This is a genomic window from Corallococcus sp. RDP092CA (assembly GCF_041903675.1).
GTDB lineage: Bacteria > Myxococcota > Myxococcia > Myxococcales > Myxococcaceae > Corallococcus.
In genome coordinates this window covers 1-57,671 of record NZ_JAYESI010000025.1, presented here as the reverse complement: position 1 = coordinate 57,671, position 57,671 = coordinate 1, and the positions used below count along the sequence as shown (strand labels likewise).

Here is a 57,671-nt window from a genome sequence, read left to right as displayed (position 1 = left end):
GGGCGCTTCGCCATCGACATGCGGCTGTTGCCCTTCACGGGGACGCTGGAGTCGGCGCTGGACAAGGTGCGCGCGGCGCTGTCCACGTCCGCGCAGCGGGAGCTGCTGGCGCGGCTGCGCGAGCTGACGTTCCTGGGCGTGCCGTCGCTGCCCACGCGCAAGCCCGTGCGCGAGGCACTGGAGCGCGCGTGGTTCGAGCGGCAGCCGCTGCGCATCACCTACGTGGACGGCAACTTCCTGGAGACGGTGCGCGAGGTGCGCATCGAGTCCGTGGTGATGGACCGGCACGAGACGCGGCTGGACGCGGTGGACCTCGCGTCAGGCGAGCGGCGCCACTTCCGGTTGGACCGCATCACCCGGGCGGAGGTGGTGGGCGCCTGAAGCGCCCAGGCGGGGCGCGGACGGCTTCAACGGCAATGGCGGCGCGGATGAAGGCGGAGGCAGCGGCGGTGGCCTCATCCCGGGGACGTCGACCGTGACGGAGCCGACGGCGGGCTCCATGCCGCAGACCGTGGCGCCCGAGCCTGAGCGGGTGCTGACGCACCGAGCCCCGGGCGGTCGGGGAGCCATCGCTGGGCGCGCGAAGTGGCGGCGCAGGAAGCTGCCCTTGCGGCGCAGCTTCTCCGGCGTGTCCGCCTTGCCCCTCACGCCGGGCTTGAGGTTCGCGCCCTCCTTCTCGTGGAGCCACTCGCGGCCCGCCGCCGTGAGGCCGCCCTTCGGGTCCTTCAGGCGCCGCGTGGGCGTGACGTTCTGTCGAGTGGCGGAGCGGGTCGGCATCGGGCGTGCTCCTCGGTGACGGTGGTGAGGCGCTCCGCCGGAGAGGTAGGTCGTGCGGTCCGCGTCGGCATGGCAGGCCGCCTGCCTTCCGCGGCGTGGGCTTCGCCTCCGGAGGCACGCGCGCAGCCTCCAGCGCACGCGCGGCCGGTGCTGGTTCGCATGCAGCCGCGAGCCCTCCAGCTCCACCGTGGGCAGCCCGCCGTGGCCGTGCGAGCGCCACGCTCCGGAGACCTCCGCGGCGCTCGTCTTCCGCCACGGCGCGCGCGGCGCGCAGGCCCACGTGGACGAGGCGCACGGCCTGGCCCAGGCCCCTCCACTCCCCGACGCCCTGGCCGCGACTGGAGCGGGGCGCCGTGGGCCGTGCGCTATAAACCTCCCGCGGGGGTAGGGGTGGCCTGCCCGCTGCTGGGAGACATCATGGGTGGAGTCGCTCGGAAGTTGGGATGGGTGGCCCTGGCGCTGGCGGGGGCCTTCTGCCTGGGCGTGATCGCGCTGCACCGGGGCGAGTCCATCAGCGCCATCTGGCTGGTGGTCGCCTCGGTCGCGGTCTTCATGTTGGGCTATCGCTTCTACGGCCGGTTCATCGCGGAGAAGGCGCTCCAGGTGGACCCCACGCGCGCCACCCCCGCAGAGCGCCGCAACGACGGCCTGGACTACGTGCCCACGGACCGCTGGGTCGTGTTCGGTCACCACTTCGCCGCCATCGCGGGCGCGGGACCCCTGGTCGGTCCGGTGCTGGCCGCGCAGATGGGCTACCTGCCCGGCACGCTGTGGATCCTCGCGGGCGTGGTGGTGGCTGGCGCGGTGCAGGACTTCGTGACGCTGTTCCTGTCCGTGCGCCGCGACGGCAAGTCGCTGGGCGACATGGTGCGCATGGAGCTGGGGCCCGCGGCGGGCGTCACGGCCATGGTGGGCGTGCTGATGATCATGATGATCATCCTCGCGGTGCTGGCGCTGGTGGTGGTGAAGGCGCTGACGCACAGCCCCTGGGGCACCTTCACCGTGGCGATGACCATCCCCATCGCGGTGGCCATGGGCCTGTACCTGCGCTACGTGCGGCCCGGCAAGGTGCTGGAGGTGTCCATCGTCGGCTTCGTGCTGCTGATGCTCAGCATCTGGCTGGGCGGTCAGGTCTCCGAGTCCGCCACCTGGGGCCCCCTGTTCACCTTCGACAGCCGCACGCTGGCGTGGCTGCTCATCGGCTACGGGTTCTGCGCGGCGGTGCTGCCGGTGTGGCTGCTGCTCGCGCCGCGCGACTACCTGTCCACCTTCCTCAAGATTGGCACCGTGCTGCTGCTGGCGGTGGGCATCGTGCTGGCGGCGCCGCACATGCGCATGCCCGCGGTGACCCGGTTCGTGGACGGCTCCGGGCCGGTGTTCTCCGGCGGCCTGTTCCCGTTCCTCTTCATCACCATCGCGTGCGGCGCGGTGTCCGGGTGGCACTCGCTCATCGCGTCCGGCACCACGCCGAAGATGCTGGCCACGGAAGGGGACGCGCGGCTCGTGGGCTACGGCGCCATGCTGATGGAGGCCTTCGTGGCCATCATGGCGCTCATCGCCGCGACGGTGCTGGAGCCGGGCGTCTACTTCGCGATGAACTCGCCCGCGGCGCTCATCGGCTCGGACGCGGTGAAGGCGGCGGCGACGCTCAGCCAGTGGGGCTTCGTCATCACGCCGGAGGTGCTGGAGCAGACGGCGCGCGACATCGGTGAGACGACCATCCTGTCCCGCGCGGGCGGCGCGCCCACCCTGGCGGTGGGCATGGCGCAGATCCTCCACGGGCTGGTGTCCGGGCAGGGGATGATGGCCTTCTGGTACCACTACGCCATCCTCTTCGAGGCCCTCTTCATCCTCACCACCGTGGACGCCGGCACGCGCGTGGGGCGCTTCATGATTCAGGAGCTGGCGGGCCTGGTGTACGCGCCGCTCAAGCGCACCGAGTCCTGGGGCGCGAACCTGCTGGCCACGGGGCTGTGCGTGGCCGCCTGGGGCTACTTCCTCTACCAGGGCGTGGTGGATCCGCTGGGCGGTATCAACACGCTGTGGCCGCTGTTCGGCATCGCCAACCAGATGCTCGCCGCGGTGGCGCTGACGCTGGGCTGCGTGACGCTGGTGAAGATGAAGCGCGAGCGCTACGTCTGGGTGCCCGGCATCCCCGCCGCGTGGCTGGTCCTGTGCACCCTCACCGCCGGCTTCCAGAAGGTCTTCGGTGGCGACGTGCGCGTGAGCTTCGTGGCCCACGCGCGGGTCTTCTCCCAGGCGGTGGCGGAGGGGCGCGTCATCGCCCCGGCGAAGTCCGTGGAGGAGATGGAGGCCATCATCCGCAATGACTCCCTGGATGCGGGCCTCACCGTGTTCTTCATGATCGTCGTGGTGGCGACGGTGCTCTTCGGCGTGCGCGCCGCGCTCCGGGCCCGCCGCGCGCCGGTGCCCACCTCGCACGAGACGCCCTACGTGGCCACCGCCTTCCCGGTGAAGCCATGAGGCGCGCGCTCACGCAGGCGCTCCAGCACGGCTGGCGCCAGGCCGTGCGCACCGCGCGGTCGATGATTGGCGTGCCGGACTACGACACCTATGTCGCCCACATGCGTCAGCACCATCCCGACCGCGCGGTGATGACCTATGCCGAGTTCTTCAACGACCGCCTCCAGGCCCGCTATCGCGCTGGAGGCGGCCGGTGCTGCTGAAGCGGCGCGCAGGCTGAGCGCACGGCTCACGTGAGGGGCTGGGACCTCGGACCGGCTTGCTGCCAGTCCTTGGCTTCCCTGCGCGGCTCGGGAGCGGCCCGCCACCCTGGCAGCGTCAGCCGCGTGCGCTCGATGAACTTGCGGGCGTGAGACCGTGCTTCGGTCCGCCCGTCGTCAGCGCCCCTGGGCGCCCTGCGCCTTCGCGATGGCTTCCCGCAGCTTCGCGGCCAGCACCTGGAGGTGGGGGGGCTTGAGGAAGGAGTAGTGGTCCCCGGGCACCGTGTGCGCGTCCAGCCCGCCGGGCGCGTAGGGGGCCCAGCCGTGGTCCCAGCGCGAGCCCTCCGCCTCGAAGACCGTGAAGGGGCCGGTGGTCGGCGGCGGTTCGTAGACCCAGCCCGCGTTCAGGTGGACCTCGAACGCGTGGCGCAGGTGACGCAGCGACTGCTCCTCGGCGAACAGCGGCTGGCTGGCCGCCTCCAGCACCTCCATCCACCGGCCCGGCGAGAGGCCTTCGTTCGGCGGCAGCGGCTGCCCTGACGCGCGCAGCAGGTCCTCCAGGAACAGCGCGCTCAGCCTCGCCTTCGCGTTCAGGTCGTCCGGATTGCCGAAGTGCAGGCTCGCGGAGGAGTCGAGCAGCGCGAGCAGCGCGACCGTCTCCCCCTCGCGCCGCAGCTGGTGGGCCATCTCCCACGCCACGTTGCCTCCCAGGGACCAGCCGCCCAGGAGGTACGGGCCGTGTGGCTGGACCTCCCGCACCGCGCGCACGTACAGGGCCGCCATCTCCGGGATGGAGTCACACGGTGGCGCCTCGCCGTCGAGGCCCCGGGCCTGGAGCCCGTAGAACGGCTGCTCCGGTCCCAGCGCCCGGGCCAGCTCCGCGTAGGGCACGATGTTGCCCCCCACCGCGTGGACGCAGAAGAAGGGACGCATGCCCTCGTGGCCGTTCTGGAGCGCGACCCTCGGCGTCCAGGGCGCCGCGTCCCGGAGCAGGCCCGCGAGGTGCTCCACGGTGGTGTTCTGGAAGAGCGCCGCCACCGGAACCGTCCGGCCCAACCGCGCGAGGATGGCCGACTGCACGCGCAGCGTCAGCAGCGAGTGCCCGCCCAGCTCGAAGAAGTTGTCGCGCACGCCAATGGGATGCACGCCCAGCACCTCCTCCCAGATGCGCACGAGCTGGAGCTCCAGGGGCGTCCGGGGACCCACCAGCGTTCGCGTGGGCTCGCGGCCTCCCTCCGGCGCGGGCAGCGCCTTGCGGTTCACCTTGCCGGAGGGCATCAGCGGGAACCGCTCCATCGCCACCCAGTGCGCGGGCACCATGTATTCCGGCAGCCGCTGCTGGAGGAAGCTCCGCAGCGCGCCGACGTCCGGGGACTTCCCGCCGGTGCCCACCACCCAGGCCACCAGCCGCTTCTGGCCGCCGCCGTCGTCCCTCGCGTCGACGATGCAGCCGCGCACCGACGGGTGCTGCGCCAGCGCGGCTTCAAGCTCGCCCAGCTCGATGCGGAAGCCGCGCACCTTCACCTGCGCGTCGCGCCGGCCGAGGAACTCCAGCGTGCCGTCTGGCAGATACCGGGCCCAGTCTCCCGTGCGGTACAGCCGCCCTCCCGGCGTGGGGCTGTGCGGATCCGGGAGGAAGCGGTCGGCGGTGAGGCCGGGCTGGTCCAGATAGCCACGGCCGACCTGGACACCGCCCACGTACAGCTCGCCCGTGACGCCCCGGGGCACCGGCTGGAGGTTCGCGTCCAGCACGTGCACGGCCACGTTGGGCAGGGGCCGGCCGATGGAGGGCAGCGCCGGCCACGCGTCGGCGTCGCCCTTCAGGGAGAGCGACGTCACCGCGTGCGCTTCGGACGGGCCATAGTGGTTGTGCAGCACCGCGCCCGTGCGCTTCATGAAGCGGCGGAGCGCCGGGGTCATGCGCAGGGACTCGCCCGCCACCATGAGCTCCCGGACGCGGGTGGGGAAGGTGCCTTCGCGCTCGGCCACCTCCGCGAGGTTCTGGAGCGCGACGAAGGGCATGAAGAACCGCTCGATGTCCGCGCCCTTCAACAGGGCCAGCAGCTGGCTGGCGTCGCGGCGGTGCTCCTCGGTGAGGAGCACCAGCTCACCGCCCGCGGCCCAGGTCGCGAAGAGCTCCTGGAAGGACACGTCGAAGCTCAGCGCGGAGAACTGGAGCGTCCGCGCCTTGGGCGCCACGGAGTCCCCCAGCTGCCAGTGCAGCAGGTTCACCAGCGCCTCGTGGTGCATCGCGATGCCCTTGGGCGTCCCCGTGGAGCCGGAGGTGAAGATGACGTAGGCGAGCGCCTGTGCGGCGCCCCGGGGCTCGGGCCGCGCGTCGGGTTCGCGGGCCAGGACGTCCGCCCGCGCGTCCAGCTCCAACACCCGCGCCGCGCCGGTCCCCAGCACGTCGCGCAGCTCGCGCGAGGTGAGCAGCACCGCCGCGCCCGAGGTCTGGAGCATCGCGGCGAGCCGCTCCGGTGGATAGGCCGGATCGAGCGGCACGTAGGCGCCTCCCGCCTTGAGCGTGCCCAGCACCGCCACGGGCAGGTCCAGCGAGCGTCGCAGGTGGATGCCCACGCGGACGTCCGTCCCCACGCCGAGCTTGCGCAGGTGATGCGCGAGCTGGTTCGCGCGCCGCTCCAGCTCCCCGTAGGTGAGCGTCGCCGCCCCGAAGCGCACCGCGACGGCGTCGGGTGTGCGCGCGGCGGTGGCCTCGAAGAACGCGTGGATGTTCGGCACGGCGGGAAAGGCCGCTGGCTGGAGCGCCCACGCCGCCAGCTGTCGCCGCTCCGCGTCCGCGAGCAGGGGCAGGGTGCGCAGGGGCGCGTCCGGCGCCGCGAGCGCGCCTTCGAGCAGCCGTGCGTAGTGGTCCGCGAACCGCGCCACCGTGGCCTCATCGAAGAGGGCGGTGTTGTACTCCCAGAGCGTCCCCCAGCCCTCCGGCGTCTCGCGCACGAAGAGGGTGAGGTCGAACTTCGCCATGCCCGGCTCGAAGGTCAGGGGGCTGACGCGGAGGCCGGGCAGCTCCCAGGCCGCGCCCCCGCTCTGGAAGACGAACATCACCTGGAACAGCGGCGAGCGGCCCGGGTCGCGCGTGGGGACCAGCGCGTCCACGAGCTGCTCGAAGGGCATGTCCTGATGGGCATACGCGCCCAGGCAGGACTCCCGCACGCGGCCCAGGAGCGTGCGGAAGCTCTCCGCGCCGGAGGCGTCCACGCGCAGGGCCAGGGTGTTGGTGAAGAAGCCGATGAGGTTCTCCACCTCGCGCTGGCCACGCCCCGCGATGGGCGTGCCGACGACGAGGTCGTCCTGGCCGCTGTGCCGCGCGAGCAGGGCGTAGAAGCCCGCGAGCAGCAACATGAACGGAGTGACGCCCGCGTCGCGCGCCAGCGAGTGCACGGCGGCGGGGAGTGAGGCGGGCAGGGGGCCCGGAAGCTGGAGGCCCTGGTACGTCTGCACGGAGGGGCGCGGCCGATCCGTGGGCAGCTCCAGGAGCGGCGGCGCGCCGTCCAGGTGCTGTCTCCACCACGCGCGCTGGGCCTCCAGGGGCTCCCCCGCCATCACCTGGCGCTGCCACCCGGCGAAGTCCGGGAACTGCACGGGCAGCGGCGGCAGGTCCAGCGGCTCGCCCTGGTGGCGCGCCGTGTAGAGGGCCTTCAGCTCGCGCACCAGGATGTTGATGGACCCGAAGTCACACACGATGTGGTGCATCGTGAGCAGCAGCGCGTGCCGCTCCGGCGCCATGCGGAGCAGCGTGGCGCGCACCATGGGCCCCCGCTCCAGGTCGAAGGGCTTCCGCGCCTCCGCCTCCGCGCGAGCGCGCAGCAGCGCGTCCCCGTCCAGGGACTCCAGGTCGAGCCTGAACGGCCGGTGCTCCACGACGTGCTGCATCGGCTGGCCCGCGTCCTCGCTGAACGTGAGCCGCAGGACGTCGTGCCGTTGGATGAGCGCGTCCAGCGCGCCCTCCAGCGCCAGGACGTCCAGCGGCCCGTCGAGGTGGAAGAAGAAGGGCACGTTGTATGCGCTGCCCTCGGGCTCCAGCCGCGCGAGGAACCACAGCCGCTGCTGCGCGAAGGACAGCGGCCGCGGCTTGTCCCGCGACACCGCGACGATGGGCGGCACCGGCGCGCCGGGGCCTCCCTTCTGGAGGGCCTCCAGGCGCTGCGCGAACCGGGCCACCGTCGGGGCCTCCAGGAGGAGGCGCAGGGGCACGTCCCGCTGGAGCACGTCCCGCAGCCGCGACACCACCCGCGTGGCGAGGAGCGAGTGGCCGCCCAGCTCGAAGAAGTGGTCGTGCGCTCCCACGCGGGGCACGCCCAGCAGCGGCGCCCACACCTCCGCCACCAGCGCCTCCCAGCCCTCGCGCGGCGCCACGTAGGACTCCGCGCCCGCCTGGGTGTCCGGCGCGGGCAGGGCCTTGCGGTCCACCTTCCCCGACGGAGACAGCGGCATCCGCTCCAGCTTCACGAAGGCGGAGGGCACCAGGTGCGCCGGCAGCCGCGCGTTCAGGTGGGCCCGCAGCCCGCCCGGGTCCACGCGCGCGCCGACCACGTAGGCCACGAGCCGCTTGTCGCCGGGAGCGTCCTCGCGCACGACGACGCCCGCGTCCTCCACGCCCGGCGAGGCCTTGAGCGCGGCCTCGACCTCGCCCGGCTCGATGCGGAAGCCGCGCACCTTCACCTGGGAGTCGGTCCGGCCCAGGAAGTCGAGGACCCCGTCCGGCCGCCACCGCACCCGGTCTCCCGTGCGGTACAGCCGCGCGCCCGGCGTCGCGCTGAACGGGTGCGGCACGAAGCGCTCCGCGGTCTGCGCGGGCTGGTGCAGGTAGCCCCACGCGAGCCCGTCGCCGCCCAGGTACAGCTCCCCCGCCACGCCCACCGGCACCGGGGCGCCCAGCGCGTCCAGCACGTAGGCCTGCGTGTTCGTGATGGGCCGGCCGATGGGCACGGGGCGCCCGTCGTCCACCGTTCCCTCCAGCGGGTGGGCGGTGGAGTAGGTGGAGTTCTCCGTGGGGCCATAGACGTTGATGACCTCCCGGCCCGCCTCGCGCACCTGTCGCGCGGCCAGGAGGGACATCGCCTCGCCGCCCGTCATCACCTGTCGCGGGCGCGCGAGCGCCCGGGGCTGGAACATGGCCATCTGGTTGAAGAGGGCCGTGGTGATGAACAGCGTGGTGATGCCCTGGTGCTCCAGCACCCCGGCCAGCTCCTCCAGCGAGGGCGGATGCGGCGGGAGGACCACGAGCTTCGCGCCGTGCAGGAGCGCGCCCCACAGCTCCAGCGTCGACGCGTCGAAGGAGATGGGCGCCAGCTGGAGGAGGACCTCCTCCGGGCCGAAGCGCGCGTAGGTCGCCCCCTTCACCAGCCGCACCACGCCCCGGTGCGGGATGCACACGCCCTTGGGCCGGCCGGTGCTGCCGGACGTGTACATGACATACGCCAGCGCATCCGCGGGCACGGTGACGCGCGGCGCCCGAGTGGACTCGCGCGCGAACGCGTCCCACGAGGGCTCCAGCGTCACGACGCGCGCCTCCAGCGCCGCGAGCTTCGCCTCCTGGCCGGGCTGGGCCAGCAGCACCGGCAGGCGCGTGTCCCGGGCCATGAAGAGGAGGCGCTCGGTGGGGTAGGCCGGATCCAACGGGACGTAGGCCCCTCCCGCCTTGAGGATGGCCAGCGTGGCCACGACCATCTCCAGCGAGCGCCCGGTGCACAGGCCCACCGGCGTGCCCACGTCCACGCCCAGCGCGCGCAGGTGGTGCGCGAGCTGGTTCGCGCGCGCGTCGAGCGCTCCATACGTCAGCCGCCGGTCCTCGAACTCCACCGCGATGGCCTGGGGCGCCCTCCGGGCCTGCGCCTCGAAGAGCGCGGGCAGCGACGCCTCGCGCGGATAGTCGCCGTGGGTGTCGTTCCAGGTGAACAGCAGCCGGTGGCGCTCCTCGTCGGTGAGCAGCGGGAGCCTGGCCACGGGCTCGTCCAGCCGCGCGGCGGCGGCCGCGAGCAGGCGCGTGTAGTGCTCGGCCATGCGCGCGACGGTCGCTTCCTCGAAGAGCGCGGTGTTGTACTCCCAGGTGAAGCCCAGGCCCTCGGAGGAGGGCTGGGCGAAGAGGGTGAGGTCGAACTTCGCCATCCCCGTCTCGACGTCCAGCGGCGTCACCGACACGTCCGGCAGGGCGCCCGCGGCGGGACCTCCGGCGTTCTGGAGCACGAACATCACCTGGAACAGCGGCGCGCGGCTGGGGTCGCGCTCGGACTGGAGCACACGCACCAGCTGCTCGAAGGGCATGTCCTGGTGGGCGAAGGACTCCAGCGTGAGGTCGCGCACTCGCCCCACGAGCTCGCGGAAGCTCGTGCCCGGGCGCGCGGTGATGCGCAGGGGCACCGTGTTGATGAAGAAGCCGACCAGCCCCTCCAGCTCCTGGCGCTCGCGGCCCGCGAGGGGCGCCCCGATGACGACGTCGTCCTGGCCGCTGTAGCGGGCGAGCAGGGCGTGGAAGCCCGCCAGGAGCAGCATGAAGGGGGTGGCGCCCTCCTGCTGGGCCAGCGCCTCCAGGGCCCTCGACAGCGCGGGGGAGGCCCTCCGGGACAGGTGCGCGCCCTCGAAGGTCTGCACCGCCGGGCGCGGCCGGTCCGTGGGCAGGTCGAGGAAGGCCGGCGCGTCCTGGAGCCGGTCCTTCCACCACCCGAGCCGGGCCTCCAGCGCCGCGCCGGCCCACTCCCGCCGCTGCCAGCGCGCGAAGTCCGCGGGCTGGAGGGGCAGGGGCGGGAGCGCCGCCGCGGCGCCGCCGGTGGCCTCGCGGTAGAGCGCCGTCAGCTCGCGCTCGAACACGCCGAGGGACCAGCCGTCGCAGATGATGTGGTGGAACGTGACGAGCAGGGCGTGCTCTCCGTCCCGCACGTGCACCAGCGTCGCGCGCACGAGCGGCCCCCGCGCCAGGTCGAAGGGACGACGCACCTCCGCCTCCGCGCGCCGCGACAGCTCGGCCTCCGAGGACACGCGCTCGCGCCGCAGCGGCACGTCCAGCGCCGGGGCGATGCGCTGCGCCGGCTGCCCCTGGTGCTCCACGAAGGTGGTGCGCAGCGCCTCGTGACGCTGGACGAGCGCCTGGAGGCTCCGCTCCAACGCGCCGTCATCCAGCGGCCCGCTCCAGCGCGTGAACCAGGGCAGGTTGTACGAGAACCCGTCCGGATCCATCCGGGTGAGGAACCACAGCCGCGCCTGCGCCGAGGACAGCGGCGGCACCTCGTCGCGCGGGCGCGGCGCGAGCGCCGGCTCCTGCCCGTCCGCCTTCGCCGTCAGCGAGGCCAGGTGGGCGGCCAGCTCCTCCACGGTGGGGTGCTCGAACAGGGCGCGGACGGGCAGCTCCACCCGGAGCCGGTCGCGCAGCCGCGCGGTGACCTGGGTCGCCAGCAGGGAGTGGCCGCCCCGCTCGAAGAAGTGGTCGTGCGCGCCCACGCGCGGCAGGCGCAGGAGCGCGGCGAAGACCTCCGCCACCTCCGTCTCCAGGGGCGTGCGCGGGGCCACGAAGGCCTGGGCCGCGTCCGCGTCGTCGTCCGGAGCGGGCAGGGCACGCCGGTCCAGCTTGCCGCTGGGGGTGAGGGGGAACGCCTCCAGCAGCACGAAGGCCGCGGGCACCATGTACTCCGGCAGCCGGTCGCGGAGCGGCGCCTTGAGCCCGCCCGCGTCCACGTCCGCGCCGGGCTGGGGCACCACGTAGGCCACCAGGTGCTTGCCGCGCGCCGCGTCCTCCCGCGCGACCACGGCGACGTCCTTCACGCCCGGCAGCTTCGCCACCGCCGCCTCCACTTCCGGCAGCTCGATGCGGTAGCCGCGGAGCTTCACCTGCGCGTCGCGCCGCCCCAGGAACTCCAGCGTCCCGTCCGCCAGGTACCGCGCGAAGTCGCCCGTGCGGTACATCCGCGCGCCCGGCCGCGGACTCAGCGGATCCGGCAGGAAGCGCTCCGCCGTGAGGTCCGGCCGGTGCAGGTAGCCGCGCGCCAGCCCCGCGCCGCCGATGTAGAGCTCACCCGCGACGCCCACGGGCACCGGCTCCCACCGGGCATCCAGCAGGTACGTGCGCGCGTTGGTGATGGTGCGGCCGATGGGCGGCAGGTCCGGCCACGCGTCCGGGTCCCCCTTCAGCGCGTGGGCCGAGGCCGCGTGCGTCTCCGTGGGGCCGTAGTGGTTGTCCAGCACGCACCCGTCCAGCGCGTGGAGCAGCCGCCGCAGCGCGGGCGTCATCCGGAGCTGCTCGCCCGCGGTGTTGATCTCCTGGAGCGACGTGGGCAGCAGCCCCTCCGCGTCCGCCACCTCCGCCAGGTGCTGCAAGGCGACGAAGGGGAGGAAGATGCGCTCCACGCCCTGGTCGCGCATCAACGTGAGCAGGGCCCGGCCGTCACGCCGGGTGTCCTCCGACACGAGCACCAGCTCCCCGCCCGCGGCGAACGTGGGCAGCATCTCCTGGAAGCACACGTCGAAGCTCAGCGCGGAGAACTGGAGCGTGCGTCCCCGGGGCGCGGCGGAGCGGCGCACCTGCCACTGGATGAGGTTGAAGAGGGGGCGGTGCGGCATCGCCACGCCCTTGGGCACGCCCGTGGAGCCGGACGTGAAGATGACGTAGGCCAGCGTGTCCGGTCCGCCCGCGGGCTCCGGCGCGGTGTCCGGCGTGGACAGGTCGTCCTCCAGGAACAGCCGCTCCGCGCCGCCCTCCGGCAGCCCCGACGCCAGGGAGCGCCGCGTGACGAGCACCTTCGCGCGCGACGTCTCCAGCATCAGCGCCAGCCGCTCCGGCGGATAGGCTGGATCCAGCGGGCAGTAGGCCGCCCCCGCCTTGAGGATGCCCAGCATGCCCACCGCCAGCTCCAGCGAGCGGTCCACGCACAGCCCCACCGCCGTGTCCGGCGTCACGCCGCGCTGGCGCAGCGCGTGGGCCACGCGGTTGGCGCGCCGGTCCAGCTCCGCGTAGGTGAGGCGCTCCTCTCCGAAGCGCACCGCGATGGCGTCCGGGCTCCTGCGCACGCTCGCCTCGAAGAGCGCGTGCACGCCAGGGTGCACCGGCACGTCCGCGCCGGTGTCGTTCCAGTCCACCACCGCGCGCTCCCGCTCGCGCGCGGTCAGCAGCGGCAGCGCGGACACCGGGACCTCGGGCCGCGCGACGGCGCCCTCCAGCAGGCGCGCGTAGTGCGCGGCCATGCGGGCCACCGTCGCCTCGTCGAAGAGGTCGGCGTTGTACTCCCAGCGCGCCTCCAGGCCGCTGGGGTCGTCGTAGAGGAAGAGGGTGAGGTCGAAGCGCGCGACGCCGGGCTCGAAGTCCAGCTCCGTCACGGTGAGGCCGGGCCACTTCAGCGCGGCCCACGGCGAGCTCACGTGCACGAACATCACCTGGAACAGCGGCGAACGGCTGGGGTCGCGCTGGGGCACCAGCAGGTCCACCAGCTGCTCGAAGGGCATGTCCGGGTGCGCGTACGCGCCCAGGCACACGTCGCGCACGCGGCCCAGGAGCGCGAGGAACGTCGGGTCGCCGGACGTGTCCAGCCGCAGCGCCAGCGTGTTGGCGAAGAAGCCGATGAGCCGCTCCACCTCCCGCCGCCCGCGCCCCGCCACGGGCGTGCCCACCACCAGGTCCTCCTGGCCGCTGTAGCGGGACAGCAGCACCTGGAACGCCGCCAGCAGCGCCATGTACGGCGTGACGGCCGCCTTGCGGCTCAGCTCGCGGATGCCCGTGGCCAGGGTCGGTGGCATGGGCAGGCGGTGCACCGCGCCCCGGGACGTCTGCCGTGGCGGGCGAGGCCGGTCCGTGGGCAGCTCCAGCGCGGGTGGCGCTCCCTCAAGCCGCGCCTTCCACCACGCGCGCTCGGCCTCCAGGAGGTCGCCCGTGAGCGCCTGCCGCTGCCAGTGCGCGAAGTCCGCGTACTGCGCCGGAAGCTCCGGCACCCGGGGCGCCTCGTCCCGCGTGAAGGCGGTGTAGAGCGCGCTCAGCTCACTGGCCATCCACCCCAGCGACACCGCGTCGCAGACGATGTGGTGCGTGACGAAGAGCAGCGCGTGCTCGTCCGGAGACAGCCGCACCAGCGTGGCCCGCACCAGCGGCCCGCGCTCCAGGTCGAACGGCGCGCGCGCCTCCGCCTCCGCGCGCCCGCGCAGGGCCTGCTCCCGGCCGGTCAGGTCCTCCCGCCGGAGCCCCAGCGTCAGCGCGGGGGCGATGCGCTGCACCGGCTGGCCGTCCACGGCGGTGAACGTGGTGCGCAGCGACTCGTGCCGGTCCACGACCGCCTGGAGGGCCCGCTCCAGCGCGCCCGCGTCCAGGGCTCCCGAGAGCCGCACGAAGAAGTACACGTTGTACGTGGCGCTCGTGCCCTCCATCTGCGCCAGGAACCACAGGCGCTGCTGCATGAAGGACAGCGGCAGCGCCTCCGTCCTGGGGACGAGGGGGAGCGGGAGGCGCTTCTTGCCCGGGGCAACCGGCGAGGAGGTCGTCATCGTGTGATTCCCTCAGGTCTCGTAGGCGGCGAAGCCGCGCGAGCGCAGCGTGCGCAGCAGGACGGTGAAGAGGAGGAACCCGAACGCCGCGCCCCCCATGACGGCGCGGACCCCCAGCCGGTCCGCGAGCGCGCCCTGCGACCACACGCCCACCGTGAAGCCGACGAAGAGCAGCATGGAGTTGAGGCTGGAGATGCGCGCCTGGAGCTCCCCGGACACCCGCGCCTGGCACACCGTGGCCAGCCCCGTGAGCGTCAGCATGTAGAGCGACCCGAGCAGCAGCACCGCCACCGTCGCGAACCCCAGCGTCGGGGACAGCCAGTACGCCGCCGCCACCGGGCCGATGAGCAGCAGGCTCACCTCCAACAGCCGCCCGCGCCCCAGCCGGTCCGCCAGCGCGCCCGCGCCCAGCGCCGCCAGCAGCGCGCCCGTGCCCTGCGCCGTCACCAGCATGGACGTGGCGCCCGCGTCCTGACCGAACACCCGGATGGCCATCACCGGGGCCAGCGCCGTGAACGGGGCGATGCAGACGGCGATGGCCAGCGTCCCGCCCATGGCCATGAGCAGCGCTTCATCCGCCCGCGCCACCTGGAGGCCCCGCGCGATGCCCGCCCACAGCCCCTCCGGCGACGCGGGCTTCGCTGCGGCCGGAGCCCCGCGCACGCCCAGGAGCGCCAGCAGCACCGCGGCGAAGGACAGCGTGTTGAGCAGCAGCACCCAGCCGAGGTCCGCGTGCGCGATGAGCAGCGCCGCCAGCGCGGGGCCGCAGATGCGCCCCAGGTTGGCCTGGGCCGAGTTGAGGCTGAGCGCGCTGTGCAGGTCCTCCTTCGGCACCGACACGGCGATGAGCGCGGAGAACGCGGGCATGAACAGCGTCACCGCGCAGCCGTTGAGGAAGGAGATGACCGCCACCCACCGCACCGTCAGCTCCCCGGTGAAGGCCAGCGCCGCCAGCGTCCCCGCGAGCGCCATCTGCACCAGCGCGCCCAACGCCACCGCGCGCCGCCGGTCGAACCGGTCCCCCAGCGCGCCGCCCAGCGGCGACAGCAGGATGGACGGCAGCCACGTCAGCGCCGCCACGCCGCCCGTCCACTCCGCCCGGCCCGTGACCTTCGTCACGTACACGCCCAGCGCCAGCACCTCCATCCACGTGCCGATGTTGGACAGCGCCGCGCCCACCCAGAGGAAGGCGAAGTCGCGGTGCTTCAGCGCGCGCAGCGAGGACAGCCGGGACGAGGAAGGCGTGGACACACTCGCTTTCTAATTCACCGAGAGCGACGGGTGTTCACGGACTTCTGATTTAGATTGTCTATATGGAATTGCGGTGGAAACGTGCAGTGCTGCTTCAGCGCCGGCGGCGCTACGGCGACGGCGCGGGGTGTTCGCTGGCGCGGGCGGTGAAGCCCCGGAAGAGGAGGAGCGACACCCCGAGCCCCACCGCGCACACCGCGGACACGTAGTACGCGGGCGCGAGCGGGCTCTGCTTCAAGGCGACCGTGACGGCGAGCGGGGTGAGGCCGCCGAACAGCGCGTACGCGACGTTGTAGGAGAACGACAGGCCGGAGAAGCGCACCGCCGGGGGGAAGGCCTGCACCATCACCGCGGGCACCACGCCGGCGACGCCCACGCAGAACCCCACGCCCGCGTAGAGCGGCACCAGGTGCTCGGGCGCGCTCGCCACGCCCCGGTAGAACAGCTGCGCGGCGACGAGCAGCATCCCCGAGCCGATGGCCATGGCCCGCGTGGGCCCCAGCCGGTCCGCGAGCAGCCCGAAGCAGATGCACCCCGCGGTGAGCGTGAGCGTGGCCACGCTGTTGGCCGCCAGCGCCTTCGCGGGCGGGATGCCGTGCAACTGCTGCATCAGCGTGGGCGTCATCAGGATGACCACCACGATGCCCGCGGTGAGCACCCAGGTGAACAGCATGGAGACCGCGACGGCGGGCGCGTGGCCCTTCAGCGCGGCCTTGAGCGGCAGCTCGCGCACCAGCGCCTTCTTCTGGCGCAGCTCCTCGAAGACGGGCGTCTCCTGGAGCCAGCGGCGCAGGAACACGGCGAGGAAGCCGAACACGCCGCCCACCACGAAGGGCGCGCGCCAGCCGAACGCCAGCACCTGCTCCGGCGTGAAGGCGGTGTTGACGGCGGTGGCCACCAGCGAGCCCAGCAGGATGCCCAGCGTGAGCCCGGAGGTGAGCGTCCCGCACGCCAGGCCCACGCGGCGCTCCGGCACGTGCTCGGAGACGAACACCCACGCGCCCGGCACCTCGCCGCCCACCGCCGCGCCCTGCAACAGCCGCAGCGTGAGCAGCAGCAGCGGCGCCGCGTACCCGGCCGTGGCGAACGTGGGCAGCAGGCCCATGCACAGCGTGGGCAGCGACATCAGGAAGACGCTCAACGTGAACATCCGCTTGCGCCCGGTCCGGTCCCCGAAGTGCGCCATCACGATGCCGCCCAGGGGCCGCGCCAGGTAGCCGGCCGCGAACAGCCCGAACGTCTGTAGCTGCCGCAGCCAGTCCGCCGTCTCCGGCGGGAAGAACAGCTTCCCCATCACCGCCGTGAAGAACACGAAGATGATGAAGTCATAGAACTCCAGCGCGCCCCCCAGCGCCGCCAGCCCCAGGGTGCGGAGGTCCTGGGCGGTCAGGGGACGGGGAGCGGTCAGCGGGGAGGGGGCGTCGGTGGGGGAGGTCGCCATGCGCACGAGGACCCGGAGGATATGCCCGGGCCCCCGGTCCGACACCCATCCGTCACGTTGTTAAAGTGTATTCCATGTAAAACCAGTTGACACGGTGTGCGAAACTTGTGGGGAGGTCTCGGCATAGGTATCTTCCCGGAATTGCGAGTTCCGCCCCGGGAGTACAATTTGAACAGGGTTGATACCGTGACGCCTTCGCCGGCCGCGCCTGGGGTGGACCTCCGCTTCGGGAAGTACCGGATGGTGCAGCGGCTCGCCACGGGCGGGATGGCGCACCTGTTCCTGGCGACCCTCGACGGACCGGACGGGTTCTCCAAGGCGTGCGTCATCAAGCGCATCCTGCCGGAGTACGCGAACCTGGAGCCCTTCGCGCGGATGTTCGCGGACGAGGCGAAGGTGGCGGCGCTGCTGACGCACCCGAACATCGTGCAGGTGTTCGACTTCGGGAAGATTGAAGGCCAGTACTACCTGGCGATGGAGTGGATCCAGGGCCAGTCGCTGGACCGCATCATGCGGCACGCGGCGGCGGCGAACATCCCGCTGGGGCCCCGGGTGACGGTGGACGTGGGCCTGGCCATGTCGGACGCGCTCACGTACGCGCACGCGAAGACGCTGTCGGACGGGACGCCGCTGAAGCTGGTGCACCGGGACATCACGCCGGGCAACGTGCTGGTGTCGCGCGACGGCATCGTGAAGCTGGCGGACTTCGGCATCGTGAAGAGCTCCGTGAACCTGGAGCGCACGGTGGCCGGGGTGGTGAAGGGCAAGTACGCGTACATGTCCCCGGAGCAGATCACCAACCGGGAGCTGGACCACCGCTCGGACCTGTATTCGCTGGGCATCGTCCTCTACGAGGCGTCCACGGGGCGCCGCCTGTTCAAGCGCGACACGATGGAGGCCACCATCCTGGCCGCGTCGCAGGGGGACGTGCCGCCGCCGTCGCAGGTGGCGCCGGGCTTCCCTCCGGAGCTGGAGCGCATCCTGCTCAAGTGCCTGGCGAAGGAGCCGGCGCAGCGCTACCAGACGGCGCGCGAGCTGCACGACGACCTGGAGCGCTACCGCACGGCGCAGCACTGGACCTCCGGCGGCCGGGAGCTGGCCACGCTGATGGCCACGCTGTTCCCGCCGGACGCCGGCGGCCGGGTGTCCACGGCGGTGTCGGTGCCGGGCTCGTCGCCGGGGGCGTCGGCGGAGGCCTCGGGCATGGGCGCCACTCGCACGCCCACGGGCATCTCCGGCCCGCCGCCCTTCGGGGAGGCGGAGCACCCCGTGGACCTGCGCGAGCCCAGCGCGCTGGTGCCCACGGGCGTGCTGCCCCAGCGCGGCGGGACGGGCTCCACCACGGGCGTCATTCCATCGCCGGAGCAGGCGGTCTCGTCCGGGGCGTTCCCCTGGGCGCTGGCGGCCGCGGCGGGCGCCGCGCTGGTGGGCAGCGCGGTGTTCTGGCTGTTCATCGCATGAGGGGCGGGCGCACCGTGTCGTCGTGGGAAGTGGGACATCCATCGTGAAGAACCAGAAGACCTGGATCGCCGTCATCCTGCTGGGCACCGTGGTCGTGAACGCCGGGGCGTACCTGGTGGTCCGCTCGCGCAAGGCCGCGCCGCCCGAGCCCGTCGTCACGCGGCCCCCCGCTCCCGTCCAGCCCCCCGCCCCGCCGCCCGTGGACGCGCCATCGGAGGCCGCGAACGCCGGGCTCGTGCGCGCGCTGCGCGCGTCCGGCCTGGCCGCGCTGGAGGACCGCGACTACGAGCGCGCCGTCGCGCAGTTCACCGAGGCCCTCAAGCTGCGCCCGGACGACAAGGACAGCGACCTGACGCGGCTCTTGGGCATCGCCACCGACCTGCGCTCGCGTGAGCAGTCGCGGACCCCGCAGGCGTCCCCAGCGCGTGAGCCGCCGCCCACCCGCGCGCCGCCCCGCTCGCGCGCCGCGAAGCTCGCCGCCGCGCGGGCCGCCCGCGAGCAGCAGGCCGCGCAGAGCGCCTCGCAGGAGGAGGAGTCGAGGGGCGGGCTCCTCCTGGTGACGTCCACGCCGCCGGGCCTGGTGGTGATGGTGGATGGCAAGGCGGTGGACCTGACGCCGGCGCGGCTGCCGGTGTCCGCGGGCACGCACCGCGTGGTGCTCGCGCAGGGCGACCGCCACCTGTACGAGGAGACGGTGGACGTGGACGCGGACGCGGTGCGCTCGCTCAACCGCGACCTCTCCGCGGAGCTGACGCCGGCCTCGCCCCGGCCGGCCGCGGTGCCCGTGGCGGCCGTCGTCCCCGCTTCGCCCCCGGCGGCGAGCGCGGGGCTGGCCGGTGGACCCGGGGCGACCCATTCCCCCACGGAGCCCGCGACGCCGTCGGAGCCCTCCGTGGCGAAGGCCGCCGTGGCCACCCAGCGGGGCGACCTGGAGATCACCTCGCCAGGGCTCTACGGCGAGGTGTGGATCAACGGCCGGCCATATGGCTTTCCGCCTGTCTCCGCGCAGGCGCTGCCCTCCGGCCCCGCCAAGGTGGAGGTCCGCGTCAACGGCGAGGTGAAGCGGCGCATGACCGTGGAGGTCGAGCCGGGCCGCAGCACCCGCGTGCGCGTGAAGTGAAACACCGCGCGCCTCCGGATTCGGTGTGGTGCGAGGATTTCCAGAACTTTCGGATGGTGCTGGATCCGATACAATCGGCTTCACGCGGAGGGCAGCGCCCCCCGGGACCGCCCCGCGTCCCCACCTTCGAGAGGGTTGTTTCGTATGGGTTTCACCAGGCTTGGGCGTCGTGTGTGTGTTTGGCTGACGTTGCTGGGCGCGGGCACGGGCTTCGCGCAGACGGCGCCGGAGCCCACCCTGGACCCCGGTCCGCCGGAGACGCCCTCCGCCGAGGAGCAGCGCGACCTCCAGCTGGAGGATGAGCCGGAGGTGCACAGCCAGGTGGCGTCGTTCGCCATCACCCGGCTGCACGACTCGCCGGCCGTGGTGACGGCCATCACCGCGGACGAGATCAAGGCCTCCGGCGCGCGCGACCTGATGGACGTGCTGTTGCAGGTGCCCGGCTTCTTCTTCGGCGTGGACGTGTCCGGCACGGTGGGGCCGGGCTTCCGGGGGCTGTGGGGCCAGGAAGGCAAGGTGCTGCTCATCATCGACGGCAAGGAGATGAACGAGCAGCTCTACTCCACGATGCAGCTGGGCCACGAGTTCCCGGTGGAGCTCATCGAGCGCATCGAGGTCGTGCGCGGCCCGGGCTCCGTCATCTACGGCGGCAACGCGGAGCTGGCCGTCATCAACGTCATCACCCGGGGCATCCAGGGCAGCACGGACGCGCTGGTGGTGGGCACCTACGGGCAGCTGGCGCACGGCCTCGGGCGGCGCAGCCTCACGCTGTCCGGCCGCAAGGTGTTCGAGGGCGTGCCGGGCCTGAGCGCCTTCGCGTCCGCGTCGCTGGGGCAGGGGCAGCGCAGCGACGCCGTGTTCGACGACTTCTATGGTGGCTCCGCGAGCATGAACGGCGCGTCGCGGCTGGACCCCACGGTGGTGCAGGCCGGCGTGGGCTACCGCGACCTCCAGCTGAGCCTCCTGTACCAGCGCCAGGACACCACGTCCGTCGTGTCCGTGGACGAGGTGCTGCCCACCCCGGCGAGCACCGACTTCGAGTCGTTCCACGCCGAGCTGAGCGACCGCTTCCGGCCCACGGACCGGATTGAGATCATCCCCCGGCTGAACCTCACGCTGGGCGAGTCCTACCGGGACTCGGACGAGGCGTCGCCCTTCTTCTACGACAAGCGCTACCGGCGCATCCGGGGCCGGGCGCTGGCGCGCTGGGCGGCGTTCGACTTCCTCCAGCTCACGGGGGGCGTGGACCTGGCGTTCGACCAGGGCCAGCTGCGGGGCCCGGCGGGCATCGGCCAGCAGGAGGCCTTCGACGGCGACGAGGACGTCGTCTCCTACCGCAACGTCGCGGGCTTCGTGGAGGTGTACTCGGACAACCCCATCGCCACGGTGGTGGCGGGCGCGCGCTTCGAGGACCACAGCGCCTTCGGCAGCTCGTTCGTGCCGCGCCTGGTGCTGCTCAAGTCCTTCGGGCCGGTGAGCGGCAAGGCCCTCTACAGCCGCGCGTTCCGCGCGCCGGGCATCGAGAACATCTCCCTGGGCGAGGACGTCCGGCCGGAGCGCACCACGGTGTACGAGCTGGAGGCCACGCTGCGCCTGGGCGAGGGCCAGAGCCTGAGCGCCAACGCCTTCGACGTGGGCGTGACGGACCCCATCATCTACTCCTACGACGCGGACACGGCGAGCGAGGCGTACCGCAACCTGGGCCGCCTGGGCAGCCGGGGCATCGAGCTGGACTACCGGCTGCGCGGGACGTGGGGCCGCGCGGAGGCGGGCTACTCGTTCTACCGGCCGGGCGGCCGCAACGACGTGGAGGACTACCTGGTGCCCGGGCACCCGAAGGCCTTCACCGGCCTGCCCACGCACAAGGTGACGCTGACGGGCACGGCGAAGGTGTTGCCGTGGCTGTCCGTCAGCCCCACGGCCGTGCTGGTGGGCCAGCGCTTCGCCGTGGGGGCGCCGGACGAGGAGGGCGTGTCGGAGGTCCAGACGCTCCAGCCCCGGCTCCTGCTCAACCTCTTCGTGCGCGCGGAGAACGTGGGGACCAAGGGCCTGGAGCTGGGCGCGGGCGTCTACAACCTCCTGGGCAGCGACTTCCGGGTGGCCCAGCCCTACAACGGCGGCCACGCGCCCCTGCCCGTGTTCAGCCGCGAGTTCCTGGTGAAGCTGACCTACCTCTTCGAGCCGTCCTACGACGACGAGTAGCCTGGGCGTCAGCCAGGACGCCTCCGACGTTGCGCGAGGGCGTGGCGGGGCGTAGGGAAGCCGCCTGCCATGTCCGAGAACAGCCAGCTCCTCGAAGCCGTCCGGAAAGAAGCCAAGCCGGGCCTCTGGTCCAAGGGCGTCAGCCTCGCGCGCGATGGGGCGGTGGCGCTCCAGGGGCGCACGGCCTCGGAGGTCGAGCTGCGCGTGAAGGTGGCGGGCCGGGCCGTAGCCTTCACCGTCGTCCTCTACCCGGGCGACGAGGCGTGGGAGTGTGACTGCCCCAGCCCGGTGGACCCGTGCGAGCACGTCGTCGCGGCGGCCATCTCCCTGGACAAGGCGGAGAAGCAGGACGCGCCGCTGGAGGCGGTCTCGGAGCGCTGGTCGCGCGTGGTGTACCGCTTCACGCGCGTGGAGGGCGGGCTGCAACTGCACCGCGTCCTCGCGCACGCGGACGGCACGGAGGAGCCGCTGGAGGACCTCACCGGGCGCCTCGCGAAGCCCCAGGGCGGCGCCACGTTGCAGGTGGAGCAGGTGGACCTGGTGATGGAGCGCCTGCTGGAGCGGCGCACCCGGGGGCCGCTCCTGGCGGAGAAGCTGGACGCGCTGCTGCGCGCCCTGGAGCCCGCGCGCAACGTGCTGCTGGACGGCCGGCCGGTGGCGGTGTCCAGCGAGGTGCTGCCGCCGCGCGCGAAGGTGGAGGACCGGGGCCAGCAGTGGGTCATCACCATCACGCGCGACCCGCGCATCGTGGAGGTGGTGAGCCCCGGCGTGGGCCTCACGGCCGAGTCCCTGGTGCGCCTGGGCGAGACGGCGATGACGGGCGCGTGGCTCCAGCACCTGCCGCTCGTGCGCACGTACTCGCCGGAGCAGCTGGGGGAGCTGTCCGCGAAGATCCTGCCCGAGCTGGGGCGGCGCATGCCGGTGGACATGAAGAGCCGCCGGTTGCCGGCGCTGGACCGCGAGCTGAAGCCGCGCATCCTCCTGGAGCTGAACCAGCTCACGCAGGGCCTGTCGGTGCTGCCCACGCTGGTGTACGGCGCGCCGCCGACGGTGCGCATCGACAACGGGCGCATGGTGTACCTGCGCGGCGCGGTGCCGCTGCGCGACGAGGCCGCGGAGCAGCGGCTGCTCCACCAACTGCGCGATGAGCTGAACCTGGTGCCCGGCCGCCGGCTCACGGTGCAGGGCCCGGAGATGACGCGCTTCGCGGACAAGCTGCGGAGGTTCCGGGGAGACCTGGGCGGCGACGCGGCGGGCATCGTCAGCCCGGACATGCGCCTCAAGCCGTCCCTGCGCGTGGAGGGCGGGACGACGGGCGCGGGCGTGCCGGACGTGCGCTTCACGCTGGAGTTCGAGGTGGAGGGCGGCAAGGGCGGCGCGCGCACGGTGGACGCGGGGGCGGTGGTGCGGGCGTGGACGGAGGGGCTGGGGCTGGTGCCGCTGGACGGCGGCGGCTGGGCGCCGCTGCCGCGCGCGTGGCTGGACAAGAACGGGCAGCGCGTGGCGGACCTGCTGGCCGCGCGCCAGGAGGACGGGCGCGTCGCGAACCACGCGCTGCCGGAGCTGACGCAGCTGTGCGAGTCGCTGGAGCAGCCGCCGCCTCCGGGCCTGGACAGGCTGGCCCCGCTGGTGGAGGGCTTCGAGAAGCTGCCGCCGCCGGTGCTGCCCGCGGAGCTCAACGCCACGCTGCGCGCGTATCAGCAGCAGGGGGTGAGCTGGCTGTCGTTCCTGAAGGGCGCGGGGCTGGGCGGCATCCTCGCGGACGACATGGGCCTGGGAAAGACGCTCCAGACCCTCTGCATCCTGGGCCCGAAGTCGCTGGTGGTGTGTCCCACGAGCGTGCTGCCCAACTGGGTGGCGGAGCTCCAGCGCTTCCGGCCGTCGCTGAAGGTCTGCGTGTACCACGGCCCTGGCCGCAAGCTGGACCCCGCGGCGGACATCACGCTCACCACGTACGCGCTGCTGCGCCTGGACGCGCCAGTGCTGGGCGCGCCCACGTGGGAGGCGGTGGTGCTGGACGAGGCGCAGGCCATCAAGAACCCGGAGAGCCAGGTGTCGCGCGCGGCGTTCGGGCTCAAGGCGAACCTGCGGCTGGCGCTCAGCGGCACGCCGCTGGAGAACCGCCTGGACGAGCTCTGGAGCCTGATGCACTTCACGAACCCGGGCCTGCTGGGGGGCCGCCGCCAGTTCGAGGAGAAGACGGCGCAGCCCATCGCGGACGGCAATCCCGGCGCGGCCGAAGCGCTGCGCCGCCGGATCCGGCCGTTCATCCTGCGCCGCCTCAAGCGGGACGTGGCGCCGGAGCTGCCGCCGCGCACCGACTCCGTGATGCACGTGCAGCTGGATGAGCGCGAGCGCTCCGTCTACGACGCGGTGATGGCCGCGACGCGCGCGGAGGTGGTGGCGCTGCTCAACGAAGGCGGCAGCGTGCTCAAGGCGCTGGAGGCGCTCTTGCGGCTGCGGCAGGCGGCCTGCCACTCCGCGCTGGTGCCGGGGCAGCAGGCGAAGACGTCCTCCAAGGTGCAGACGCTGGTGGACGCGCTGGAGACGGCGGTGTCGGAGGGCCACAAGGCGCTGGTGTTCTCGCAGTGGACGTCGCTGTTGGACCTCATCGAGCCGGGGCTCAAGGACGCGGGCATCGGCTTCGAGCGACTGGACGGCGCGACGGCGAACCGAGGCGAGGTGACCGCCCGCTTCCAGGGCGAGGACGGCGCGCCGGTGCTGCTGATGTCGCTGAAGGCCGGCGGCACGGGCCTGAACCTCACGGCGGCGGACCACGTGTTCCTGATGGACCCGTGGTGGAACCCGGCGGTGGAGGCGCAGGCGGCGGACCGCGCGCACCGCATCGGGCAGGAGCGGCCGGTGATGGTCTACCGGCTGGTGTCCCAGGGCACGGTGGAGGAGAAGATCCTGGGCCTCCAGGAGAAGAAGCGCGCCCTCTTCGAGGCCGCGCTCAGCGAGGCCGGGGGCGCCGCCGCCATCACCCGCGAGGACCTGCTCCAGCTCTTCGCGTGAGCCCGAGCGTCAAGGCGCTGCGCGTCCGCCGATTTTCGGGAAGCGCTCGTAGGCCCGCTTGAGTGCATCCAGGTGCGTGGGGTCGTCCAGGTCGAGAGGCCCGTCAGTGAGCTGCACGACCCACCCGCCCGATGCCGTGCGCCGCGCTCGTGTAAGCAGCTCGGCGTCGCGGGTCGGGTCCGGGAACCCGATGGTTTGCGCGGCAGCGGCGGACCAGTAGTTCAGCCATCCCAGGCGGTGGGGAATCTCGGGCGAGCTCATGGCGCCAGGGGACGCGATCACAGGCAGGCCGTGAGGGGGCAGCTCCAGGTCATCGGGTCGATTCCTCGTCTGGCGCGCGATGTCCACGCTCGCCCTGAATGGCGTGGCATGTCCCCAGTGCGCGCGTGCGACTTCCGCCACGGCCTCCAGCACCTCCGGCACCGCCGCGAGCATTTCTGGGGTTGGTGGCAGAGACGCATGGAGCTCCAGCTGTGATCGGCCGCCTGGGGCGCTGGTCGCTGGGAGTTCCCACCCGGAAAGCATCACAGGGAAGTTCTCGTTGCCGTTGCACAGGAGGGGGAACCCCCCATCTTTGGTTTGTTCCGTGAGCCATGCGTCGCGTTGTGGCAACGCGATGGGGCGTCCGTCTTTGGAAACACGCCACTCCAAGCGCAGGTCAGGGAACGCACGCTCCATCCCATGAACCACGGCTACGGGGCGGTTGTCTTTACCCAGGAGCGCGGGGGCGTAGACGCTGAGGGTCATTTTTCGTTTGGCTGTCATCTCAGCACCAGTCCATGACGACGATGAATCCCCTGAGATCCGGGGCCACATTCTCCAGCGCTTCTTTATGCGCTTCACTGCGTACGCCGACACGGAAGCCAAATCCGCAGGACCGAGCCAGTTCGCGCTCAATCCGCAGCGCGGGTACTTGAGCGCTGATCACCTGGCCCTGGAGAAACTCACTGTATGCGTCGAAATTGTCGGTCTTGACTTCCCAGAGGATGCGTGTGGCCAGTTGCAGCGCGTCGAAGTTCTTCCCATTCACGAACACATCCCACCCAGGGAAACTGTTGTTCGGAACCTTGTCCGCACACTTGTTGTGCGGGTCGTTGCCGCCACGGTGATTCACTGGGATTGGCTCGCAACTGGCACGGCGCGTCCGGCCCACGGACAGAGGTGGCACCGGGGGTTGCCAGTCCTGCCCCGCTGGCTTCGGTGCCAGTCTGGGCTTCCGTTCACCGACAGATTCTTGGGGCGCAACCCTCGCTCCTCGGGCAGGCCCTGCCTCTTCGGGGTAGGAATGCCGTAACTCATACGCATCCAGCGCCTCCTTGATGGCAACGGCGACCACGACCGCGCCAAGGACGACCACAGCTCCCATGGCAATCTCGGGGGCTGCCAGCACGCAGAGCCCGATCCCCATGGCAGCTGCGCCCGTGGAGGCGACCGCGCACCTTCCCGTGGTGTCGTGGAACTCGATCCGCTCGTGGTCGAGGGCCGGATAGCACCGCTCCACCAGCACCGGCCAAGGCTGCAACGCCTCGCGAACAACGCACTGCCCACCGTCTTGCCAGGGCAGCACTGCTGCTCGCTGGAGGTTGGCAAGTCGCGGGTCCCGCGACGTCGTCCCTCGATGGCTCGAAGGAGGTGTAGCGCATGACGTGAGGAAGAGAAGGAGCGAGGCGCAAGCATGGAGTCGCATGGTCATGCGTCGTCCCGGGTGAGCAGCGCGTATCGTGGAACTCATCGACGTCACGCCTCTGGGACTACGGAGTGGCGAAGCTCACCGCGACCTTCGAGGCGTCCGGGTCGCTGAAGCGCAGGAGGTCTTCCCCCTCCCGCACCAGCGCGTCACGGTCGGCCTTCGTCACCCGCTCGAAGGGCTTGCACACCAGCGTCGCGGCGCCCTTCTTGCGCTCGGTGCTCCACGAGCCCGCGACGTGTCCGTCCACCAGGAACACGTTGAGCACGCGCAGGTTCTTCGTGGACAGCTTCTCGCGGTGCTCCTCCGGGACGACGCGGGTCCGGTCCGCGTGGGAGAGGATGAGGTTGTCGAAGTCCGGCAGGAAGCGCACCGGCGCGGGCGTGTCTTCCGGCGGGCGCGGGGCCTTGGGCAAGTCGAAGAGGACGCGCTTCTTCGCGTCGCGGAGCTCCACCAGCTTGCCGCGCACCTTCTCGAAGGCTTCCTTCAGCGGCTTGAGGCCGGACCAGGTCTGCATGTCCGCCACCGTGGCGGGGCCGAAGGCGGCCAGGTAGCGGAGCACCAGCGGTGACGCGTCGTCGTCCGTGGAGAGCTTCTCGCCCAGCCAGGACTCCGCCAGCGTGAAGCCCGAGTTGCCGGGCCAGCCCCACTCCAGCCCCTCCTCGGGCACCTGGATGAGCGGCAGTCCCAACCGCGTGGCGAAGCCCATGGCCCGCTCGTCGCCGTCCAGGTGGTGCTTCAGCAGGTGCTCGCGCACCTCCTCGAAGGTGCGGGGCTTCTCCTGGAGGAAGGGCCTCGCGGTGGCCAGCAGCGCGGGCAGGTCCAGCGCCGTGGCGCGCTCCTTCAGCACGGAGCGCATGGCGGCGGTGAGCATGGGCTGGAAGAGGCCGCGGTAGCGCAGGTAGTCCTTCGCGGTCATCAGGTGCAGCGTGCCGCGCATCATCGTGCCGCGCGCCAGCTCGCGCTTGAGCGCCAGCTTCGTGAGGGTGTCGCGCTGGAAGCCCTGGAGGCGCGACCACAGGGCCAGGTACGGCGGGCGCGCGAGCTGGGCCTGGAGCCCCACCAGGTGCTCGATGGCGCGCGGCACGGTCATCTTCTCGCGCGTGAGCAGCAGCTGGCGCGCGAGCGTGGCGCGGTTGAGGGCCTGGGCGGACAGGACTTCGTCGGGCATGCGCCCGAGCATACCCGGCGGCCTCCCGCGCGAGTGTTGGCTGAACGAAGCCCGGCGGCCCCCGGGTGTGGGGTTCCTCACGGCGCGCGGGAGTCGCCGGATGCCACCCGCGAACGGAGGGCTAAAGGAAACGGGATGATTGAAGACCTCTGGTACAAGAACGCGGTCGTCTACTGCCTCGACGTCGAGACGTTCATGGACGGCAACGGCGACGGCGTGGGGGACTTCACGGGCCTGCGGCGCAAGCTGGACTACCTGGCGGGCCTGGGCATCACCTGCCTGTGGCTGTTGCCCTTCCAGCCCACCCCCAACCGCGACAACGGCTACGACATCCGCGACTACTACGGCGTGGATCCGCGCCTGGGGGACCTGGGCGACTTCGTGGCCTTCACCCACGAGGCGAAGCTGCACGGCATCCGCGTCATCATCGACCTGGTGGTGAACCACACGTCGGACCAGCACCCGTGGTTCCAGGCCGCGCGCAAGGACCCGGACAGCCGCTACCGCGACTACTACGTCTGGTCGAAGACGCGGCCCCGGGACGCCAACAAGGGCATGGTCTTCCCGGGCGTGCAGCCCTCCACGTGGACGTACGACAAGGAGGCGCGCCTCTGGTACTTCCACCGCTTCTTCGACTTCCAGCCCGACCTCAACGTCGCGAACCCGGAGGTGCGCGAGCAGATCCTGAAGATCATGGGGTTCTGGCTGGAGCTCGGCGTGTCCGGCTTCCGGGTGGACGCGGTGCCCTTCCTGGTGGAGCTGAAGGGCGTGAAGCACCCGGGCGTGAAGAACCCCTACCAGCTGCTGGAGGAGATGCGCGAGTTCCTGTCGTGGCGAAGGGGTGACGCCATCCTGCTCGCGGAGGCCAACGTCACCATGGACGAGGTGATGGAGTTCTTCGGCGACAACGACCGCATGCAGCTGGTGTTCAACTTCCTGGCGAACCAGAACCTCTACCTGTCGCTCACGCGCGGGGACGTGACGCCGCTGGTGCAGGCGCTGAAGTCCGCGCCCAGGCTGCCGCGCTCGGCGCAGTGGGCGAACTTCCTGCGCAACCACGACGAGCTGGACCTGGGGCGGCTGTCGGACGGGGACCGGTGGGAGGTGTTCCAGGCGCTGGGGCCGGACAAGGGCATGCAGCTCTATGACCGGGGGCTGCGACGGAGGCTCGCGTCGATGCTGGACGGGGACCGCCGCCGCATCGAGGTGGCGTACAGCCTGATGTTCACGCTGCCGGGGACGCCAGTGCTCTGGTACGGCGACGAGCTGGGCATGGGGGAGAACCTGTCGCTGGTGGAGCGGCAGGCGGTGCGCACGCCCATGCAGTGGAGCCCGGAGCCGCACGGCGGCTTCACGCTGGCGGAGGCGCCGGTGAAGCCGCTGGTGTCCGAGGGCCCGTTCGGCTTCCGGCAGGTGAACGTGGCGCAGCAGCGTCGGAACCCGGGCTCGCAGCTCAACTGGACGGAGCGCATCATCCGCGCGCGCAAGGAGTGCCCGGAGCTGGGGTGGGGCGCGTGGAAGGTGCTGCGCACGGGCAACAAGGGCGTGCTGGCCATCCGGTACGACTGGAAGGGCAACACGCTGGTGGTGCTGCACAACCTGTCGTCGCGGCCCTGCACGGTGAAGCTGGACCCCGGCGGCGACGAACCGTGCACGCTGTTCAACGTGCTGAGCGAGGACCACTCCGAGCCCGCGGACGGCCAGCGCCACGTGCTCACGCTGGAGGGCTACGGCTACCGCTGGTATCGCGTGGGACACGAGAACCCGGCGCGCAGGCACCGGACGGAGCCGCTGCCCTGAAGAGGGGGCAGCGGCTCCTCCCGCGTCACCGGGTCAGCGGCTTCAACCGATCTCCACCTTCTGGAAGAGGTGCTCCGGCGGGGCGACGCCGTCGGAGAAATCCAGGATGCCGGTGGAGTAGGTGGGGTCGCTCCAGTTGCCATAGAGCACCTGGTCGTGGCCCAGGCCGCGGAAGTCCCCCACCAGGATCTGGTGAACCAGCGCGCTCGGGTAGAAGCTCACGCCCTGCGCCTCGCTGTAGCGGACCTCGGCGGGCGCGACGCCATCGGAGAAGTCCGCGATGAGCATGGCCGTGCCCGTCGTGCCGCCGTTCACCAGCAGGAGCTGGTCGTAGCCCAGGCCGCGGAAGTCACCCACGGCCTGGTTGTCGTCCGCGTCCATCAGGTTGTCCAGCACGGTGAAGGCGCCGGATGCCTCCACGTAGCGCACCTGCGCCGGCGCCACGCCCGTGCTGAAGTCGAGGATCTTCACCCGCGCGCCCGTGCCGGAGCGGTTGAGGCAGAGCACCTGGTCGTAGCCCAGGCCCCGGAAGTCGCCCACGTAGAGCTTGTCGTCCGGGTCGGAGCAGTCCTCGAAGGAGTTCGGGGTGCCCCAGGCCTCGTGGTAGCCGGCCTCCGCGGGGACGGCGCCGTCGCTGAAGTCGCTGATCATCACGCGCCCGCCCGTGCCGGAGCGATTGAAGAACAACACCTGGTCATGGCCCCGGTTCAGGAAGTCCCCCGTGAGCTGGAGGTCCTCCGGGTCGTGCCAGCCGTTGAGCACGCCGCTCTGGCCCCAGGACTCGTGGTAGCGCACCTCCGCGGGGACGGCGCCGTCGCGGTAGTCGGTGATGATCACCCGGCCGCCCACGCCGCTGGTGTTGATGAAGAGCATCTGGTCATAGCCGAGGCCCCGGAAGTCCCCCGCGAGCTTGATGTCGCTGGGGTTGTGCCAGCCGTCGAGCAGGGTCGAAGCGCTCCACGCCTCCTCGTAGTGGATGTTGGGGAAGTTGGTGGCGTTGACGTAGCCGGAGACGTACACCCGCGGCCCGTAGCCGGACCCGGTGATGGCGATGACCTGGTCCGCGCTGCCCGTGCCCGCGAAGACGCCGGCCTTGTAGACAGAGGGCATGGCCAGCCGGAACGTCTTGGGCGCGTTGACGAGCAGCGGGCTGTGTCGGCCCTGCTGATCCAGCGCGAAGACGCGCAGCGTGTGGTCCTGGCCATCCACATAGAGCTCAGGGATGCGGAACGAGAAGCCGTTCGCGCCGGAAGCCATGGGGTAGGTGCTCTTCACGTCGGCGCGGTAGAGGTTCGCCACCACGCTGGTCACGGACGCCGGGTTGCCGTCGATGGAGTAGGAGACCGTGATGGAGGTCGACGGCGAGTCCAGGTCCAGCGCCCAGCCCGTGACCGTGCCGTCGTTGGAGATGCCGTCGAGCTTGCCGAACGCACCCGGCAGGTTGAAGGTGCGCGGCGAGCCCGAGAGCAGCGGGTTGTTCAGGCCCTGCACGTCGATGCCGTAGACGTACAGCGTGTGGTCCTGGCCGTCTCGGAAGTACGCGGGCACGGGGAAGGAGAACCCGTGGTTGCCTTCGACCTTGTCGAAGGCGGCGTTGACATCCGGGCGCGGGAGGTTCGCGGGCGCGGACGCTCCGAACGCGCCGGAGCCGGTGGGGCCGTCGATGTAGTAGTGCACTTCCGTGGAGACGCTCGGCGAGGCCGTGTCGAACGCCCAGCCGCTCACGAAGCCGGTGGAGGAGATCTCCTCGAAGTGGCCCTCCATCGTGCCGGGGTACATCGCCGCGGCGGAGGCGATGTCTCCCACGCTCAGGCTGTCGCGCTGGCCAATGGACTCACCGCCCCGGGTCCGGATGGTCTGCATGGGGTTGCCGGTGACGGGGTCGGGCTTGCCGAACGCCGTAGCGCTGTAGTGCATGATGGACCCGAAGTCATAGGGCCCGAAGTCGTCGCCGTCGCTGACGTGCTTCTCGAAGTTGTATGCCTCACCGGACTGGATGTTGTTCCAGAGGATCTCCACGAAGGTGTCTCGATCCTCGCGGCTCTGCTCGTGCCAGAAGCCGATGGCGTGACCCAGCTCGTGGATGACTCCGCTCAGGCCACACCCTCCCTCCAGGACGACGAACTGCCGGCCGCCCTGGCGTCCCACGGAGGACGAGCACCCCACGCCCTTCACGAAGTAGACATGGTCGACGGAGGAGGGCGTGGTGGCGGAGATGGGCTCGAAGCGAAGGCCCGTCCTTTGCTGCCAGTGCCGGATGGCGTCGTTGATGACGTAGTTGTCGTCCAGCGAGCCGTAGACGTGGACGTACGGGACGACGCCGTTGGGCCAGCGCTTGCTGCTGCCGGTGACCTGGACGCTCTCCGCGGAGACTCGGTTGGCGGCCTGGGCCTTCACCTTCGGGGACTCGCGCTCCACGTCCTCGACGGTGCCCAGGATGATGTCGCCCTCGAAGAGGGCCAGGCCGTTGACGGCCTTGTACTTCACCTCGCGGGGCTCGGCCCTGGGTCCAATGCGGACCCACGCGGAGCCGACGCCGGAGCGCGCGGTTGTGGGTGGAGTGATGGGTTCGGCGGCCTCTTCCGGATGGCAGGCGGTGCCAAGGCAGGCCACGGCCGTGAGCGCCCGGATCCACCGGGCGTGCTGGTTGCGATGCATGCAGGAATCCCCCTCGCTGGGTGTGATGGTGACTCGCTGTGCAATACGCAGGGACTCGCGGAAGCTGGCTGTCCTGGACGTCACGGCGGTGGGGCAGGGCGGTCGCGTGCCGTCCACCGTGACGGGGGGCCGCTGGGGCGGGTGGTGTTGCCGCCAAAGCGACGCGGCTCCACGGTGCAGGTGGCGGGTTCCCGAGCTTCGGGTTACAGACCCGGGGCAGGAGGCTCGCGATGCCCGCTCCCCTGACGCGGCGACCGGAGACCAAGTCGTTCAGCATCGAGGACCTGCTCGACCGCGTGCGGCGCGGCGAGGTGCGCATCCCCGACTTCCAGCGCCCCCTGCGGTGGACCGCGGACGACGTGCGCGACCTGCTGGACAGCGTGTACCGGGGCTATCCCATCGGGACGCTGCTGTTCTGGCGCCGGGAAGCCCCCGCCGCCAACGTCAGCTTCGGCCCCGTGCGCATCGACGCGCCCTCCACCAGCCAGGGCCTGTGGGCCGTGGACGGCCAGCAGCGCGTGACGGCGCTCGTGGGCGTCCTGCTGCATCCGTCCTATGGCGACGAGGCGGGCCGCGACGACTTCCACCTGTACTTCGACCTGGAGACGGAGGAGCTGCATGCGCCTCCCGCGGAGGGCGCGGCGCCACCGCACTGGCTGCCGATGAACGAAGTGCTGGACAGCGAGTCGCTGCTCCACTGGCTCAATCGCTACCCGGCCCGTGAAGCGCACCCGGAGCACCTGCGCGCCGCCATCCGCCTGGGCAAGGCCATCCGCGAGTACCAGGTGCCCGCCTACGTCGTGGACACGGCGGACGAGAAGGTCCTCCGCGTCATCTTCAAGCGCCTCAACACCGCCGGCCGCCCGCTCACGGATGAGGAGGTCTTCAACGCGCTGTACGTGGGCTCGCGCTCGCTCAGCCTGGAGTCGGTGACGCAAGGGCTGCGGGAGCTGGGCTTCGGGAGCATCCCGGAGTCGCTGCTGCTCAGGGCCGTGCTGGCCGTGCGCGGCCTGGACTTCACGCGGGGCTACCAGGAACAGCTCAGCCCGGACGACGAGCTCACGGAGACGGTCCGCCGCACGGACCGGGCGCTCCGGGACGCCATCGTGTTCCTCAAGCGCGACGCGTTCATCCCGCACCTCACGCTGCTGCCCGCGCCGGAGAGCTCGCTGGTCCTGCTGACGCGGTTCTTCCAACTGCACCCCGAACCGTCACCCCGCTCGCGGGAGCTGCTGTCCCGCTGGTTCTGGCGCCACATCGTCTTTGGCGGATGGGAGCTGAAGCCCGCCGAGGCCCTCCAGCTCTTCGCGGCGATCCGCTCCGATGAGGAGCGCTCCCTCCAGGCGCTGCTGGGCCAGGTGCCGCCGCCGCTCATCCGCTGGTGGATGGAGACGGGCATGCCGGTCATCCCCAACTCCACCGCGCGCCCCCCGCTGGTCCTGCGCATCGCGATGCTGTCCCTCCAGCCGCGGGACCTGCTGACGGGCGCGGTGCTGGACCCCACGGAGCTGCTGGAGCAGCCGGGCGAGGGCTTCCAGCCCATCCTCCCCCCGGAGGGCGTGTGGTGGACCGCGCAGAGGAGCCTGGACCGTCGGACGGCCCGCCGCGTGATGGATGGGACCTTCAACTTCCTCTTCCACCCGCAGGTGCCGGGGCGCTCCTTCATCCAACTGCTCGAAGCGCAGCCGCCACCGGCCGAAGAGCTTCTCCACAGCCACGGCCTCACCCCGCAGGCCCTGGACGCGCTGAGGCGTCAGGAGGGCCTGGGCTTCCTCCACCTGCGCCAGGCCGTGCTGGAGCCCGTCCTCCGCCAGTTCATGGAGGCCCGCACGCGCTGGGACGACTCGGACCGGCCTTCGCTCCAGTCGATGATCATCGACGACGATGAGGACTGACATGGACTCCGCGCCTCCTGTGTCCACCACCGGCATCCTCGATGTCCTCATCGGCGACGTGCACGCCGGCTCGCTCACGCTGCTCGCGGACGAGCGCATCGAGTTCAGCCTCTCCGAGGACTACCGCCAGCGCTACCCGCGCCCCGTGCTGGGGCAGTTCTTCGAGGACGACCTGTCGCGCCGCCACACCAGCCGCATGCGGCTGCCGCCGTTCTTCTCCAACCTCCTGCCCGAAGGCCCGCTGCGCGACCTCATCTCCGAGCGCCAGCACATCGCCCGGCAGCGCGAGTTCTTCTTCATCGCCCACCTGGGCGCGGACCTCTCCGGCGCCGTCATCGTCCGCCCCGCGGGCGAGCTCGCCGGCCACGACGCGCCCCTCGCGGACGTCCCCTCCGAGCCCACGTCCGACGGGGAGCCGCTGCGCTTCTCGCTCGCGGGCGTGCAGCTCAAGTTCTCCATGCTCCGGCGCGACCGCGGCATGACGCTGCCCATGGGCGGCCTGGGCGGAGACTGGATCGTCAAGCTGCCGGACAATCGCTACGACCGCGTCCCGGAGAACGAGCTGTCCGTGATGACCTGGGCCCGCGCCACCGGCATCGACGTGCCGGAGCTGACGCTGCTCCCGGTCTCCGACCTGCACGGCCTGCCGGAGGGCATCACCCTGCGCGAGGACCTGGCCTACGCCATCCGCCGCTTCGACCGGCCCTCCCCCGGCCGCCGCGTGCACATGGAGGACCTGGCGCAGGTGCTGGGGCTGTACTCCGACGAGAAGTACAAGAAGTACAACTATGAGACCATCGCCAACGTGCTGCTCAAGGTCTCGGGCCTGGACGCGCTCCAGGAGTTCCTGCGGCGGCTGGTGTTCATCATCGCGTGCGGCAACGGCGACGCGCACCACAAGAACTGGTCCCTCTACTACCCGGACGGCACGCGGCCCACGCTGTCGCCCGCGTACGACTTCGTCTCCACCATCCAGTACATGCCGCAGGATCAGCTCGCGCTGAACCTCGCGAAGTCCAAGCGCTTCGAGGACGTGTCGCTCCAGAGCTTCGAGCGGCTGGCGCGCAAGCTGGGCCTGCCCGACGAGGACGTCCTCCCCGTGGTGAAGGGGGCCGTGGAGGTCGCGCTCGACACGTGGACGACGCTGCGCGCGGACCTCCCCATGCCGGAGCTCTTCAAGCAGCGCATCGAGGAGCACTGGAAGCGCGTCCCGCTGCTCCAGGGCAACGTGAAGCGCAGCGCGGGCGAGCTGCGCCAGACGGTCAACGCCTTCTTCACCCTCTACAACGAGCTGCCCCGCCTGGGTCCCGGCAGCGACGCCTGCACCCGGGAGGCCCTGCGGCGCCTGTCCCCGCTTCCGCCCTCGCCGCGCGTGCTGGACCTGGGCGCGGGCACCGGGCGGCAGTCGCTGGTGCTCGCGAGGGAGCTGGGCACGCGTGTCACCGCCGTGGACCTGCACCGCCCCTACCTGGACCGGCTGGAGCGCGAGGCCCGCGCGCAGGGGCTGTCGGACGCCATCGTCACGCGCCAGGAGGACATGCGCGCGCTGTCGCTGCCGCCCGGCTCCGTGGACCTGCTCTGGTCCGAGGGCGCCATCTACGTGGTGGGCTTCGAGCAGGGGCTGCGCCAGTGGAGGCCGTTGCTCGCGCCCGGTGGGCAGGTGGCCGTGACCGAGTGCACCTGGCTCACCGACGTCCGTCCCCCGGAGGCCGTGCGCTTCTGGTCCGCCGGGTACCCGTCCATGGGCACCGTCGCCCAGAACCGCGCCACCGCGGAGGCCGCGGGGTTCACGGTGCTGGACACCTTCACGTTGCCCGCCTCCGCGTGGTGGGACGACTACTACACGCCGCTCCTTGCGCGCATCGAGCGGCTGCGCCCCACCGCGGACGCGGCCCTGCGCGAGGTCATCGCGGCGGCGGAGCAGGAGGTGAACCTGTACCGCCGCCACGGGGACAGCTACGGCTACGTGTTCTATCTGCTGCGCTCGCGCGAGGCGTGACGCCGCGGGCCGTGGTGGCGCGGAAGGGGACGAACGGGGAGGATGGGGCGCCCATGCCGGCCCCCGCCCCCCGCGCCGTCCCCGACGGAGGCGCGCCCACCGACGCCTCGCTGACGCTGCTGAGCATCCCCGGCACGACGCAGGCGGAGGTGGACAGCTACTGGCTGGCGCACGTGTACCAGGGCGACCGGCTGCCCCAGCTCACCCTGCGCGCGGTGGCGCTGGGCGCGGGACTGGGCGTGCTCACCTGCGCCACCAACCTCTACGCGGGGCTGAAGACGGGCGTGGCGTTCGGCGTGGCCGTCACCGCCGCGCTGCTCGCGTCCGCGACGCATGGGGCGCTCCGGCGCTTGAGCCCTCGCGCCGCCGGGGCTCCGCTGTCCCTGCTGGAGCTGGGGTGCGCCCAGACGGTGGCGTCGTCCGCGGGGTACGCGACGGGCGGCGCGCTCGTGTCGGTGCAGGGCGCGTGGCTGCTGACGACGGGGCACCACCTGCCCGGCGTGACGCTGCTGGCGTGGACCTTCCTGCTGTCCGCGCTGGGCGTCCTGTTCGCGGTGCCGCTCAAGCGGCAGCTGGTGGACCGGGAGCAGCTTCCGTTCGCGTCAGGGACGGCCGCGGCGGCGACGGCTCGTGCGCTGCACGCGGGCGGTGAGGCGGCGGGGCCCCGGCTGCGGATGCTGGGCGTGGGAGGGGTGATCGCGGGGGCGTTGACGCTGGCGCGCGATGGCTTCGGGCGCGTGCCGTATGCGTATGCGTTTCCCGGGGCGCTGGGGGGCGTGTCGCTGGAGCGGCTGGGGTTCGCGCTGGAGACCGGGTTGATGCCGGTGGGCGGGGGCGCGCTGCTGGGGGTGCGGGTCACCGCGTCCATGTGGCTGGGGGCGCTCGTCGTCCACGGCGTCGTCGCGCCCCGGTTGATGGCGGCGGGCGTGGTGGCGCCGGACGGAGACTTCCTCGCGTGGGCGCTGTGGCCTGGGGCGGCGGCGCTCACCACCGCGTCGCTGTTGCAGTTCGCGCTCCAGGGCCGGGTGTGGGGCCGCGCGCTGCGGGGGCTCTGGAATCGGGAGCCGCGTCAGGCGCCGCATCCCATCGAAGCGCTCCAGGTGCCCGGGCGGTGGTGGGTCGGGGGGCTGGGGGTGCTGACGCCCGCGACGGTGGCGCTGGCGCGGGTGGGCTTCGACGTGCCGGTGCCGCACGCGCTGCTGGCGGTGGCGCTGTCGTTCGCGCTGTGCCTCATCTCCTGCCGCGTCACGGGGGAGACGGACGTGAGCCCGGTGGGCGCGCTGGGGCAGGTGACGCAGCTCACGTATGGCGTGCTGCTGCCCGGGGACGTGCGCGCGAACCTGGCGACGGCGGGCATCACCGTCAACGCGGCGTCCTCTTCCGCGGACCTGCTCACGGACCAGAAGGCGGGGCACCTGCTGGGCGCCCACCCGCGACGGGTGTTCCTGGCGCAGCTGTTGGGGTGTGTCGTGGGGGCGCTGGTGGTGGTGCCGCTGTTCTACCTGCTGGTGCCGGAGCCGTCCGTGCTGGGCTCGGAGCGCTTCCCCGCGCCGGCCGCGACGGTGACGGCGGGCGTGGCGCGGGTGCTGGCGTCGGGGCTGGACGCCGTCTCGGCGGACCTGCGGCTCGCCATGGCCTGGGCCGCGGGCGCGGCGGCCGTGCTCACCCTGGGCGAGCAGGTGCTGCCGGAGCGCATCCGCCGCTGGACTCCGTCCGCGGTGGGGGTGGGGCTCGCCTGTCTGCTTCCGGCCTCCACGTGCCTGGGGTTCTTCCTGGGCGGGCTGGGGTGGGACCTGGCCAGGCGGTGGCGGCCCGCGTCGGACGGGCCGGGGGTGACGCTGGCGGCAGGGCTCATCGCGGGCGAGGGGTTGGTGGGGGTGGGCATCGTGCTGGCGCGGGCGCTCTGGTAGCCTGCGGGCCTCCCCATGCGCTGTCCGGTCTGCCACCGCCGCCTCGCTCCCGGCGCGGCGTGTCCCGTGAATGGCGTCGCCGCCGGGTCCGGTCTTCCCCTGGAGCCGCTGGCGATCCCCGACGTCCCCGGCCTGTCCGGCGCCGCCCTGCTGGGAGTGGGCGGCTTCGCCCACGTCTTCACCGCGGTGCGCGAGGCGGATGGCCGTGAGGTGGCGCTCAAGGTGGGGCTGGGGCCGCACCATGCGCGCTTCGCCCACGAGGCGGAGGCGCTCCGGCGCGTGGGGCCGCCCACGGTGCCCGAGGTGCTGGAGGAAGGGCGGGTGGGGGGCAGGCCGTTCCTCGTGCAGGAGCTGCTGCGAGGGCAGACGCTCGCGGCGTGGATGGCGGCGCTGCCCGGGAACGGCGCGGCGTCCGTGGCGCGGGTGCGCGAGCTGCTGACGGGGCTGTGTCCGGCGGTGGCGCGCGCGCACGCGGCGGGCGTGGCGCACCGGGACCTCAAGCCGGAGAACATCTTCCTGCGCGAGGGTGGCGCGCTGAGCCTCCTGGACTTCGGCCTCGCGCGCTGGGCGGGCGGGGGGCCCGTGGAGGAGGCGGGGAGCCGCGCTGGCACGACGGTCTACATGGCGCCGGAGCAGTGCCTGGACGCGCGCGAGGCGGGCCCGGCGGCGGACATCTACGCGCTGGGAGTCCTGCTCTTCGAACTGCTCACGGGCACGCCGCCGTTCCACGGCACGCCGGACGAGGTGCGCGAAGGCCACGTGAGCCAGCGTCCGCCGCGCGTGTCGGAGCGGGCCTCCGTTCCGGCGCCGTTGGATGCGGTGGTGGCGAGGTGTCTGGCCAAGGCGCCGGCGGAGCGTTACGCGAGCGCGGAGGAGGTGCTCGCCGCGTTCGACGCCGCGTGCGCGGAGGGCCCCGCGCTGCCCGCTGTCGTCGGTGCGGAGGACGCGCGCCCGGCGCAGGCGCTGGGGACGTTCGCGGGAGCGCGCCCGGTGGCGATGCTGGGGCTGCGCACGGCCGCGTCGGTGGAAGGGCTGACGGCCACGCTGGAGCCGTTCGGTGGCGTGCTGGCGCGGGTCGCCTCGGGCGGATACCTCATCGTCTTCTGCGAGTCGCTGTCGGCGGAGGCGAACGTGCGCGCGGGCGCGCTCGCGGCGCGGCGCCTGGTGGAGTCCGGTGAGGCCTCGGCGGTCCTGCACGTCGCGGTGCTGTACGTGCATCCCGGCACCACGCTGCCGCGCATCGCGGGCGCGGCGCTGGAGCGCCCGGAGACGTGGTGGGGGAGGGCGGTCGCGCCGGGCGAGGCGCGGGTGACGTCGGAGGCGGTCGCGAGGCTGGAGCCCGGTTGGATCGAGCCCATCACGACGCTCGATGGCATCGAAGCCGGGGCCGGGACCCATGAACCTGGCGCGCGGCAGGAGCAGGAGCCCGAGCGCGCTGGGCTCATTCCCGCGCAGCCGCTCGCAGGGGCCGAACGCGCGGCGCCCCAGACCTCCGAGCGCCGCGAAGCCGCCGCGCCGCAAGCCGCCGCGGCGGGCGCTCTTGCCGCGGCACCATGCTCCGCGGGGGCCGAGCCTCGGAGCGGCGCTGGCTTCCGGTTGCGTCTCCAGGACGAAGAGGGCGCGCGCGTCGACGGAGAACCTCCGCCACTCGTGGGCCGCGACGCGCTGCTGGAGGCGCTGGTCGCGGACGCGGAGCGGAGCCTGTCGTCCTCACGGCCGGGCCTGGGGGTGCTCACCGGCGAGGTGGGCCATGGCAAGACGCGGCTCCTCAAGGCGCTCACGTCCCGGCTGGAGGCCTCGGGCCACGCGCGGGTCATCCGCCTGCGCGCGCCGCCTCCGGATGCTTCGGTGTCCAACGCCTTGCTGGACGCGCTGCGCGCCGTCGTGGGCCGTCCGTCCGCGGAGCCCCGTGTCCTGGCCGACGCGCTGGTCGCCCAGGCCCGTGAGGCACCGCTCGCGCTGCTGCTGGATGATGCACACCTCGCGGATCCGCAGAGCCTGGATGTGCTGGAGCGCGCCACGCTCGATGGAAACCGAGCGCCCCTGTGGATCGTCGTCGCCGGACGTCCCTCGCTGCTGGGCCTGCGTCCCCACCTGGGCGAACGCAGCGCGCACCCTTCACACCATCCGCTGCCGCCGCTGCCGCCGGAGGCCAGCCGCGCCGTGCTGCTCCACCTGCTGCGCCCCGCGGAGCACATCCCCGAGCCCGTGCTCGCGCGCCTGGAACAACTGGCGCAGGGCGTGCCCCTGTCCCTCGTCGAGCTGGCACGCGCGCTCCGCGCCGCCGGGGCCCTGCGCTCGGCGCCGGGCGGCGGGTGGTACGTCGCCCCGGACGCGCTGCTGGACGTCTCCGTCACGCCGCTGTTCGAACGGCTCGCCCCGCGCGCGCTCGCGGGCCTCCCGGAGGCCCACCGCGTGCTCGCGCGGCTGTGCGCGGTGCTCGGCACGGAGGTGGACGTCGCGCGGGTGGACGCGGCCCTGCGCCACCTGGCCAGCGGGCCGGAGCTGTCGCGCGCCGCGTCCCTCGACGCGGGCGCGGGCCTCCAGCGGCTGTCGCGCGCGGGCCTGCTGCGCCCCACCAGCCCGGGCCGCTTCGCCTTCCGACACCCCCTCCTGCGCGAGGCCCTGGAGGCCCTGCTCCCTCCCGCCCCCCGCCGCGCGCTGCACGCCGCCGCGCTCAAGGCCAGCGTGGGGGACGACGTGGCCGAGCGCCGCCGCCGCGCGCACCACGCGGCCGTCTGCGGCGCACACCTGGAGGCCGCGCGGGACTACCTGGCGCTGGCGGAGGAGGCCCGCGCCGGACACCTGTCCGTGGAGGCGGAGCAGCACTACACGCGCGCGCTCGCGCTCCTCCCGGAGTCGGACGACGCGCGCCGGGCCCAGGCGCTCGCGGGGCGGGGCAAGGTGCGCCACCGCCTCCAGCGCTTCCGGGAGAGCCTCGCGGACCTCTCCGCCGCGCGCGCCCTGGCCCGCGCCCGGGGCGACGCGGCGCTCGAGGTGGACCTCCTGCTGGAAGAGGCCACCGCGCGCGACTGGATGGAGGACACGGAGGGCTCCGCCACCTGCACGCGTGACGCGCTCGACGCCATCGAGCCCCTGGACGCGCCCCGCCTGTCCCTCCGCTGCGGCCTGGCCCGGGGCCGCCTGCACGTGCGCCAGGGCGAGTGGGCCGCCGCGGCCCGCGTGCTCACCTCCACCGCCGAGGGCGCCGAGCGCGCCCGCGACCACGAGACGCTGGTCGTGTCGCTGGCCCTGCTGGGCGCGGCGCTCACCTTCCTGGACCGCGCTCCGGAGGCCGCCGAGCGCTTCGAGGAGGCCCTGGAGCGCTGCGAGGCCGCGGGCGACGGGCTGCACAAGGCCGCCGTGCTGAGCAACCGCGTCCTCCTGTGGCTCCGCCAGGGCGACGTGCCCCGCATGGAGGCGGACCTGCGCCGCGCCATGGCCCTGGGCCGCGAGCTGGCCCACGCGCAGATGGAGCGCTGGTCCACCTTCAACCTCGCGGAGGTCCTCTACATGCAGGGCCGCCTGGACGAAGCGCTGCCCCTCGCGCAGCGCGCGCACGAGCTGGGCGTGCGCTTCTTCCGCGAGCATCCCGTGCCCGTGGATGCGCTGCTCATCGCTCGCATCCAGGCCGCCGCGGGAGACGACGCGGCGGCGGCCCGCCAGCTCGCCTGGATCTCCGAGCGCTGTCCGCCGGAATCCCTGCCACCCACCGCCATCATGCGGCGCCTCGTGGAGCTCCAGGTTCGTCAGCAATCCACGGGGGTCTTCCATGCGGCGGAGTGGACCGCCCTGCACGCGGAAGCGGACGCGCTGGCCTCCCCGGACGAGAAGGCGGAGCTCCTCCTGCAGGCCGCCAGCGTCGCGCGCCGCACGGGCGCGCTGGACGAGGCCCGCGTGTGGCTCGAGCGCGCCGCGCCCGCGGTGGCGGAGGCCCCGCTGTGGGCTACGCGTTTCCACGCATTGCGTGACGCGCTTCCACCCCCAGCGCTGTAACGGGAACCGTTACACGGTGCCGCGCTCGTAACCTTTCGCGCTACAGGGAGACAAGAAGGCCGCGCGTTTGGTTTTCTTCTCGTCCAGTTCCAAATCCTGTCCAAGGAGTGTTCGCGCGATGGCCTCCTCCGTCCTCCGAGTCCCCTGGTGTTTCCTGTTGCTGGCGCTGACCGGCTGCGAGCCCGCGCTCCCGGAACGCACCGACCTCCGCGCCGACGTCGCGCTGGGCACGAGCAGGTCGGACATCCGCATCGCCAACTCGCTCACGACGCAGGAGCTGGTGGTCAACGCCATCGCCGCGAACCACGACGCCAACGAGGCGCTGTCCACCCACTCGCTGGAGTCCCTCTTCGACCCGGACCTGATGGTCGTCGGCCCGGAGAGCGCGCTCGTCAACAACCAGCTGCGCGACCCGTATGCGCAGCGCTTCATGGCGTACCTGGTGGGCTGTGCGCTCGGCCCGGGGGAGACGCTCGCGTGGCTGGATCCCTTGCAGCCCGCGGGCTCACAGGACCGTGAATGGGAGGGCTCCGCGGGCCTCTGCCCCTGGTGGCGCACGTCCGCGCCGGGCACCGCGTGCCTCAAGCGCGTGACGGCCTGCCTCCTGGCGCGCAACAATGGGCTGGGCTACCACGTGGCCCTGTCCATGCGCGGCGAGCTCCGCGAGCCGCACCTCTCCCTCGCGCAGCCGTTCGCGCTGGATGCATGGACGAAGCCCGTCGACCACCTGCCGACCGCGTCCGCGCCGCTGAGCAGCGTGGCGCCGTGCGCGGAGCAGACGGTGGGCGCGGCGCGGGACTGCGGCTGGACGATGCACTCGGTGGGCTGGTGCCCGGCGGGGCAGACCATCTCCGTGGGCGCGGGCGGCCCGGAGAGCTGCGCCTCCGAGGCGCCGCTGGGCTCCAGCGCGGACGCGCGCATGGTGCTGCGCGTGTGCAATGGCATCGCGGGCTGTGACAGCGCCGACGCGCGGCTCGTGGCCTCCAGCGAGGGCTGCACGCAGGGCTCCACGGACCCGGACCCCTCCCCGTCCACGGACCCCTCCGTGCAGTTCACCTGCCCCGCGAACGGCGGCTACTTCACGGTGATGACCGCGCCCTGGGACAGCGAGGCGTCAGGCACGGCGAACGTGGCGGTCACCCCCGGCGTGCAGGCGCCCCTCTCCGAGCGCGCCGTGTACCGGATCCGCGAGGGCGCCTTCTACGGCAACCTCTTCGGGAAGGACGCGCTGCGCGACGACATCAACGTGACGGTGTCGCTGGCGGCGGGCTCGAAGGACCTCTACGTCATCAAGCGGCCGCGGTCCCACCAGACGAAGCCCATCTTCAACGACCTCTACGCCTGCTACGACCCGGGCTGGGTGCACGGCAGGGCGTACGCGACCTACCGCGTGTGCGCGCTGCCGGGCACGCACGAGGACTGCGCGGCCACGGTGACGGGGCCGTGCTGGACCGGGGACCCGTCGCTCCAGCACCGGTGCGACACCCAGGACGGCCCGCTGCTGAGCGGCGACGGCGACTTCGAGCGGTGCCGGGACACCTCCAACGTCCTCTGGAAGGAGCCCATCACCGTCTACCTCAATGGCGCGTGCGACCTAGTGGATGATCAGCACCGCGACCTGTGCAAGCGCTGGTCGGAGCCTCCGCCGCCGCAGAACGGCACCGACAGCCGGGGTGGCTCGAGCAAGCGCTAGTCCATGGCGGGCAACGGCGAGGAGGCCCTCTACGGCGAGGAGCTGCGGCCGGGCGCGCTCGTGGGCGAGTGGGTCGTGGACCACGTCCAGGTCCACGGCCCCGTGTCCGCGCTGTACCGGGCGCGGCACGCGCGCTCGGGCACGCCCGCGGCGCTGAAGGTGCTGCACCCGCAGGTGTCCACGGCGGCGGTGGCGCTGCGGCGCTTCCGGCGCGAGGCGGCCACGTTGCAGCGGCTGCGCCACCCGCACATCGTCACGGTGCTGGGCTACGGCGAGCTGGCGGACGGCCGGCCCTTCATCGCCATGGAGTGGCTGGAGGGGCAGGACCTGGCGGCGGAGCTGGCCGCCCGCGGGCCGCTGTCCTCGCGCGAGGCGCTGGAGGTGATGGAGCAGGTGGGCGCGGCGCTGCGGGTGGCGCACGCGGCGGGCGTGGTGCACCGCGACCTGAAGGTGCAGAACGTGGTGCGGCTCGCGCCCGGTCGGGGCGGCCCCGCAGTGAAGCTGGTGGACTTCGGCGTGGCGAAGGGGCTGGTGCCGGGCGCTCCGGGCAGCTCGTCCCTCACGCACACCGGCGTGGTGCTGGGCACGCCGCTGTCCATGGCGCCGGAGCAGATCCGTGGCGAGGTGCCGGACGCGCGCACGGACCTGTACGCCGCGGGCGTGCTGCTCTTCCAACTGCTCACGGGCATGCCGCCCTTCCAGGGCGCCACGCGCCACGAGGTGGAGCAGCAGCACCTGCACGCGCCGCCGCCGCGGCCAGGGGAGCACGCGCCGGTGTCCGCCGCGCTGGACGCGGTGGTGCTCCGGTGCCTGCGCAAGGCGCGCGAGGAGCGCTACCCGGACGTGGACGCGCTCCTGGAGGACCTGCGGGGCGCGGTGCTGGGCGGCGCGGCGCCGGTGGAGGTGCCGCGCGCGGTGGGGCTGTACGTGGAGGCGCGGCTGACGGGAGCGCCAGCCCCCGCGGCGATGGCGGAGCTGGACGCGGGCCTGGAGCGCGCGAGCGCCCTGGCGCGCGAGGCCGGGCTGGAGGTGCGCGTGATGGGCGGCGCGTGCCTGCTCGCCGTGGCCAGCCTCCCGGACGACGTGCGCCGGGAACGCGAGCTGCGCGCGCGGGTGCTGGACGTGGCGCTCGCGCTGATGACGAGCGCCTCCGCCGCGCGCCTCCACGTTACCGCGCACGTGGACCGGCTGACGGCGCGGGAGGAGCCCCGCGGCTGGGCGGACGGCGCGGCCTCCGCGTGGGACGCGCAACGGGGGGAGGGGGGCCTGCTCCACCTGCCCGGCTGGGTGCGCGACGACGGCGAGGGCGCCGCGCCCGTCGCCACCGGCCCGGCGCTGCGGGGACTGGAGGCGGACTTCGTCGCCAGCCCCCTGCCGGATGCGCCCGAGCGCTGGCGGCTCAGCGGCCGGCGCCAGGCCCCCGGGTGAGGGCCCGCGGGCCGCTCACGGCTTGATGCCGTGCCTGCGCAGCAGCCGGTAGAAGTGGACGCGGTCCATGCCCGCGGTGACGGCGGCCTGGGCCACCTTGCCCTGGTGCTTCTCCAGCAGTGCCCGCAGGTAGCGCCGCTCGAAGTCGTCCACCACGCGCCGGCGCTGCTCCGCGTACGGCCGCGACAGGTCCAACTCCAGCGGGCTGCCCTCCGGGCGCGAGTCCTCCTCCGCCAGGGGCAGCGCGTCCTCGAACACGAGGCAGCGCTCCAGGTGGTTGCGCAGCTCCCGCACGTTGCCCGGCCACGCCGCGTGCCGCAGGCGCGACAGGAACTCCGGCGTGCGCAGCGCGCCCGTGCGCTCCGGGTCCGCGCCCAGCGACTCCAGGATGCCCGACACCAGCAGGGGCAGGTCCTCCGGCCGCTGGCGCAGCGACGGCATGGCGATTCGCAGCACCGCGAGCCGGAAGAACAGGTCGGAGCGGAAGCGGCCCGCGTTCACCTCCGCGCGCAGGTCGCGGTGCGTGGCCGCGATGAGCCGCACGTCCACCGGCTGGTACGTGTTGCTGCCCACCCGGCGGATCTCCCGGTTCTCCAGCACGCGCAGCAGCTTGGGCTGAAGCTCCGGGGGCAGCTCGCCAATCTCGTCCAGGAAGACGGTGCCGCCGTCGGCCTCCTCGAAGACGCCCGCGCGCCGGCTCACCGCGCCGGTGAACGAGCCCTTCTCGTGGCCGAACAGCTCGCTCTCCAGGATGTGCGCGGGGATGGCGCCGCAGTCCACCACCAGGAACGCCGCGTCCCGGCGCCGGCTGGCCTGGTGGATGGCGAGCGCCGCCTGGCTCTTGCCCGTGCCCGTCTCCCCCTCCAGCAGCACCGTGACGTCGCGCGCGGAGGCCCGCTCCATCATCGCGAAGCAGCCGCGCATGGCCACGGACGTGCCCACCAGCGTGCCGAAGCGCGTCAGGTCCGACAGCGGCAGCCGGTTGCTCTCCGCGCTGAAGTCGAACCGCAGCACCACGCGGCCCAGCCTGAGGAGGCTGCCGCTGCGCAGGATGCCCTCCACCACCTGCACGCCGTCCACGATGACGCCGTTGAGGCTGTCCAGGTCCTTCACCTGCGGGCCCTTGGGCCCGATCCTCACCTCGCAGTGGAAGCGCGACACGGTGGAGTCCTCCACCGCGAAGTCGTTGAGCGGGTGCGAGCCCACCGAGCAGGTGTCCGCCGTGGACTCCCACATCGTGCCCGCGCCCGGGCCCTCCACCACGGACAGGCGGAAGCGGCGCACCGTGGGCAGGTCCCCCGGGCGGCGGGCCTGCTCATACGGCAGCGTCACGTGGAGCGCGGCCTCCTGCGCCTCTTCATCCGAGCGGGCGGCCTTGTCCTTCGACTCCCCGGGGGCCCCGTCGACGCGGGTTCGATCCGACACAGACATGCAACGCAAACTACCACGTCCAGGCCATGCGGGGCGGGCCCGCCGGGTGTCCGCCAGGCCACAGACGCGGCACGCGCGTCAGCTGAGCGTCACGTCCAGGAACATCATCAGCACGAAGCCCACCATCAGCCCGGCGGTGGCCTCCTTCGCGTACTCCTGGCGGTGGCTCTCCGGGATCATCTCGTCGCTGACGACGTACAGCATGGAGCCGCCCGCGAACGCGAGCGCCCACGGCAGCACGCCCGCCGCGAACGACGTGGCGAAGAAGCCCACCAGCGCGGCCACCCCCTCCACCAGCCCCGTGTAGAGCGCCACCAGCACCGCCTGCTTGCGGCTGTACGACACGCCCATCAGCGCCAGCGCGACGACGAAGCCCTCCGGGATGTCCTGCAGCCCGATGCCCACGAGGATGGGCACGGCGATGGTCATGGAGCGGCTGCCCACGCCCGTGCCCACCGCCAGGCCCTCCGGGAAGTTGTGCAGCGCGATGGCCAGCACGAACAGCCAGATGCGCTTGAGGTTCACCGCCTCCGCGTTGCCCTCCTGGCCCTTGATGAAGTGCTCGTGGGGGATGAAGCGGTTGCACAGGTGGAGGAACAGGCCGCCCACCAGCATGCTCCCCCCCACCACCAGTGCGGGGACGAAGCGAGACGTGGAGCGCGCCTCCGCCAGGTGGATGGCGGGCACGACGAGCGAGAAGGCCGTGGCCGCGAGCATCACGCCCGCGCTGAAGCCCATCAGCACGTCCTTGGAGCGCTGGGAGATGCCGCCGGTGGCCAGGGCGGGCACCGCGCCCAGGCTGGTGGAGAGGACGGTGACGGCGCTGCCAACGAGCGCCAGGGCGAGGGTGGACGAGCCGAAACCGCTGTCGGACATGGCCCTCCCAACCTGTCGCACTCCCCGCCGCAGGGCCACCTTTTCAGCAAGGTCGGGCGCTTGGGGGCCCGCCATGGAACAGGGGGCGCCCGTTTCCGGGCCGGATGACGCAACTGGCGGCGAACCTTCGCGACAATCTGGAATGTCGGCGTTCGGCCGACCCTGGCGCCCCGTCGCCAGGACCTGGCCGGGTGTCCCCGTCACCTGGGAGAAGCGACATGACCACGATTGGAAAGCCCGGCTCGCGCCCCGCGTCCCCCTTGTCCTCGCAGCCGGCGCAGACGCCCGCCGCGTCCGCGAAGCCCAGCGCGGTGAAGGCCGCCGTCGCGCAGCGGATGACGGACGGCTTCGACGCGGGCCCCCGCACGGGCGGTGCGCGTCCCCAGGCGCTGACGGAGGTGCGCACCTCCGAGACGGCGCTGAAGAAGGACAAGGACGGCGGTGGCCTCCTGGGGGGGATCGGCTCGGCCATCGGCAAGATCGCCGGGGGCGTGGCGAAGGCGCTCGCGCCGCAGGTGAGCACGAACGCGGACGGGCGCACGGTGGTGGACCTGGGGGCGGGGAACAACACGGCGACGGTGTCGCAGGGGAAGGACGGCGGGCTGACCATCAAGTCCGGCAGCGACACGGTGACGCTGACGGCGGAGCAGGCCCAGGGCGCCATCATCAACGGCGGCGATGGGAATGACTCCATCACCGTGGACGCGAGCGTCACGCAGGACCTCACGCTGGACGGGGGCGCGGGCGACGACAAGCTCGTGGGCGGCAAGGGCAATGACACGCTCATCGGCGGCGCGGGCAACGACACAATCCTCGGCGGCGAAGGTAACGACACGCTGAAGGGGCAGGACGGCGACGACTACCTGGAGGGAGGCGCGGGCGATGACCGCATCCAGGGCGGGGAGGGCCGCGACGTGCTCTACGGCCTGGACGGCAACGACACGCTGTCGGGGGGCAAGGGCCGGGACTACATCGACGGCGGGGCGGGCGACGACCGGGCCTTCGGTGGCGAAGGAGATGACCAGGTCATCGGCGGCCGGGGCAACGACACGCTGTCGGGTGGCGCGGGCAACGACGCGGTGGCGGGCGGCGCGGGCGAGGACAAGGTCCGGGGCGGCGCGGGCACGGACAAGCTCTACGTGGAGGAGAACGAGACCACCGCCGACGCGGCCGAGGGCGAGCGCGAGCTCGTGGACATGACGAACGCGGACCAGCGGGGCTCCTCCGTGTCCGTGACGGGCAGCGCGGACTTCCAGGCGCGGGTGCAGTCGGACCTGGACGCGCTGCGGTCGCTGCCTTCGGGGCAGGAGCTGCTGGGCACGCTGGATTCCAGCGGCAAGAAGACGACCATCCGCGAGACGGCCAGCGGCAACAGCGCGGGCGGCACGAACTTCAACGACGGCTTCATGAACGCGGACGGCACCCCGGGCAAGGGCACGGACGCGCAGGTGAACTACCACACCACGCGCATCTCGCTGGGCAACGAGGAGTGGATGAACCGCCCGCCCGTCGTGGGCCTGTTCCACGAACTGGTGCACGCCTCGGACATGAACAACGGCACGCTGGCGCTGGGCTCCAAGAACGGCACGCGCAACCTGGAGACCTCCGCGGTGGGCCTGCCCATCGACCTGGACCAGGACCCGTCCACGCCGGACGTGGTGCAGGGCGGCCGTCCCGGGGAGAACGTCCTGCGGGACGACCTGAACCTGCCCACCCGTCCGCGCTATTAGAGTGCGCGGGATGAGGACCTTCCGCCGCGCGGGTGCCATCATGGCGCTGGCGCTCATCGTGGGGTGTGCGCGGGCGCCAGAGCGGCCCGCGCCTCCAGTGGACAACGGAGGACAGCGCGTGGCCCAGGCGGACGTGGAGTTGAAGGTGGAGTCGGTGGCGCGCGAGGCGGACACGCTCGCCGTCACCTACGCGGTGCACAACCGGACCTCGAGGGCCGTGCTGCTCCTGGACGGCCTGTGGGACGTGGGCTTCAGCGGCCACCTCACGCTGGCGCCGGAGCGGACCTACGTGGACCTGTCCGGCGGCAAGGTGGTGCTGTCGCGGATGTTGCTGCCGGTGCCGGAGGACCTGGCGGTGGAGGCGCCGGAGGTGCCCGCCGTCACCCGCGTGGAGCCGGGCGCCACGGCGAGCCGCCGCGCGGTGGTGCCGCTGCCCCTGCGCACCGCGCTGCCGTACGCCACGGGGCCGGAGGAGACGCGTGAGCTGTCGGCCGTGCGGGAGGTGTCCCTGCGAGTGGGCTACCTGCCGGACGCGGACGCGGTGACACTGAGCGAGGGGAAGGACGCGCAGGGCACGCCCATCCAGACGCCTCAGTACGGACCGGCGGTGACGGCGCAGCGGGTGTTGGACAGCGGCCCGCTGCCGGTGACGGGCGCGAAGTAGGGGAGCCCCGGCCCTGGCGTGGGAGGACGAACGCGATGGCGGCTCCGGGCCCGTCATCGTCACCGAGGATGCGCAGGGGCGCCGCTCGCTGCGCTTCGGTGACGGTGGCGCGCGCCAGAGCGTGGTGTGGCCCGGCGAGCCGCTGCGGCTGGAGCTGCCGTACACCCGCATGGCGATGGTGGCCCTGGCGTTCGTGCCGCGGCCGGAGAACGTCCTCGTCGTGGGCCTGGGGGGCGGCGCCATCCCCATGTTCCTGCGCGCGGTGCTGCCGGACACGCAGATCGACGTGGTGGAGGTGGAGCCGGCGGTGGTGGACGCCGCGAAGGCGTACTGCGGCTTCCAGGAGGACGCGCTCCTGCGCGCGCACGTGGCGGATGGGCGGGCGTTCATCGAGGCGGACGGGCCGCCCTACGACGTCATCTTCCTGGATGCGTATGGGGCGGACCAGATTCCCGGGCACCTGGCCACGCGCGAGTTCCTGGGCGCGGTGCGCGAGCGGCTCTCGCGGGGCGGGGTGGTGGCGAGCAATGTCTGGGAGTCCGCAGGCAACCCGCACTACGACGCGATGGTGCGCACCTACCAGGTGAGCTTCCATGGCGTCTCCGTCTTCGAGGTGCCCACCACCACCAACCGCATCCTGGTGGGGCTGGAGGGGCCGCTGCGGCTGACGCGCGAGGCGCTGGTGGAGCGGGCCCGGCAGGTGGAGCGGGAGCGGAGGCTGCCGTTCCGGTTGAGCCCCCTGGTGGTGCAGCGCTACCGGCCCCTGACGCGGCGGTGGGGCCGGGGGCGGGTGTTGACGGACGCGGGGCTGGGGCCCGGCGGCCTCATCCTGGAGGAGTGAGGCCGCTCTGCTGGCCAGTGAGCACGGCCCTGCCCGGTCGCGGCTGAATCGAGGAGCGGCGCTGCTAATCTTGAAGGTTCGGAACGTCAGCAGCCTTGCGGGAGACGCGATGAACGGCGCGAACGATGGACGACCCGGCCAGCCCTCTGCTTCCTCCGAGGACGGGGCGCCGCTGGCGGACGGCGAGTCCGATGACGCGAGCCTGGAAGGACAGCCGAGGCCGAAGCCTATCTACGTGCTGGAGGGCAACACGCTGAAGACGCGGCTGACGCGCGAGCTGGGGATCCACTATCCCTTCGTCGGCGCGGGCATGGCGTTCGTGGCGTTGCCGCCGCTGGTGACCGCGGTGTCGGAGGCGGGCGGCCTGGGAATGCTGGGCACGGCGCCGGAGCCGCCGGGGGTGCTGGAGGAGCGGCTGAAGGCCATCCAGGCGGGCACGCGGCGGCCCTATGGCGTGGACTTCATCGTGGATCGGCGGGAGCCGCACGGCTTCACGACGCGGGACCACGTGGACGTGTGCGTCGCGGCGAAGGTGCCGGTGGTGGTGTTCCACTGGACGCTGCCGCCGGTCGAGTGGATCCGCGCGCTGCGGGCCGTGGGGACGCGGGTCTGGATGCAGGCGGGCACGGTCGAGCTGGCGAAGCAGGCGCTGGAGGCCGGCGCGCAGGGGCTCATCGCGCAGGGGAGGCAGGCGGGCGGGCGCAACCTGAGCAGCACGCCGACGTTGGAGTTGCTGAAGGCGTTCCGGCAGATGACGGACGCGGTGCCGGTGTTGGCGGCGGGAGGCATCGCGGACGGGGTCAGCGCGGCGCGAGCGCTGCATCAGGGCGCGGACGGCGTCTGGGTGGGCACGCGGCTGGTGGCGTCGGTGGAGGCATACGCGCATCCGCTCTACAAGCAGCGGCTGGTGGACGGGGACGCGGCGGATACGGCGCTGACGACGCTGTTCGGACCGGAGTGGGTGGGCAAGCGCATGCGGGTGATCCGCAACCGCGTGGTGCGCGAGTGGGCGGGGCGTGAGTCGAGCGCGCCGCCGGCGACGGAGTCGGACGCCATCGGGACGACGAAGCTGTTCCCGGGCGTGCTCGACGTGCCCTACGTGATGCCGAGGTTCAGCTCCTTCCTGCCCACGCCGGACACGCAGGGGGACCTGGAGGAGATGAGCCTCCCCGCGGGAGGCGCGAGCATGGCGCGCATCGACACCGTGCAGCCCGCCGGGCAGATCGTCGTGGAGATGATGGAGCAGGCCCGGCGGCTCTTGGCGTCGCCGGAGGGGCTGGATGAGGCGGACGACGAGGACCGGGGTTAGCGAAACGCCGCTTCGGCCTCTACCTATCCGTGTTCTCTGAAGGTGAAGTAGCCGCACTCCACCTGCAATGGAGGCCTCGACGGCCTTTCCCGACGATGGGGGGTTCCGCGTCTGGTAGGGTGCCGCCCGGCGAGCCTCCGTTGCCGCGACTTGCTGCCCTTCTCGTCCTGCTGCTGGGGACTGCTGTCCCTGCCCAACCCGCCCCTGCCTCCCGCGAGCGCCAGGAGCGGCGCATCTCCCTTCCGGACAGCGCCTCGGAGCCCGTGCCGGAACTGCACGTCGCGACGGGTGCTGTCACCTTGCTTCTCTTCGACGCGCCGCTGGACCTGGCCTCGGTGGAGTTGGAAGGCCGCGAGCGGTTCCGATTCCTCGATGTGGGGGAGCGAATGCTTGCGCTGGAACCTGCGACCGATCTCCGGTCGGGTGAGCAACTCGGCCTTCGGGTGCGCTTCGCCGAGGGTGCCCGCCCCGAGCAGGCCGTCTTCGTGCTGGTGACGCACCCGTCAGACGTCGATGCTCGGGTTCAGGTCTTCCGCCGAGCGCAGTCGATTCCCGCGCTTCAGGCGGAGTTGGCGGAGGTACGCGCCGAGCTTGCCGCGCTCCGGGCACGCAGCGAAGTGAGCAGTCCGGCAGGGCTCGCCCTGGCGGGACTCTTGGACGAGAACGGGGTCGTTGCCAGGAAGCTTGAGTTGCAACTCAGGCAGGAGGGCCAGTCCTCGCTGCGTGTCATGGGCGGCTTCATCCTTCGCGCTCCCGCCTGGGGATTGGTGTTCATGCAGGTGATGAACTTGGGCAAAGTGCCCTGGACCCCGACGGAAGCGCGTCTCACCCATTCAACGGGGGGCGTACAGGTGCCGGTGCTCGGCGTTCGCATGAAGCAACCCCGGATTGAGCTGGGTGAAGTGGGTGTCGTCATGGTGGAGACGGAGGGGCCTGACTGGGAGGTGGGTACGCTGTTCCGCTTGGAGTTGGTGGATGCCACGGGCACTCGTCGCATTCTCGTTCCGCGTGTCGCGCTGTAGAGGTCGGCTATGTTGACAGTCATCCACCATCCCGCATCGCTCCCGCCCGGCTACCTGTTTGACGGCTGGCGGGTGGTGAAGCTGCTGGGGGCGGGCACATACGATGCGGTCTGTCGCGTGGAGAAGGGCGGCCAGCACTGCGCGATGAAGATCGCCATGCACCGGCCTGGGAGCGGTGATGCGGAGCAGGCGGACGCGAGGTTGATGCGCGAGGTGTGGTGCCTCGTCCACCTTCGCCACCCGAACCTCGTCGGCATCCACGCCCATGGGCGCTGGCCGGACATCGATACGGGCTGGTTGTACGTCATCCTCAAGTTCGTGGAAGGGCACACGTTGGCGGAGTGGGTGGAGCGGATGCACCCCACGGCGCAGGAGGTGGTCCGCGTCTTCGAGAAGCTCGCGGTCGCCATGGACTACATGCACGGGCGCGGCGTCTTCCACCGCGACTTGAAGCTCGCGAACATCATGGTGCGGGCCAAGGACGGCGAGCCCACCATCCTCGACTTTAGCGCAGGGGACTACACCCACGCCGAGGATTTGACGGACGCTCCGCTGCCGCCCGGCACTCGCCGTTACCGCTCGCCCGAGGCTTCGCGCTTCTTCAAGGAGCACGGAGAGGAGAAAGGCGCGCGGTACGAGTTCAAGGTGACGGATGTCATCTACGCTTCACCGGAGGCGCTGCTGGGAGAAGCGACGGACGCGCGCGGACCTCTTCTCCCTGGGGCTGGTGCTGCTGGAGTTCGCCACGGGCCGGCACCTCTACTACCCGGGGAACCTCAAGCAGGAGGAGGGACCGCGACTCTCGCGGGAGCAGCGTCAGCGCGTGCTCGCGGCCCTGGCCACGACGATGGAACTCCACCTGCCGCCCTTCGTGGAGGACGCCATCCGGCACGCCATGACGTACCGGGCGAAGGAGGTGGCGAGCGCCACCTTCGGCCTGTCCCAACTGCTGCGCACCGTCTTCCACCGGCTGCTGTGCCGCGGAGCCGGCCTCGCGCTTCGCTACAGCAGCGGCGCTGGAGGTGGCCTTGCGTGCGCAGCTCGCGCAGAGAGGCGGGTACGGCGCCGCCGAAGCGGTGAAGGAGGTGGAGGCCGCGCTGTTTGAAGGCGGTGAGGCGTTGGAGGAGTTGGATTTGATGGAGGACGAGGGCGGCATCGTCCCGGCCTTCCCACCGCTGAGCCAGGACGACATCCGAACGGAGCCCCGGCCCCTTCGCAGTGCGGACGAGACGACGACGGAGCCGCAACCGGACGCCTTGCGCCTGACGCGGCATTAACACTTGCTGGCCCGAGGCGGCCGGCACCCATTCCTTTTAGTCCTGAGTCATGACGCGCGGCCGGCCCCAAGCCGGGCTGAACGTCAGACGTGTGTCCTTTGCTCCCCTCGCTGGGGCATTGCTGGGAGGCGTGTATGCGAATGACGAGACGTTGGGCGGTATGGCTGTGGTTGTTGTGGCCCGTGGCCGCATGGGCGGAGGACGTCCCGGGGGGGCAGCCCGGGGAGGAGCAGCAGCGCCAGCAGGCTACTGCGTGGCGCTCGCTGCTGCGGCTGGACGCGACGACGTGGGCCCTGCTGCCGCGCGCGGGTATCGGCTCGGACGAGGGCTTCCTCCAGGTGGAGCCGACGCTCATTCTCGACGGAGGCGCGGAGTTCGGCCTCAACCTGGGCGCCCCGGTGCGGCTGCGGCTGTGGGGTGGAGGGGAAGACACGGGCCTCGTGCGGCGGGAGGACTGGGACAGCCTCTCGGACTTCGGGCAGGTGGTGCGCGGCCTCAAGCTGGGCTCGGACAACGCGCCCCTGGGCGTCTGGTTCGGCGGGCTGGAGTCCTACAGCCTGCTGTCGGGGCACCTCGTGCGGCGCTACTCCAACCGAAGCAATCCCGACTACCACCCGGCTGGAGGTTTCCTCACCGGCACCCTGGGGCCCCTCTACACGCAGGCCTTTGCGTCGGACGTGCTGGGTGCGCGACTCATGGGTGCGGAAGTCGCGCTGGACGTGCAGCACGTCCTCTTCGGCCAGCCCCGCGAGCCGGGCCGCTACACGCTGGCGCTCTCCGCCGTGCATGACTGGGGACGGGCCGGAGGGCGCGCCCCCTCGGTGACGCTGGCGCACCTGGACGGCACCGCCGTGGTGGTGGTGCGGCCGGACTTCGAGGCCCACCTGATTGCTGGTTGGGGCGGGCGGCCAGGTGAGGGCGGCGCATGGGGCGCCGTGGTGGGCGCGGGCGCGGATGCGTTGACGCCCACGCTGGACATGCGGTTGCGCTTGGAGGTGCGCAGGCAGCACGGCGGCTTCCGACAGGGCTTCTTCGGTCCGGACTACGAGCTGGCGCGCTTCCGGGCCGCAGGGCCGGAGAGAGTGCCGCTGGCGGAGGCGCCCTTCCCGGACGGGTACTCGGCTTATGGCGAGGCGGAGGTGGGGTGGGACGCGGTCCGCTACGGCGGCCTCTCCAAGCACCTGAAGCTGTCGCTGGGAGTGGAGGCCTTCTCGTGGGGCCGCTTCGACGTGGATGGGCGCGTGGCGATGCAGCTCTTCGCGCGCAGCCTGGAAGTGGCGGTGAAGGGGCTCGGAGTGGGCATGGGACAGCCCGGGGCGCGCTACCTGGGGGCCGCCGAGGTCCGCTGGCGATTCCTGGGCGGGAAGCTCTCCGCGCTGGGGACGGGTGGCACGCTGCTGTTCCCCACGTCGGAAGGGACGCTGCGGCCAGGGGCTTTCGCCTCGGTGGGCCTGGGGGTGGACAATGCGCGCTGACGCCCTGGTGCTGGCCGTGGCGCTGCTGGCCACGGGATGCGCCTCAGTGCCGTACGCTCCTGGGAGTCGTCGGAGCTTGAGCTACGCGCCGCGTGCGGCTCCTGCGCCCGCGTGGGTGGACGCTCCGCGTGATGAGTCCCCGCGCGCCCGGAACTCTCCACCGTCCGCCATCTCGGGCCCCGAGCCGTCCCAACGGAAGTTGCGTCGCCAGGGGCCCCGTGACGACGTGACCGCCGTGGGAGACAGCGCGGTTGGGGGTGGGGCCCGGAGCACTGCATCGACGCGGCAGGCGGTCCTCACTGCCACGGACGAGGTGAAGGGCTCCCTGCGCAGCGTCGAGGCCGCATTCACCCAACTGGCGGACCGTCCTCCCGACCTTTGGGGCTTCAGCCTCACCGGCGTCTTCACGCGCTACCTCGACCAGGGTTCCAAGCAGGTGACGTGGCTGCATGGTGCACTCGGGGCTGCCACCGTGTTGACAGAGGCAGCCTCGGAAGTCGATGACACGGACATGGAGCTGGGTCTCCTTCGCGTGGCGGGGCCCAGGCTCCAGACGGCCCAATTCGGGACCCTCCTCCTGGCCACCTGGGTGGACTTCCTCCACCTCGCGGATGCCATTCTCCGGAACTGCCCGATGTGCAGCGTCGAGAAGCTCTTCACGGACCTGCACCGCGTGCAGGGACTCATGGAGCCCACGTTGACGGACCTCGCTTCCCTGGACCCGGAGCGGGTCGAGGCCGCGACCCTCGCGATGCCCGCGCTGATGGGGAAGCTGACGCGTGAGTTCGACACGCTCCATCGAGAGGCCCGCTCGACCCTGAAGCTTGGCGGGCAGGTCATCGCGGCAATGAAGGCGGTGGAGATGGTCACCATGATTTCCACCATGAAGATGGCCCTACCGCGCGTGCCACCCTCGGCCCCTGCGACGCTCGGCGTGGGCCTCGTGATGAGTTCGGGTGGAGTGATGGTGGGCTCTCGGCTGGTGGTCTCCGCCGAGTGGGTGGAGATGATGCGAAGGCTCGTGCAGGCAGGCGTCATCTCCGTACCTGCCGCCAGCGCGGCCGTCCTCATTCACGGCGGACAGGTCACGATGGCTCAGGCGCATCAGGACCTGCCCAAGGGTGTGCGCGACGCGCTGGGGGACAGCCCCGAGGTGCGCGGCATGCAGGTGACGGGCAGGGCCGGGGCGGGCATGTCCGACGCGCCCAAACACCACGTGTTGCCGCAAGAGCACCGCGAGTGGTTCGAGCGGCGCGGCTTCAAGGGCGACATGGACATCGACCAGTTCTGCGTCCGGTTGGAAAAGGCCCACCACGAGGCGATTCACGGCGGGGGGAACTGGAAGCTGGGACGAACCTGGCCCGGCGAATGGAACCAGCTTCTTATGCGCGAGCTGCTCAAAGCCGAGACACGAGCTGGCCGGATGTTGACGCGGGATGCCATCCTGAAGCTCGTCGCCAAGCAAATGAAGGATTATAAGATCCCAATGAACTTCACCTCCTGGAGGGGCCAATGACCGCCCGGCATCCGTGGGAGGGCGACGTGAAAGCCCGCCTGTATGAAAGGGTCCTTGAGCGTGGTTACGACTCTCTCACTGCCTTTGCGGATGCGCGCCCTGCTGTCCCGCTGCATGTTCTGGCCGACGAACTTGGCAAAGACGATGTCGCTGCGGTGCAGGTGTTCAGTGGGTTGCTCGCTGAGGCAGAGCAGCGCAGGCGGGTCACACGTCTTGTGCGTGATGTGCTCGTGCGAGAGCTGTCCGACGACTTCCCCAACGGCTGGCCGACCGTGATGGACGACGGAACCCGTATGGACGTTGCCATAGCTCTTGGTCGGTGGAGTGGCTACACGCCGGAAACCCATCAGGACCGCGTGGACCAAGCCAGCAATGCGCTCCTTGCCATGCCGCCGCCGCCCGGATGGCGCCCACTCAGTCCCGACGATGAGCTACTTCTGACGCTCCTCCCCGACGAAGAAGCTTGACCGGCAAGGGCGCCCCTGCCTCCTGACGCGCGGGGGCGCTGGACAGGTCAAGTCCCGAATCATGTGTAGTTGGTCGGGAGGGGGTTCGGGGAGGAAAGCTCCTTGGCTGCATCATGCTTCGGTGTCTGAGATTGATTTCAGCAGGGACATGTCGAGGTAGCGACGGTCTGTACCGCACCGAATTGTTGAGACACCAGGTTGGTCGTAGTCAGGCGGCTTGTTTCAGCAGCAGCTCCCGCCGGGCCTGGCTGGGCGAGAGGAAGTGGTGACGTAACCGTTCACCGGTTGGTGCCTGCTTGAAGGGGCTGCCGGGCAGCGTACGGTGGGCGGGGCGGCGCTCGACGGTGTTGGCTGTGACGTGACACACCGCGACTCATGGCGGAACTCGACCCCCGA

General features: G+C 72.2%; 34 protein-coding genes and 1 pseudogene (1 of these 35 running past the window's edge). 25 read left to right on the top strand and 10 right to left on the bottom strand.

Annotation, left to right across the window (positions count from 1 at the left end; translation table 11 throughout):
• Positions 1-381, top strand: the 3' portion of a protein-coding gene (locus U8525_RS24605; protein WP_374268748.1) for a helix-turn-helix transcriptional regulator. It extends 255 nt beyond the left edge of the window; 381 of the gene's 636 nt are visible here — the last part of the coding sequence; its start codon lies beyond the left edge, outside the window; its stop codon occupies positions 379-381.
• Here the strand turns inward: U8525_RS24605 and U8525_RS24600 are convergent.
• A complete protein-coding gene (locus tag U8525_RS24600) occupies positions 319-777 on the bottom strand; it encodes a DUF6321 domain-containing protein (RefSeq protein WP_374268747.1) in 459 nt (152 codons plus the stop codon). The two genes, U8525_RS24605 and U8525_RS24600, sit on opposite strands and share 63 nt — an antisense overlap.
• Before the next feature lie 417 nt (positions 778-1,194).
• Between U8525_RS24600 and U8525_RS24595 the strand changes: the two genes are divergently transcribed.
• Together U8525_RS24595 and U8525_RS24590 are read left to right on the top strand one after the other, a co-directional pair.
• Complete coding sequence (locus U8525_RS24595) at positions 1,195-3,261, top strand: carbon starvation CstA family protein (protein WP_374268746.1); 2,067 nt, start codon at positions 1,195-1,197, stop codon at positions 3,259-3,261.
• Positions 3,258-3,464 carry a YbdD/YjiX family protein gene (locus U8525_RS24590; RefSeq protein ID WP_374268745.1) on the top strand — a complete coding sequence of 69 codons (207 nt, stop codon included), beginning with the start codon at positions 3,258-3,260 and terminating at the stop codon, positions 3,462-3,464. The genes U8525_RS24595 and U8525_RS24590 overlap by 4 nt, the downstream gene beginning before the upstream one ends.
• Positions 3,465-3,638: 174 nt before the next feature.
• Here the strand turns inward: U8525_RS24590 and U8525_RS24585 are convergent, their stop codons facing one another.
• The 3 genes from U8525_RS24585 to U8525_RS24575 form a co-directional block, all read right to left on the bottom strand.
• Entirely contained in the window at positions 3,639-13,940 is a 10,302-nt protein-coding gene (locus U8525_RS24585) for an amino acid adenylation domain-containing protein (protein ID WP_374268744.1), read from the bottom strand.
• Between the two features lie 12 nt (positions 13,941-13,952).
• The gene (locus U8525_RS24580; RefSeq protein WP_374268743.1) at positions 13,953-15,191 is read right to left on the bottom strand and encodes an MFS transporter; all 1,239 of its coding nucleotides are present in this window, start codon (positions 15,189-15,191) and stop codon (positions 13,953-13,955) included.
• A gap of 109 nt (positions 15,192-15,300) precedes the next feature.
• Positions 15,301-16,632 carry an MFS transporter gene (locus U8525_RS24575; protein ID WP_374268742.1) on the bottom strand — a complete coding sequence of 444 codons (1,332 nt, stop codon included), beginning with the start codon at positions 16,630-16,632 and terminating at the stop codon, positions 15,301-15,303.
• 186 nt (positions 16,633-16,818) lie between these two features.
• Here U8525_RS24575 and U8525_RS24570 point away from each other — a divergent pair, with 186 nt between their 5' ends.
• The 4 genes from U8525_RS24570 to U8525_RS24555 all read left to right on the top strand — a co-directional run bounded on the left by U8525_RS24570 (position 16,819) and on the right by U8525_RS24555 (position 24,430).
• Positions 16,819-18,093 carry a serine/threonine-protein kinase gene (locus U8525_RS24570; RefSeq protein ID WP_374268741.1) on the top strand — a complete coding sequence of 425 codons (1,275 nt, stop codon included), beginning with the start codon at positions 16,819-16,821 and terminating at the stop codon, positions 18,091-18,093.
• A gap of 43 nt (positions 18,094-18,136) precedes the next feature.
• Positions 18,137-19,213: a PEGA domain-containing protein gene (locus U8525_RS24565; protein WP_374268740.1), complete on the top strand. Its 1,077-nt coding sequence runs from the start codon at positions 18,137-18,139 to the stop codon at positions 19,211-19,213.
• 171 nt (positions 19,214-19,384) lie between these two features.
• Entirely contained in the window at positions 19,385-21,415 is a 2,031-nt protein-coding gene (locus U8525_RS24560) for a TonB-dependent receptor plug domain-containing protein (protein ID WP_374268739.1), read from the top strand.
• Between the two features lie 69 nt (positions 21,416-21,484).
• Complete coding sequence (locus U8525_RS24555; protein ID WP_374268738.1) at positions 21,485-24,430, top strand: SNF2-related protein; 2,946 nt, start codon at positions 21,485-21,487, stop codon at positions 24,428-24,430.
• A gap of 9 nt (positions 24,431-24,439) precedes the next feature.
• Here U8525_RS24555 and U8525_RS24550 read toward each other — a convergent pair whose 3' ends face one another.
• The 3 genes from U8525_RS24550 to U8525_RS24540 form a co-directional block, all read right to left on the bottom strand.
• Positions 24,440-25,195, bottom strand: a complete 756-nt coding sequence (locus U8525_RS24550) for a DUF5953 family protein (protein WP_374268737.1) — start codon at positions 25,193-25,195, stop codon at positions 24,440-24,442.
• Position 25,196: 1 nt separating this feature from the next.
• Positions 25,197-26,117 carry a DUF6310 domain-containing protein gene (locus U8525_RS24545; RefSeq protein ID WP_374268805.1) on the bottom strand — a complete coding sequence of 307 codons (921 nt, stop codon included), beginning with the start codon at positions 26,115-26,117 and terminating at the stop codon, positions 25,197-25,199.
• A 64-nt stretch (positions 26,118-26,181) separates the two neighbouring features.
• Entirely contained in the window at positions 26,182-27,288 is a 1,107-nt protein-coding gene (locus tag U8525_RS24540) for a winged helix DNA-binding domain-containing protein (RefSeq protein ID WP_374268736.1), read from the bottom strand.
• A 135-nt stretch (positions 27,289-27,423) separates the two neighbouring features.
• Between U8525_RS24540 and U8525_RS24535 the strand changes: the two genes are divergently transcribed.
• Positions 27,424-29,088, top strand: coding sequence for an alpha-amylase family protein (locus U8525_RS24535; protein WP_374268735.1), 1,665 nt, complete (start codon positions 27,424-27,426; stop codon positions 29,086-29,088).
• Between the two features lie 42 nt (positions 29,089-29,130).
• Here U8525_RS24535 and U8525_RS24530 read toward each other — a convergent pair whose 3' ends face one another.
• Positions 29,131-31,746, bottom strand: coding sequence for a M12 family metallopeptidase (locus U8525_RS24530; RefSeq protein ID WP_374268734.1), 2,616 nt, complete (start codon positions 31,744-31,746; stop codon positions 29,131-29,133).
• Between the two features lie 230 nt (positions 31,747-31,976).
• Between U8525_RS24530 and U8525_RS24525 the strand changes: the two genes are divergently transcribed.
• The 6 genes from U8525_RS24525 (at position 31,977) to U8525_RS24500 (ending at position 44,667) form a co-directional block, all read left to right on the top strand.
• On the top strand, positions 31,977-33,641 hold the full coding sequence (locus U8525_RS24525; protein ID WP_374268733.1) for a DUF262 domain-containing protein: 1,665 nt from the start codon (positions 31,977-31,979) through the stop codon (positions 33,639-33,641).
• 1 nt (position 33,642) lies between these two features.
• The gene (locus U8525_RS24520; RefSeq protein WP_374268732.1) at positions 33,643-35,640 is read left to right on the top strand and encodes a HipA domain-containing protein; all 1,998 of its coding nucleotides are present in this window, start codon (positions 33,643-33,645) and stop codon (positions 35,638-35,640) included.
• A gap of 53 nt (positions 35,641-35,693) precedes the next feature.
• Complete coding sequence (locus tag U8525_RS24515; protein ID WP_374268731.1) at positions 35,694-37,550, top strand: OPT family oligopeptide transporter; 1,857 nt, start codon at positions 35,694-35,696, stop codon at positions 37,548-37,550.
• 15 nt (positions 37,551-37,565) lie between these two features.
• Entirely contained in the window at positions 37,566-41,546 is a 3,981-nt protein-coding gene (locus U8525_RS24510; protein ID WP_374268730.1) for a protein kinase, read from the top strand.
• Positions 41,547-41,664: 118 nt separating this feature from the next.
• Entirely contained in the window at positions 41,665-43,239 is a 1,575-nt protein-coding gene (locus U8525_RS24505) for a hypothetical protein (RefSeq protein ID WP_374268729.1), read from the top strand.
• A gap of 3 nt (positions 43,240-43,242) precedes the next feature.
• Positions 43,243-44,667 carry a serine/threonine-protein kinase gene (locus U8525_RS24500; protein WP_374268728.1) on the top strand — a complete coding sequence of 475 codons (1,425 nt, stop codon included), beginning with the start codon at positions 43,243-43,245 and terminating at the stop codon, positions 44,665-44,667.
• Positions 44,668-44,682: 15 nt separating this feature from the next.
• Here the strand turns inward: U8525_RS24500 and U8525_RS24495 are convergent, their stop codons facing one another.
• Together U8525_RS24495 and U8525_RS24490 are read right to left on the bottom strand one after the other, a co-directional pair.
• On the bottom strand, positions 44,683-46,098 hold the full coding sequence (locus U8525_RS24495; protein WP_374268727.1) for a sigma 54-interacting transcriptional regulator: 1,416 nt from the start codon (positions 46,096-46,098) through the stop codon (positions 44,683-44,685).
• 78 nt (positions 46,099-46,176) lie between these two features.
• On the bottom strand, positions 46,177-46,974 hold the full coding sequence (locus U8525_RS24490; protein WP_374268726.1) for a ZIP family metal transporter: 798 nt from the start codon (positions 46,972-46,974) through the stop codon (positions 46,177-46,179).
• A 218-nt stretch (positions 46,975-47,192) separates the two neighbouring features.
• Between U8525_RS24490 and U8525_RS24485 the strand changes: the two genes are divergently transcribed.
• The 11 genes and pseudogenes from U8525_RS24485 (at position 47,193) to U8525_RS24435 (ending at position 57,275) form a co-directional block, all read left to right on the top strand.
• The gene (locus tag U8525_RS24485) at positions 47,193-48,704 is read left to right on the top strand and encodes a M91 family zinc metallopeptidase (protein WP_374268725.1); all 1,512 of its coding nucleotides are present in this window, start codon (positions 47,193-47,195) and stop codon (positions 48,702-48,704) included.
• A 10-nt stretch (positions 48,705-48,714) separates the two neighbouring features.
• Entirely contained in the window at positions 48,715-49,368 is a 654-nt protein-coding gene (locus U8525_RS24480; RefSeq protein ID WP_374268724.1) for a hypothetical protein, read from the top strand.
• Positions 49,369-49,489: 121 nt separating this feature from the next.
• The gene (locus U8525_RS24475) at positions 49,490-50,209 is read left to right on the top strand and encodes a spermidine synthase (RefSeq protein ID WP_374268723.1); all 720 of its coding nucleotides are present in this window, start codon (positions 49,490-49,492) and stop codon (positions 50,207-50,209) included.
• 109 nt (positions 50,210-50,318) lie between these two features.
• The gene (locus U8525_RS24470; protein WP_374268722.1) at positions 50,319-51,518 is read left to right on the top strand and encodes an NAD(P)H-dependent flavin oxidoreductase; all 1,200 of its coding nucleotides are present in this window, start codon (positions 50,319-50,321) and stop codon (positions 51,516-51,518) included.
• A 95-nt stretch (positions 51,519-51,613) separates the two neighbouring features.
• The gene (locus tag U8525_RS24465; RefSeq protein WP_374268721.1) at positions 51,614-52,540 is read left to right on the top strand and encodes a DUF2381 family protein; all 927 of its coding nucleotides are present in this window, start codon (positions 51,614-51,616) and stop codon (positions 52,538-52,540) included.
• A 9-nt stretch (positions 52,541-52,549) separates the two neighbouring features.
• Positions 52,550-53,071, top strand: a pseudogene (locus U8525_RS24460) (serine/threonine protein kinase); the annotation flags it as partial.
• Positions 53,072-53,192: 121 nt separating this feature from the next.
• Positions 53,193-53,645: a hypothetical protein gene (locus U8525_RS24455; RefSeq protein ID WP_374268807.1), complete on the top strand. Its 453-nt coding sequence runs from the start codon at positions 53,193-53,195 to the stop codon at positions 53,643-53,645.
• Positions 53,569-53,817 carry a hypothetical protein gene (locus U8525_RS24450; RefSeq protein ID WP_374268720.1) on the top strand — a complete coding sequence of 83 codons (249 nt, stop codon included), beginning with the start codon at positions 53,569-53,571 and terminating at the stop codon, positions 53,815-53,817. Before U8525_RS24455 ends, U8525_RS24450 begins: the two co-directional genes overlap by 77 nt.
• Before the next feature lie 140 nt (positions 53,818-53,957).
• Positions 53,958-55,292 (top strand): hypothetical protein, encoded by a 1,335-nt coding sequence (locus U8525_RS24445; RefSeq protein ID WP_374268719.1) that lies wholly within the window; start codon positions 53,958-53,960, stop codon positions 55,290-55,292.
• 313 nt (positions 55,293-55,605) lie between these two features.
• Positions 55,606-56,808, top strand: coding sequence for a DUF2380 domain-containing protein (locus tag U8525_RS24440; RefSeq protein ID WP_374268718.1), 1,203 nt, complete (start codon positions 55,606-55,608; stop codon positions 56,806-56,808).
• Complete coding sequence (locus U8525_RS24435; RefSeq protein WP_374268717.1) at positions 56,805-57,275, top strand: NUDIX hydrolase; 471 nt, start codon at positions 56,805-56,807, stop codon at positions 57,273-57,275. The genes U8525_RS24440 and U8525_RS24435 overlap by 4 nt, the downstream gene beginning before the upstream one ends.
• The last annotated feature ends 396 nt before the right edge of the window (positions 57,276-57,671 follow it).

Coding starts and splice junctions, on each gene's coding strand:
- U8525_RS24600 (WP_374268747.1), bottom strand. CDS start 777: ATGCCGACCCGCTCCGCCACTCGACAGAACGTCACGCCCACGCGGCGC.
- U8525_RS24595 (WP_374268746.1), top strand. CDS start 1,195: ATGGGTGGAGTCGCTCGGAAGTTGGGATGGGTGGCCCTGGCGCTGGCG.
- U8525_RS24590 (WP_374268745.1), top strand. CDS start 3,258: ATGAGGCGCGCGCTCACGCAGGCGCTCCAGCACGGCTGGCGCCAGGCC.
- U8525_RS24585 (WP_374268744.1), bottom strand. CDS start 13,940: ATGACGACCTCCTCGCCGGTTGCCCCGGGCAAGAAGCGCCTCCCGCTC.
- U8525_RS24575 (WP_374268742.1), bottom strand. CDS start 16,632: ATGGCGACCTCCCCCACCGACGCCCCCTCCCCGCTGACCGCTCCCCGT.
- U8525_RS24555 (WP_374268738.1), top strand. CDS start 21,485: ATGTCCGAGAACAGCCAGCTCCTCGAAGCCGTCCGGAAAGAAGCCAAG.
- U8525_RS24550 (WP_374268737.1), bottom strand. CDS start 25,195: ATGACAGCCAAACGAAAAATGACCCTCAGCGTCTACGCCCCCGCGCTC.
- U8525_RS24545 (WP_374268805.1), bottom strand. CDS start 26,117: ATGCGACTCCATGCTTGCGCCTCGCTCCTTCTCTTCCTCACGTCATGC.
- U8525_RS24540 (WP_374268736.1), bottom strand. CDS start 27,288: ATGCCCGACGAAGTCCTGTCCGCCCAGGCCCTCAACCGCGCCACGCTC.
- U8525_RS24535 (WP_374268735.1), top strand. CDS start 27,424: ATGATTGAAGACCTCTGGTACAAGAACGCGGTCGTCTACTGCCTCGAC.
- U8525_RS24530 (WP_374268734.1), bottom strand. CDS start 31,746: ATGCATCGCAACCAGCACGCCCGGTGGATCCGGGCGCTCACGGCCGTG.
- U8525_RS24525 (WP_374268733.1), top strand. CDS start 31,977: ATGCCCGCTCCCCTGACGCGGCGACCGGAGACCAAGTCGTTCAGCATC.
- U8525_RS24520 (WP_374268732.1), top strand. CDS start 33,643: ATGGACTCCGCGCCTCCTGTGTCCACCACCGGCATCCTCGATGTCCTC.
- U8525_RS24515 (WP_374268731.1), top strand. CDS start 35,694: ATGCCGGCCCCCGCCCCCCGCGCCGTCCCCGACGGAGGCGCGCCCACC.
- U8525_RS24510 (WP_374268730.1), top strand. CDS start 37,566: ATGCGCTGTCCGGTCTGCCACCGCCGCCTCGCTCCCGGCGCGGCGTGT.
- U8525_RS24505 (WP_374268729.1), top strand. CDS start 41,665: ATGGCCTCCTCCGTCCTCCGAGTCCCCTGGTGTTTCCTGTTGCTGGCG.
- U8525_RS24500 (WP_374268728.1), top strand. CDS start 43,243: ATGGCGGGCAACGGCGAGGAGGCCCTCTACGGCGAGGAGCTGCGGCCG.
- U8525_RS24495 (WP_374268727.1), bottom strand. CDS start 46,098: ATGTCTGTGTCGGATCGAACCCGCGTCGACGGGGCCCCCGGGGAGTCG.
- U8525_RS24490 (WP_374268726.1), bottom strand. CDS start 46,974: ATGTCCGACAGCGGTTTCGGCTCGTCCACCCTCGCCCTGGCGCTCGTT.
- U8525_RS24485 (WP_374268725.1), top strand. CDS start 47,193: ATGACCACGATTGGAAAGCCCGGCTCGCGCCCCGCGTCCCCCTTGTCC.
- U8525_RS24480 (WP_374268724.1), top strand. CDS start 48,715: ATGAGGACCTTCCGCCGCGCGGGTGCCATCATGGCGCTGGCGCTCATC.
- U8525_RS24470 (WP_374268722.1), top strand. CDS start 50,319: ATGAACGGCGCGAACGATGGACGACCCGGCCAGCCCTCTGCTTCCTCC.
- U8525_RS24465 (WP_374268721.1), top strand. CDS start 51,614: ATGGGGGGTTCCGCGTCTGGTAGGGTGCCGCCCGGCGAGCCTCCGTTG.
- U8525_RS24455 (WP_374268807.1), top strand. CDS start 53,193: ATGTCATCTACGCTTCACCGGAGGCGCTGCTGGGAGAAGCGACGGACG.
- U8525_RS24445 (WP_374268719.1), top strand. CDS start 53,958: ATGACGAGACGTTGGGCGGTATGGCTGTGGTTGTTGTGGCCCGTGGCC.
- U8525_RS24435 (WP_374268717.1), top strand. CDS start 56,805: ATGACCGCCCGGCATCCGTGGGAGGGCGACGTGAAAGCCCGCCTGTAT.